Here is a 57,195-nt window from a genome sequence, read left to right as displayed (position 1 = left end):
TCCCACCAAACCCAACGAACTAACACACCAGGCTTAAACCACCGCCAGGCACGTCCCACTCGATTGTCCGGTAGAGCCGCCCGCCTCACCGCCGCCAAAACGACACCAGAGACAGACAAGCCAGCGTCCGGTCCACTTCCGCGGCCGGCGCCGATGAACAGGGGTATACGCAGTCGGCTCAGGGTCGTCAACACCGTTTTTCGGGGATTCGACGAATCCCGTTCCGGTCGCCCTGGACTCGGGGGCAGATCCTCAGGCCGGGACGGTCAGAATCAGGCCGTCGAAGGCCGGCACCGTTCCCTCCGGCAGGCGTTCGGCGAGGGCCCCGTAGTCGAGATCGGTGTGGAGGTTCGTGAGAACCGCCCTCCCCGGCTTCACCTCCGCGATGAGCGCGAGGGCGTCCGAGACTGAGTAGTGGGTCGGATGCGGGGTGTCGCGCAGGGCGTCGATGACCAGGAGATCGAGGCCGTACAGGCGCGCGAGGCTCCCGGGCGGGATCAGGCTCACGTCGGGCACGTAAGCGGCGTTGTTGAAGCGGAAGCCGAGGGCGGGCTCGTTGCCGTGCTCCACGGGCAGCGGCACCGCCTCCACCGCGCCGCCCGGACCCTCCACCGCCACCCTCCCCTCATGGGGGAGATCGTGCAGGTCGAGGATCGGCGGGTAGTCGCTGCCCTCAGGCTGCACGAAGCAGTAGCCGAACCGGGCGGTGAGCAACCCCCGCGTGCGCGCGTCGGCATAGACCGGGATGCGCGCGCGCATGCGGATCACCAGGGGCCGCAGGTCGTCGATGCCGTGGGTGTGGTCCGCGTGGGAATGGGTGAACAGCACCCCGTCGAGCCGGTCGGTGCCGGCATCGAGCAGCTGCTCCCGCAGGTCGGGCGAGGTGTCCACGAGAACGCTGGTGCGCCGTCCCCCGTCCTCCCGCTCCACGAGGATGGAGCAGCGCCGTCGGCGGTTGCGCGGTTCGTTCGGATCGCAGGCGCCCCAGCCGCTGCCGACGCGGGGCACCCCGCCGGACGAGCCGCAACCAAGGATACGCAGGGTCAGCGTCGCCATCCGGATCTCCCGAAGCGGTGGTATCGCGGGGGGGCGGCCCCTGTCACGCCCGTCCCGGCCGCGCCCTGTCGAACAGCGAGAAGAAATTCGCCGTGGTGATCCGCGCCAGCTCCTCTTCCGGCAGGTCGAGGGTGGCGGCGAGCGATCGGGCCGTGTGGGCGGTGTAGGCCGGCTCGTTGGTGCGTCCGCGATGGGGCTCCGGCGCCAGGAAGGGCGCGTCGGTCTCCACGAGGATCCGGTCGCGGGGCACCTTGCGGGCGATGTCGCGCAGGTCGTGCGAGCGGCGGAAGGTCACGATGCCCGAGAAGGAGACGAACAGGCCGAGATCCACCCCCACCTCGGCCAGCCGGGCGCCCGACGAGAAGCAATGCAGCACCGCCCGGAACGGGGCATTGCCCATCTCCTCAGTCAGGATTCGCTCCATGGGCTCGTCCGCGTCGCGGGCATGGATCACGAGGGGCAGGCGGGCGAGGCGGGACGCCTCGATATGGGCGCGCAGCACCCGCTCCTGAACCTCGGCCGGGGCCGCATCGGGGTAGTGGTAGTCGAGCCCCGCCTCGCCGATGCCGACGCAGCGCGGATGGTCGGCGAGCGCGGCGATGGTACCGGGCGGCGTGTCGGGCTCCTCCCCGGCCCCATCGGGATGGGTGCCCACCGTGAACCACACCTCCGGGTGGGCCTCGGCGATGGCCCGGTAGATCGCGGCCTTCGCCACGCGGGTCGAGATGGTGAGCATCCCCCCGACGCCAGCCTCCCGGGCGCGGGCGATCACGCCCGGCAAGTCGCTGGCGAAATCGGGGAAGTCGAGATGGCAGTGGCTGTCGATGAGCATGGTCTTGCGGTCGATTCAGAGGTGTTTCCCCCTCCCCGCTTGCGGAGAGAGGCCCGTTTGCACCGCGTCGTGCAACCGGGGAGCGAAGGCGAAGCCGGAGCGAGGGTGAGGGGGCGTCACGGAGGTGCCTCGTTCGGCACGCCCCCTCACCGTCGGCTGCCGCCTCGCTGCGACGACGACGGGGGCGTCGCAGCCCTCTCCCCGCAGGCGGGGAGAGGGGGTTGAACATCACGCCGCCGGGGCCTCCGGCCGCTCGAAGCGGGGGAAGACCGGGGCCGGGGCGGGGAGCGGCGTGCCGGCCTTGAGGCGACCGCCCTCCCCCAGGGCGGCGAAACTCCGGGCGTCGGCGGGCACGGCCAGCAGGTCGAGGAGTTTGCCCGCCGCCTCCGGCACGAAGGGCTGCACCAGGATCGCCACCGAGCGGATGGTCTCCAGGGTGGTGTAGAGCACCGCGTTCATCCGGGCCGGGTCGCTCTTACGCAGCTTCCACGGCTCCTGGCCCGCGAAGTAGCGGTTCGCCTCGGCCACCACCGCCCAGATCTCCGCGAGGATCGCGTGCAGGGCGAGGTCCTTCATCAGGCCCCGCGCCCTGTCGGCCAGGGCGTCGGCCTGGGCGAGCATCGCACGGTCCGCCTCCGCGAGGTCGCCGGGCTCGGGCACGGCGGCCTCGCAGTTCTTCGCGACCATCGAGAGCGAGCGCTGGGCGAGGTTGCCGAGATCGTTGGCGAGGTCGGCGTTGATGCGGGTGATGATGGCGTTGTGGTCGTAGTTGCCGTCGCCGCCGAAGGGCGCCTCGCGCAGGCAGAAGTAGCGCACGGCATCGACGCCGAAGGTGTCGGCGAGGTCGAACGGGTCCACCACGTTGCCGAGCGACTTCGACATCTTCTCCCCCTTGCTGAGGAAGAAGCCGTGGCCGAACACGCGCTTGGGCAGGGGCAGGCCCGCCGCCATCAGGAAGGCCGGCCAGTAGACCGCGTGGAAGCGCACGATGTCCTTGCCGATGACGTGCAGGTCCATCGGCCAGAACCGGCCGTTCGGATCCGCCTCGTCGGGGAAGCCGGTGACCGTCAGGTAGTTGGTCAGGGCATCGACCCAGACGTACATGACGTGTCCGGGATGCTCCGGCACCGGCACGCCCCAATCGAAGTTGGTGCGGCTGACCGAGAGGTCCTTGAGGCCGGCGCGGACGAAGCTCGCCACCTCGTTCCTCCGGGTGTCCGGCCCGATGAAGGTGGGCTGCTCCTCGTAGAGCTTGAGCAGGCGGTCTTGGTAGGCGGACAGCCTGAAAAGGAAGTTCTCCTCCTCCATCCAGGTCACCGGCGTGTCGGTGGCGATGGACCGGCGGGAGCCGTCCTCCATCAGGCGCGTCTCGGCCTCGTCGTAGTAGGCCTCGTCGCGGACCGAGTACCAGCCGGCGTATGTGTCGAGGTAGATGTCGCCGTTGGCCTCCATCCGGCGCCAGATCGCCTGGGCGGCGGCGTAGTGCGCGGGCTCGGTGGTGCGGATGAACCGGTCGTAGGCGCAGCCCATCCGGTCGGCCATGGCGCGGAACTTGGCGCTCGTGCCGTCGACGTAGTCGCGGGGGCTGATCCCGGCCTTCGAGGCCGCCTGCTGGATCTTGAGGCCGTGCTCGTCGGTGCCGGTGGAGAACAGCACGTCGTAGCCGTCGAGCCGATGGAACCGGGCGATGGCGTCGGTGGCGATCACCTCGTAGGCGTGGCCGATATGCGGGGCGCCGTTCGGGTAGGAGATCGCCGTCGAGAGGCTGAAGGTCTTGCGGGGGGAAGGGCCGTCCGTCACGCGCGCGTCCGCTGATCGAGGGAGTTCGTCGCGGAAGGGCTTATCGCAGCGGCCCGCGCAATGCACCCGTACCGTCGGTATCCCCTGCCTTATCCGGCCCGGCTCAGGTCGGTGAACAGCGACAGGATGACGGGCCGCCGGTCGAGGTTGTAGGTCGCGGCCTCCCGGGCGTTGCGGGCGAAGGCGTCGCAGACCTCCACCAGGGCGGCGAGGCGATGCACCGGCTCCCCCCGCCGCCGGTCGAGTTCAGCCGAGACGAAGCGCAGCACGGCGTCGCCCGCGGCGGCGAAGCGTTCCTCGCCGTCGCGGCCGTTGAGGGTCTCGGCGAGCTTGAGCACCCGGCCCCAATCCGGCGTGGCGCCGCGCGAAAGCAGCGTCTCCACCTCCGCCACGAGCCCGGCGGTGACGGGATCGAGGAGTCCGAGCGCCCGGCCCACGGAGCCCTCCGACAGGGCGACGGCGCGGGCGAGCGCGCCGTCCTCCGGCTGGACGAAGGGCTCCGGCAGGGCGCGGATCGCCGCCCCCACCTCCCCGTCCGAGAGCGGGCGCAGGAGCATCGCCCGGCAGCGGGAACGGATCGTCGGCAGCAGGCGGCCGGGCTGGTGGGCGAGAATCAGGAACAGGGCGCGGGGCGGCGGCTCCTCCAGCACCTTGAGCAGGGCGTTGGCGGCGTTGGCGTTCAGGTCCTCGGCGCTGTCGAGCACGCAGATCCGCCAGCCGGAATCGGCGGCGGTGGAGGCGAACAGGTCCAGCGCCTTGCGCACCATGTCGACGGAGATCTTCGTCGGCAGGGTCTTGGCGCCCGGCTGCCTGTGGCGGCGCAGCGCCACGAGGTTCGGATGGGCGAGTCCCGCCACCTGCCCGTGGACCGGGTGATCCGCCGGGATCGCGAGGCCCGCCGGCCCCCCGCCGGCCGGATAGGCCAGCAGCCGCCGCGCCACCCGGTAGGCGAGGGTCGCCTTCCCGATCCCAGCCGGGCCGCCGATCAGCCACGCATGGTGCAGCCGCCCCCTCGCCAAGCCCTCCGCGAAGGCGGGCTCCGCCGCGCCGTGGCCGACGAGGCCGGGCGTCTGGCGGGGGCGCGGCACGCCGGGGCGGTCGCCGATCTCCTCGTCCACGACCTCAGCCGCCATGGCCAACCGCCTCCGTCCCGGCGAGGCCCGGCAGGCGCGTGGCGATGACCGCGCGGATCGCCGCCTCGACGTCGTCGGGACCGGCGGCGGCATCGATCACCGCACAGCGCGCGGGCTCCCGGTTCGCGATCTCCAGGAACGCCGCGCGCAGGCGGGTGTGGAAGCCGAGCGACTCCGCCTCGAAACGGTCCGCCCCCTCCCCCGCCGCCGCCCCCCGCGCCCTGGCGCGGGCGAGGCCGGTCTCGGCGGGCAGGTCGAGGATCAGGGTCAGGTCCGGCCGGGTCGGGCCGACGACGACCCGCTCCAGGGCGTCGAGCAGCTCCGCGTCGAGCCCGTCCGCCGCGCCCTGGTAGGCGCGGGTGGAGTCGAGGAAACGGTCGCAGATCACGGTCTCGCCCCGGGCCAGCGCCGGGCGGATCAGGGTCTCGAGGTGGTCGAGACGGGCGGCGCTGAACAGCAGCGCCTCGGCAAAGGGGCCGTAGGGCTTGGCCACCCCCGCGAGGACCGCCGCGCGGATCTCCTCCGCCCGGGGCGAGCCGCCGGGCTCGCGGGTGACGACGACCGGGCGTCCGGTGCGGGCGCGCAGCGTCGCCGCGAGGCGGGCGGCCTGGGTCGACTTGCCCGCCCCCTCCCCGCCTTCGAGGGTGATGAACACGCCGCGGGCGGACGGCGCTCCGGGGACAGCCTTTCGTGTCGCGTCGCTCACGGGGTTTCGGTCACGCGGGGTTCGTTGCGCGTGTCGGCGATCGCCCCCGACCCCAGCCTCGCCCTCATCCTGCGAGCCTGACCCAAAAGCCGCCGCTCCCACGCATCCCCCCTCATCCTGAGGTGCGGCGAAGCCGCCTCGAAGGAGGGCTCCAGAGCGCGCCGCGATCCCCGGAGGGCACCTTCGAGGCCTCCGCTGCGCTCCAGCACCTCAGGATGAGGTCGCAAGGGGAGAACCGCTTCTCTTCCGGCCAGACACTCAGGATGAGGGCGCATGAGGGAGACGTGGGTCCGGTCCGGCCGGACACTCAGGACGAGGGGACGGATGGGACCGAACGGTTGCCTGGTCCGGCTCCCACGATGAGGGCGAGGGTGGGGTGAGTGTCGCAACGATCCCTCACGAGGGGTTGGCCGCCCTGTCGTCGGATTTCGGCCGCGCGCCGGCGGCCTTGTCGAAGGCCTTTCGCATGAGGTCGGTGCCGAATTCCAGGGCCGCGTCCATCGCCCGGCGGCTCAGGCTGCCCGCCGGGACGGCGGCGCCGGCATAGAGGGGCTGGTCGAGGGCGACGGTGTCGCCCCGCTGGATCCGCAGGACGCCGACCTGCCGCCCCTCCTCCACGGGGGCCACGAGGGGCCCCTGGTAGATCACCTTGGCGCTGACCCGGTCGTTCGAGCCCCGCGGCAGCAGCACCCGCACCGGCTTCCTGGCCACCAGGGGCACGGAGCCCGCCTCGCCGCCGTACACGGAAGCCTCGGCCACCGTCTCGCCGGGGGCGAAGACCTGCCGGGGCTCGAAGGCGCGGAAGCCCCATTCCATCAGCTTGCGCGATTCCGAGGCCCGGTCCCGGGCGGTCTTGAGGCCGGAGACCACGAGGACCAGCCGCTGGCCGTTCTGCACCGCCGAGCCCGTGAGGGCGTAGCCCGATTCTTCGAGGTAGCCGGTCTTCAGCCCGTCGGCGCCGATGTCGAGGGTGAGCAGCGGGTTGCGGTTCTGCTGGCGGATCTTGTTCCAGGTGAATTCCCGCTCGGAAAAGATCTTGTACAGGTCCGGGTAGGTGTCGATCAGGTGGATGGCGAGCTTGGCCATGTCCCGGGCCGTCACCTTCTGGTCCGGCGCCGAGTAGCCGGTGGCGTTGCGGAAGGTGGAGTTCGTCAGGCCGATCTCCTTCGCCCGCTGGTTCATCAGGTTGGCGAAGGCCTCCTCGGTGCCCGCCATGTTCTCGGCGATGGTGATGGCGGCGTCGTTGCCCGACTGGACCACCAGCCCGCGCAGCAGGTCCGACATCTTGATGCGGCTGTTGACCTGGGCGAACATCGAGGAGCCGCCGCCGCCCGCGCCGCCGCGCTTCCAGGCGTCCTCCGTCACGGTGAACTCCGTGTCCATGGAGAGGCGGCCGGATTTCAGCGCCTCGAACACGATGTCGGTGGTCATGAGCTTGGCCATGCTGGCCGGGGAGAAGCGCTCGTCGGCGGCCTTCTCGAACAGGACGGAGCCCGATTCCGCATCGATCAGGATCGCGTGCGGCGCCGCCGTCTGGAAGCTCTGCGCCCGGACGGGGCCGGGGAGGACGGGGGCCACCAGGGTCGCCGCCAGGGCGGCGGCGGCAACCGTCCTCAGGGCCAGAGACGCCGCCGTGGCGACCGGGCGGGCGGCGAGGAGAGACAGAACGGTCCTGCGCATCGCGGATCTCCGGCGGGGCGGCCTCCCGCGAACCCCAGACGGGGCTGCGCGGGGGGCCTTCGCGCTTCTGCCTCAGTTTGGATCGTCACGAAACAACCGGAGGCTGTGAGCGTGACCATATCGCGTTTCGGCACTGCGATCGAACGCGAATTGCCGCAATCGCCGCCGCCGTCCCGCGTGTCCCGCGATCAATAGATCCCGGCGTAGCGGGCACCCTGATGGGGGGCCTTGTCCGCCAGCTTGGCGGGCTCCGGCTTCTTCGCGCCGGGCTTTCCGGCCTTGGTCTCGGCGGCGGAGGGCGCCGTCAGGCGGGCCATGGCGAGCTTGGCATCGGGCGGCATCGACGCCGGGGCGGACCTCCCGCCACGCGGTCCCGCCTCGGCCCGGCGCGGCGCGCCCTCGGCCGAGGACAGCCTCAGCGGAGCCGCCTCGGCGCGGCCCGCCGGCGCCTTCCGGCCCGCCGCGGAGGGCAGCGAGGCCGGATTGAGCCCGGCGACACGGACGGGCGCGCCGGCGATGGTGCCGCCCGCCCCCCTGTTGGGCGTGTCCTTGTTTGGCGCGCCCTTGCCAGCCACGCCTTTGCCCTCGGCGGCGTGTCCGGCGAGCCTGCCCGCCGCGGGCCCGGTTTCGGGGATGCGCGCCTCCGCCGTCCTGACGGTCGCGAGCCGCCCGGAGGCCGCCCTGCCGCCCGCCGGGCGGGCCTCGGCCATCGCCACCGGTGCGGGTTTGAAGTCGCGCAGGCGGGCGGCCGTCGGCTGCACCGCCGCGGGCACCGCCACGGCGGCGCTCGCGAGCACCACCGGCGCCCGCACGGGCCTGCGGGTCTCGGCGGGAGCCTCCTCCTGCTCCCGGTCCGGCTTGAAGGCGAGGGGCGTGGCGCCGCGGGTGAAGCGCTCGGTCTCCGCCGAGCCGCCGAGGTCGGCCATCATCACCGGCGCGCCGGAGCCGGCCGGGCGGCCGTCCGTGCGCAGGGTGGCGAGGAGCTTCCGGTCGTCCGATCCCGCGAGGGAGGCCGCGCCGACATACTCGACGCGCACCCGCGCCGTGCCCTTGCGGTGGAAGCCCAGGGCCTCGGCGGTCTCCTCGGACACGTCCATGACGCGCCCGGCATGGTAGGGGCCGCGGTCGTTGACGCGCACGATCATCGAGGAATGGTTCTCGAGGTTCGTCACCCGCACGTAGCTCGGCAACGGCAGGGTCGGGTGCGCGGCGGCGATGGAGTGGCGGTCGAAGACCTCGCCGTTGGCGGTCATCCGGCCGTGGAAGGCCGAGCCGTACCAGGAGGCCAGGCCCTCGCGGACGTAGCCGCGGGGATTCTCCTTCGGCGTGTAGGTCGCCCCGGCCACCACGTAGGGCTTGCCGGTGTAGCGGCGCCCGCCGCCCTTGGGGATCACGTCGCCCTCGTTGTAGAGGCGCGGGCTCGCCTTCACCCCGTATTTCGGATCGATCCCGTTGCCGGAACTCGCGAGGTTGGCCGTCGGCGTCTTGGCGCAGTTGGCGGTGGCCAGCGCTACGGCGGACACGGCCAGGAACCGCAGGGCGACACGCCCGGATCGGGGAGGGGCCAGACGCATTACGCGAAACTACCAACTCGACTCTGGACCGAGCCCGGGGGCCGGGCGGACCCGGCCGACCGGGCCAGCCGGGCAGAGCAGAATTGTCGCTTCGGCGTAAAGGAAGGCTGAACGATCCGCTCATCGCCCCGCAGGATCCGCGCACCGGGATCCCGCGTCGCGGCGGCCCTCGTGCGTCGATCCGGATGGAGGCGTCAGCCGGGGCTTTCAAAAATCGATGCAACGACACTCCGCCCGTGCAGCCACGCATGGACGAAGTGAGTGCGTCACTGCACTCGTGCATCGATCCAGTCGGAGGCATCAGCCGAGACTGGAAAAATTGATGCAAAAACAAGTAGCTAGTGCAGCCACGCATGAACGAAGTGAGTGCGTCACTGCTCTAGCGCGGGGGCGCCTTGAGCAGTTGCGCGATGGAGCGGGAGCCCCGCTGCTTGAACAGCAGGTCGAGGGCCTCCAGCATCAGGCCGTGCATCTTGGTGCGCTCGGCATGGGCGAGGTCGCGCAGCTGGTCGTAGACCGGCGGCTCCAGGTAGACCGACATCTGCCGGGCGCGCTGCTTCAGGGGCGCGAGGCCCGCCGGAGCCTCGGTGGCCGGAAGGCCGGACTCCGCCGGAGCCTGGCGCCTCCCCTTGGCCGGGGCGAGGGCGACGATCTCCGCGCTGCGCATGGCCGCGCCGCCCCGTGCCGCCGCGGACTTCTCTGGCGGCGTCGCCGCCGCCACGATGGCCGCGAGGCTGAGCTTAGGCTGCTTGGACATGGCGCTCGCCCTGTCCTGTCAGGCCCTTGCCCGCCTGCGCCTTGCGCTCGATCCAGGACCAGAGCTTGCGCACCTCGGCGGCGGCCTGGCCCTTGGGGTTCAGCTCGGTGACGCCGAGGCCGAGGCCGATCGCGTCCTGGTGGTCGGTGCGGGCGACGATGTTCACGTCGGGCAGGATGCCGAGCACCGCCAGCCCGTCCGCCGCGTCGCGCACCCGGTAGGAGCGGGGCGGGGTCTGGTTCAGGACGAAGGCGAACTTCTTCTCCAGCCGGTAGACGGCGGCCAGCGTCGGCTTGAAGGCCCTGAGGTCGGCTGGGGTCGGGCGGCAGGGGATGATGCACAGGTCCGCCGCGCGGATCGCCGACAGGGTGCCGGGGGAATCGACGCCCGGCGTGTCGATGAAGACGTAGTCGTAGGCGGAGTCCCGCAGGCGCTCCATCACCGGCTCGAGTTGCGCGGCGTCGATCTGCGCCACCTCCGGCCCGTCGACGGTGCGATGGTCGAGCCAGTCCGACACGGTGGCCTGCCGGTCCATCTCCAGGATGCAGACCGTGTGACCCGCTTCCCGGGCGGCGACGGCGAGGGAGATGCAGAGCGTGCTCTTCCCGCTTCCGCCCTTCTGGGTGACGAATGTGAGCGCCTTCATCCGCGATGATCCTCCTGCGCGGTGCCGCTTCGCGTTCGGCCGCGCCGGCGGGCCGCGCGATCCGCGAAGCGGAGGCCCATCCCTGTGATCCTGCAATCCAAGGACGAACGCCCGAGACCAGATCGCATCATGGTTAATGGATGGTTAAGGGCGCCGGGCCGCCGGGGGGGTGGGCGGCCCTATCCTCCCGCCCGTCCCCCCGCCTCCCCCTCCCCAAAACGGGGAAATCACACCTAACGTTGATTGGCATTTAGTGAGTTTTGTTGCCAGAACCCAAAAATTCGTTCAGCCATTAGCCCTTCGAATGGCCGCGCAACGACCTCGCTTCTAAACCTGAGGTTTAGCGCTCAAGGGCGAACCACCATGGACCCGACGATCTTGCATTCCGCTCTCGCCGCGTCCGGTGTGATCGGAGCCTGGACCCACGATCACGCCGCCGACCGCCTGACCCTCGCGGGACACGTCATCACCCTGATCGGCCTCGATCCGGTGGACGCCGCCCGCGGCGTCCCCCTCGCGACCTTCCTCGACCGGGCGCATCCGGAGGACCGCGTCAGGGCCGAGACCTTCTTCGACGCCGTCGTGGTCATGGACGCGCCCGTGGAGGCGGAGTTCCGCCTGCGCGACCGCGACGGGGGGATGCTGGCCCTGTCCCTGCGCGGCCGGGCCGAGACCGATGCCAGCGGGCAACGCGTCCGCGGGAACGGCATCGCCATCGACCGGACCGACGAGCAGCCCAACGGCCTCGCCGAGGCCACGCAGATCGTGAACCGGATGGCGGCGCAGGCGATCACCCTGCGCGGGCTCGCCCAGAGCCTGCAGCGCCCCTCCCTGGTGGAGCGCGTCGATTGTCTGATGATCGGCATCGGGTACGAGCTCGCCCGCCTCCTTCCCGAGGAGGAGGACGTCCTCCGGCATTGAGGTCCCGGCGCTCCCGTCACCTTCGTCGGCGCCGGCCGATTGTCTTGTCCGCCGCCGGCACGCTACCGTCCTTGTCAAACGGGGTGGAGGAGACGATGGGCGCCACGATCTACGACCGGGATCTGGACCGGCAACCGGCCAACTTCCAGCCGCTGACGCCGCTCCTCTATCTCGACCGGGCGGCGCGGGTCTTCCCCGATCACGTCGCGGTGGTCCACGGACCCCTGCGCCGGACCTACGCCGAACTCGGCGCCAGGGCCCGCCGCCTCGCCTCCGCGCTCAAGGCGCGGGGTCTCGGCCGCGGGGACACCGTAGCCGCGCTCCTCGCCAACACGCCCGAGATGGTCGAGTGCCACTACGGCGTGCCCATGACCGGGGCGGTGCTCAACACCCTCAACACCCGCCTCGACGCGGAGGCGATCCGCTTCTGCCTGGAGCACGGCGAGGCCAAGGTACTGATCGTCGATCGGGAATTCTCGCGCATCGCCAAGCCGGCCCTGGAGGGGATGGCGGCCAAGCCCTTCGTGATCGACGTCGACGACCCCGAATACGACGGGGCCGGCGAGGCCCTGGGCGAGACCGGCTACGAGGCGTTCCTGGCAGGTGGCGACCCGAAGGCGGACTGGGCCCTGCCCGGCGACGAGTGGGACGCGATCAGCCTGAACTACACCTCCGGCACCACCGGCGATCCGAAGGGCGTGGTCTACCACCACCGGGGCGCGGCCCTGCTGGCGCTCGGCAACGTCGTCACCTGCGGCCTCGGCCAGCACCCGGTCTACCTGTGGACCCTGCCGATGTTCCACTGCAACGGCTGGTGCTTCCCCTGGACCCTGTCGATCGTGGCTGGCACCCATGTCTGCCTGCGGCAGGTGCGGGCGGAGACGATGTACCGCCTGATGGCCGAACACGGCGTCACCCACCTGTGCGGCGCGCCGATCGTGATGCAGCTGCTGATCAACGCCTCCGATGCCGAGCGCCGCCCCCTGCCCCGCCGGGTGGCGTTCTTCACCGCCGCCGCCCCGCCGCCCGAGGCGGTGCTGGCCGGGATGTCGGAGGCGGGCTTCGACGTCACCCACCTCTACGGGCTGACGGAGAGCTACGGCCCGGCGGTGGTCAACGCGTGGCACGCGGACTGGGATGCCCTCTCCGCCGACCAGCGCGCCGCCAAGAAGGCCCGCCAGGGCGTGCGCTACCCGGTCCTCGAAGCCCTCGACGTGCGCGACCCCGACACGATGGAATCCGTCCCCTCCGACGGCCGGACGATGGGCGAGGTGATGATGCGCGGCAACGTCGTGATGCGCGGCTACCTCAAGAACCCGAAGGCCACGGAGGCGGCGTTCAAGGGGGGCTGGTTCCGCACGGGCGACCTCGGGGTGAAGCACCCCGACGGCTACGTGCAGCTCAAGGACCGCTCGAAGGACATCATCATCTCCGGCGGCGAGAACATCTCCTCCATCGAGGTGGAGGACGCCCTGTTCAAGCACCCGGCCGTGGCGGCGGCGGCGGTGGTCGCGCGGCCGGACCCGAAATGGGGCGAGACGCCCTGCGCCTTCGTGGAACTGAAGCCGGGCGCCGACGCCTCGGCCGACGACCTCATTCAGTGGTGCCGGGGGCGGCTCGCCTCCTACAAGCTTCCCCGCCACGTGATCTTCGGCGACCTGCCGAAGACCTCGACGGGCAAGATCCAGAAATACCTGCTGCGCGAGCGCGCGAGGGAGCAGTAGCGGGATCCCGAAGGACGGGTGCTTCGGTGGGGTCCAGGGGCAAAGCCCCCGGAATTCAGCCCCAGGAATTCGGCGCCTGGAATTGCAGGACGCCGCCCTGCACCCGCCAACGGGACAATCCCTTCGGAAACCCGGACCTTACGCCTCCGGCCGGCGTTTCGCCTCGACCGGGATCCGCACCGGCACCCGGCGGGCGGCCATCAGATCCCCGGCGATCTGCTTGAGCGCCGCGTGCAGCGAGGCGAGGCTGAAGCCCGCGATGCCGACGACGAGGGCTGCGGAGACGAGGGTCTTGGCTGTTTCGGGGTCCACGGTGACGGTCCTCACGAAGGGCGGCGCCGGGCCACGGCCTCGGCGAATCCGCGACGCCAAGATGGCGAGCCCCCGGCCCCGCCACCATGCCGCCGATGGGGGTGCTGCCATGCGTCCCGCGTTCCGCGTGCGGCAGCGCACCGGGTCCGGCCCGGACCCGCGTCCCGGGTCCCCGGGCCGCGCCGTGCACGAAACGTCACGGTCGATCGTTACCGAACCCTGATGCGCCGCCGACGGTCTCCTTGTATCGGCGGATGTGACCGGGGCGATCCGGCGCGCGCGGCACACACGACGGTTCGGTCGGCCGTCCATCGGGTTTGGCGGGGGAATGGAATGATCGGTCGCGTGCGGCGGAGCGTGGGAATCGCGGCCCTGGTCGTAGGGACGGCCCTCGGGGGATGGACCGCCTCCGGCGGCGCGGCCCTCGCCCAGGGCACGCTGATGCGTCCGGCGGGGGAGCCCGCCGCCCCCGCGCCCGGCGATCCGGTGACCCGGTCGAGCTACTTCTTCGTCGGCGGGCGCTACCAGAAGGTCGGCGACAAGACCGTGATGGTCGGCCAGATGTTCGTGCAGGTGCGGACCCCCGCCAAGGTCACGCAGCCCTACCCCGTCGTGATGATCCACGGCCTCTCCCAGACCGGCGTCAACTTCCTGGCGACGCCGGACGGCCGCTCCGGCTGGGCGCAGCGCTTCGTGGAATGGGGCTATCAGGTCTACGTCGTCGATCAGGTGGGGCGCGGCCGGTCGGGCACGAACCCGGAGGTCTACGGCCCCTACGACCGCCTCGGCACCCGCGACCTGGAGCGGCTGCACACCGCGCCCGAGGTCTACGACCTGTTTCCGCAGGCCAAGCTCCACACCCAGTGGCCGGGCGGGCCCGGCGTTCAGGGCAATCCCAGCTTCGATCAGTACTACGCGAGCCAAGTGCCGTTCCTCGCCAACACCCAGCAGACGGAGGAACTCGTCGACACCGCGCTCAACGCGCTCCTCGACCGGACCGGGCCGGCGATCCTCCTGACCCACGGCCAGGGGGCCCTGTTCGGCTGGGCCGTCTCCGACGCCCGGCCCGATCTCGTGAAGGCGCACGTCGCCGTGGAGCCGAGCGGGCCGCCCTTCTTCGACGTCAAGTTCCGGGGCGGAAAGGATTTCTGGGAGAAGTCCGGCGACGGGCGCGCCCGGGGCTACGGCCTCACCCGCATGCCCCTGACCTTCGCCCCGGAGGCGAAGGGCCCGGAGGACCTCGTGGTGACGCAGCAGGCCAAGGCCGCCGGAGACGGGCAGATCCGCTGCTGGTTGCAGAGCGACCCCATCCACACCCTGCCCAACCTCGCCAGGGTGCCGGCGGTGATCGTGACGGCGGAAGCCTCCTTCCATGCCGCCTACGACGACTGCACCGCCGCCTTCCTGACCCAGGCCGGCGCCAAGCCGGACGTGTTGCGCCTCGCCGACCAGAAGGCCCGCGGCAACGGCCACATGATGATGCTGGAGAAGAACAGCGACTTCGCCGCCGACATCCTGATGGGCTGGCTCTCCACGCACGTGAAGCCGTAACCGGCGCCCGCCGGGCGCGGCCTCGGATGACGTGACGACACCCTCCCATCCCCTCCCCTCGTCCCGAGCGTCTGGCCGGAAGGGTCGTGCCGGCTCGGATTTCCTCCGCATCCTTGCGAGCGTTAGCGAAGCAACCCAGGGCAACGGGCCGCTTGCCGGGCGTGGCGCATCCCTGGATTGCTTCGCTGCGCTCGCAAGGACGGAGGGGGCGACGGCCTTTCCGGCCGGACACCGAGATGCGGCGAAGCCGCCTCGAAGGAGGCTTTCAGGGATCGCTCCATCCCGCAGCGGTCTGTGCCGGAGACATCTCCCCAGGATCACGGGGACTCGACCGCGCCGCCCACCGGGGGCGTGATCGATCGGCCACAGCCCCCTGCAACCGCCGGTTCCCCCCTTGCGGTCACGCTTGGCACACCGTACCCCAAAGGCAGAAAGCGCAGTTGGCGCAATAGTTTAGCATTATTCTAAACAGCAAGGCCACCACGGCGGGAGGGCTCCCGGCGGACGGGGGCGGCTGGTCTGAGCGGCGTAGGAGTCCGGTGGTGAGAGTCGGTTGCATTCGTCCGGGGGCCCTGCGCTCCCTCGTCCTCGCCGGCACGTCCGCCTTCGCCCTCCAGGGCCCGGCCTCGGCCCAGCAGCCGGGGGCGAGCGTCCGCCTCGACGAGCTCAGCGTCGAGAGCCGGGGCGGCGGGGCTCCGGCGGGGCCCGTGGCCGGCCCGGCGGCGGGCGGTCCCGTCCGCCCGGAGGATCCCAAGGGCCCGGTGCCCGGCTACGTGGCGACGCGCACCACCACCGCCACCAAGACCAACACGCCCCTCGTCGAGACGCCGCAATCGATCACCGTGGTCGGCCGCCGCCAGATCGACACGCAGAACGCCCAGACCCTGACCCAGGCGACGCAGTACGTCGCCGGCACCTATTCCGGCAGCTTCGGCTTCGACACGCGCAACACCTTCGTCTACCTGCGCGGGTTCAACGTCAGCGATTACGGCATCTACCGGGACGGGCTTCAGACGCTGAACTACGGCTTCGGCTACTTCAACACCAACACCTACGGCCTGGAGCGGATCGAGGTGCTGCGCGGCCCGGCGGCGGTGCTGTTCGGCGCGGGCTCGCCGGGCGGCATCATCAACCAAGTGAGCAAGCGGCCCACCGCCGAGCCCTTCGGCACCGTCGAGGTGGGCGGCGGCTCCTTCGACCAGAAATACGCCGCCTTCGACGTCGGCGGCCCCGCCGACAGGGAGGGCCACTGGTTCTACCGCATCACCGGCTACGGCCGGACCGGCGGCACGCAGATCGACGGCGCCCCCGACAACAGCTTCTCCATCGCCCCGAGCGTCACCTACAAGCCGGACGGGGCGACGACCCTCACGGTCCTCACCTCGGTCCAGCGCGACACCACCGCCGTCACGGCGAACTTCCTGCCGTATCTCGGCACGGTGCGTCCGCAGGCGCTGGGCCTGCGCCTGCCCCGCTCGCTCAATGTCGGCGATCCGCGGATCAACACCTTCCAGCGCGATCAGGCCTTCGTCGGCTACGAGTTCGAGCACGTGTTCAACGACACGTGGGCCTTCCGCCAGAACCTGCGCTACTCCTTCGGCGAGAGCTTCCAGGATTCGCTCCTCGGCCAGCTCGGCTACGCCTTCGGCGACGCGACCCAGACCCAGCTCGCCCGCTACCGTTTCCGCGACCGCGCCCGGGTCAACCTCTTCCAGGTGGACAACCAGGCCGAGGCCCGCTTCTCCGACGGGTTCTTCCGCCACGACCTGCTGATGGGCCTCGACTACAAGAACTACCGCCTCACCGACAATCAGGCCTCCGCCTTCCCGGCGCCCGACCTCAACATCGTCACGCCGGCCTATACGGGGATCGCCAACACCCCGACGCCCTACCTGATCAACACCAACACGTTCCAGCAGCTCGGCCTGTACCTGCAGGACCAGATCAAGCTCACCGACCGCCTGACCCTCGTCCTCGGCGGTCGCCTGGACTTCGCCGACAACCGGGTGGTCGACAAGCTGAACAACGGCTTCGGCAACAGCGGCCGCAGCGACACCGGGACGACCTACCGCACGGCGCTGATCTACAATTTCGAGAACGGGCTCGCGCCGTATGTGAGCTACTCGACCTCGTTCCAGCCGCTGATCGGGACGGGGCGCCTCAACACCACCTTCACGCCCGAGGAGGGCACGCAGATCGAGGGCGGCGTGAAGTTCGAGCCGCCGGGCCAGGGCTACTTCGTGACGCTCGCGGGCTTCGACATCCACCGCCGGAACGTGCTCACCCCGGACCCCGTGAACACCCTGTTCCAGGTCCAGCTCGGGGAGGTCCGCTCCACGGGCTTCGAGGCGCAGGTGGTGGCAAGCGTGTTCGACGGGCTCGACGTCGCCGCCTCCTACACGGTCTACGGCCTCACCAACGAGCGCGGGTCCGCCGACATCCTCGGCAAGGTCCCCGTGGGCATCCCCGAGAACTTCGCCAACGCCTTCTTCGACTACACGATCCCCGTGGGCGCCCTGCGCGGCTTCGGCTTCGGCGGCGGCGTGCGCTACTTCGGGCGGTCCTTCGCGGACACGGCCAACCTGTTCAAGGTGCCGGACTACGTCCTGTTCGACGCGCAGGTCCACTACACGTGGGACCGCTGGCGGCTGGCCGTCACCGCCACGAACCTCGCGGACCGGCGCTTCGTCTCCTCCTGCAACGCCTTCAACTCGTGCTTCTACGGCGATGCCCGGCGGGTGCTGGCGAGCCTGAGCTACAAGTGGTGAGGGGCACCCCGCGCTGGAGCCGATCCCGAGTCGCGCCACGCCCGTCGAGGGATCCCCGGTCGACCTTGCGAGCGTAGCGAGGCGATCCGGGGCAGCGGGCCGTTTCAGACCGTGGCGCGTTCCTGGATTGCTCCGCTCCGATCACGAAGATGGGGCGGCCTGCGATCGTCCCGGCCCGACCCTCAGGCTGCCGGCTCCCGTTCCGGAGACGAAACCGAAGCCGCCTGTCGGGCGGGATCGAGGGCGTAGAGGTCGCCCTGGCCCTCGCAGGCGGTGCCGGGGACGGCGCGCATCCGGAAGGGCGCCCCCTGGGGACCGCCGAGGAGGGCGACGATCTCCGGGGAGGCGGCGATGGCGAGGTCGGCAGCCTTGGTCCTGGCCTCGATCCGCGCGAGCGTGTTCATTGCCGGACCGAGCACCGTGTATTCCGCCCGCACCCCGTCGTCGAAGACGCCGACCAGCAGGTTGCCCGCGTGGAGCGCCGTGGCGGTGCGGATCGGGAACAGCCCGGCGGCCTCGCGCTCGCCGTTGACCCGGGCGAGGCGGGCCTGGATGTCGAGGGCACAGGTGGCGGCGGCGCGCGCCTGCGCCTCCGGGGTGCCGGTGATGAACTGCGCCAGCACCGCATCGCCGATATACTTGTCGACGATGCCGCCCTGCGCCGTCACGGCCGCCTGCGCCTCGCCGCGCACGGCCATCAGGGCCGCGACCATGACCTCCGGCGGATGCCGCTGGCTGAGGGACGAGAAGCCCCGGATGTCGAGGATCAGCAGGCAGGCGTGGCGGCGGTGCAGGCCGAGGGCGTCGTCGGCCAGGTCCTGGGCGATGTCCCGGGCGACGGGGCCGGGGACGAAGCGGGCGAGGTGGCTGCGCTCGCGCTCCACCACCAGGGTCCGCTCGACCGCCCGGCGCAGGCGCGCCACGCCGTCGACCACCAGGAGGCCCGTCGCCACGAAGGTCGCCAGCCCGATGACCTGGATCATGAAGTCGGCGTCGAAGCCGGGGAACAGGCCGGGGAAGGCGAAGCCGGCGAGCAGGGCCGCCACCCAGCTCCCGGTGACGATGCCGCAGAACAGCACGGTGTGCGACACCTGCATCGTCAGGCCGGTCTGGAGCAGGAGCAGGAAGGCGGGCAGACGGCTCACCGTGTCCGCCCCCTCCCCGTTGCCGCCCCCCGCCATCATGTGCTCGACGATGACGTAGACCGCGAGCACGGCGTTGAGGCCCGTCCCGGTCCAGGCATGGGCCGCCGTGAGCGGCCGGCGCTGGCTCTCGCGCCAGCCGAACCACGCGGCGCCGACGGCGTAGAGGCCGAGGATGAACCAGTGGCTCAAGGCGTGGAGGGAGCCGTCGTGGGCCTGGGCCGCCATCAGCAGCACCAGGATGATGACGATGCGCAGGGCGATGAGGCGGGAGCCGCCGCCCCGCTGCATCACCTGCAGGGCTCGCGCGTCGTCGTCCCGGTGCGCGGGGGGCGTCACCGGGCTCAGCCCGCCCGGCCGAGGCGCCGGGCTCCCGCGAAGCGATTCAGGAAGCGGGGCTCCTTCTCCGGCGCCACCCGCACGGCGAGGTGCAGGGTCCCGTCGGCCTCGGTGCGCCGGTCGAGGATCTCGGCGTTCTCGTAGAGCCAGTGGAGGGCGGCCCCGTCCTCCGGCGGAAGGGCGACGGCGAAGCTCGTCCGCGAGCGGGCGATCCGCGCCTCGATCCGGCTCGTCAGGGCGGAAAGCCCCTCCCCCGTCAGGGCCGAGACGAGGATCGGCGTGTCGCTGTCCCGGTCGTTGCGCACGCGGCCCTGGCCCGTGAGGTTGGCGAGCCGGGTGCGCTCGGCCTCGTCCAGCAAGTCGGCCTTGTTCCAGACCTCGATGAGGCGCCCGTCCGTCGTGTCGATGCCGAGTTCGCGCAGCACCTCGCCGACGTCCTCGGCCTGGGCCTCCGCGTCCTCGTGGCTCACGTCGCGGACGTGGAGGAGCACGTCGGCCTCGATCGCGTCCTCCAGGGTCGCCCGGAAGGCGGCGATGAGGGGCGTCGGCAGGTCGGAGATGAAGCCCACCGTGTCCGAGAGGATCACGGTCTCGCCGTGGGGGAGCTTCGTCGCCCGGGCCGTCGGGTCGAGGGTGGCGAAGAGCATGTCCTTGGCCGTCACCTCGGCCTTGGTGAGCGCGTTGAACAGGCTCGACTTGCCGGCATTGGTGTAGCCGACCAGCGCCACGATCGGGTACGGCACCCGCGCCCGGCTCTGCCGGTGCAGGCCGCGGGTGCGCACCACCGCGTCGAGGTCGCGCTCGATCCGGGTCATGCGCTCCTGGATCATCCGCCGGTCGGCCTCGATCTGCGTCTCGCCGGGGCCGCCGAGGAAGCCGAAGCCGCCGCGCTGGCGCTCCAGGTGGGTCCAGGACCGGACGAGGCGCGACTTCTGGTAGGCGAGGTGGGCGTGCTCCACCTGGAGCGTGCCCTCCCGGGTGGAGGCCCGGCGGCCGAAGATCTCCAGGATCAGACCGGTGCGGTCGATGACCTTGGCGCCCCAGGCCTTCTCGAGGTTGCGTTGCTGCACCGGCGAGAGGGCGCAATCCATCACCACGAGGCCGATGTCTTCTGCTTTGATGTGGCCCGCGATCTCCTCGACCCGGCCCTTGCCGAGATAGGTGGAGGGCCGGATGCGCGGCAGGCTCAGGGACAGGCTCTCGGCCACGTCGAGCTCGATGGCGGCGGCGAGGCCGGTCGCCTCGTCGAGGCGGGCTGCGGCGGAGCGGGTCGGCGGTGCCACCCGGCCGAGGGTCTGCGCCGCGCGGGCGAGGTAGGGGCCGATCACCAGGGTGCGGGTCGAGGCGGCGATCTCGCCCTCGGGAGCCGCATGCGCCCGCAGCCGGGCCTCACCCGAGGTTTGAGGTTCGCTCATAAAGGTGGGGCGCTCGCCGGTTCGTGGTCTTGTGGGCTGAGCCTCATATGGGCGCGGCGGCGGGCAATGCCAACGGGCCGCGGAATTCCCCTCCCCCCTTGCGGGGAGGGGTCAGGGGTGGGGGTGGCGCAGAAGGCACCCCCGCGCTTCGTTCGGCACCACCCCCACCTCCACCTCCAACTCCTCCCCGCAAGGGGGGAGGAGAGACCGGACGCCTCACCCCTTCTCGGGCGTCTCGTCCGGCTCGAAGAGCTGCACCGGGTGGCCGGGCATGATCGTGGAGATCGCGTGCTTGTAGACGAGCTGGGAATGCCCGTCCCGCCGCAGCAGCACGCAGAAGTTGTCGAACCACGTCACGACGCCTTGAAGTTTTACGCCGTTGACGAGGAAGATCGTCAGCGGAATCTTGTTCTTGCGGACGTGGTTGAGGAAGGTGTCCTGCAGGTTCTGAGCCCGTTCGCCGGCCATTTTGTTCGCCTTCTTGTTGTCCCGGCGGGGCGACCCGCGTCGGGATGGGGTGCCGCCCGGCGGGATGTCCGAAGTCCCGGGGGCGGCGCTGTATAAAGCATTTGCAGTCCAAAGACGGCTGCGAAGCAAGGGCCGTTCCCGCCGGGGCGTGACGGAACGGCGGCGGTCTCATCTCCCCCGCCGTCGCCTACGGCCCGATGCCGAGGGACTTGAGCTTCCGGTGGAGGGCCGAACGCTCCATGCCGATGAATTCGGCGGTGCGGGAGATGTTGCCCGAGAATCGGGCGATCTGCGCCACGAGGTATTCCCGTTCGAAGATCTCGCGGGCCTCGCGGAGCGCGAGGCTCATGAGCTTCTCGCCCCCCGCGCCCGCCGGAGTGGTCGGCACCAGGGCGCCGATCTCGGAGGGCAGCATCTCCGAGGTGACCTCCTGGTCCGGGTCGGCCTGGGTGAGGATCATCAGGCGTTCGACGTTGTTCTTGAGCTGGCGGATGTTGCCCGGCCAGTTGTGCGACTGGAGCACGGCCATCGCGTCCTCGGCGATGACCCGCTTGGGCAGGCCCGTCTGGGACGAGATGTTGTCCATGAAGAAGCGGATCAGCTCCGGCACGTCCTCGCGCCGCTCGGAGAGGGCCGGCACCCGCACCGGCACCACCGAGAGGCGGTGGAACAGGTCCTCGCGGAAGCGGCCCCCCGCGATCTCCTCCTGCAGGTCGCGGGAGGAGGAGGAGATGATGCGCACGTCCACATGCACCCGCGTGGTGCCGCCGACCCGCTGGAAGTTCTGGTCCACGAGGACGCGCAGGATCCGCCCCTGCGTCTCCTTGGGCATGTCGGCCACCTCGTCGAGGTAGAGGGTGCCCCCGTGGGCCTCCTCCAGGGCGCCGACCCGCCGCCCGTTCTCGCCCTCGACGCCGAACAGCTCGGCCTCCATCGTCTCGGGCAGGATGGCGGCGGCGTTCAACAGCACGAAGGGGCCGTTCGCCCGCGCCGAGGCCCGGTGCAGGGTCCGGGCGGCGAGTTCCTTGCCGGCGCCCAGCGCCCCGGTGATCATCACCCGCGCGTTGGTCGGCGCCACGCGCTCGATGGTCTGGCGGAGCTGGTTCACGGCGAGCGAGGAGCCGACGATCTGGTCGGCGGCCCCGGAGCGGGCCTTGAGGTCGCGGACCTCGCGCTTGAGGCGGGAGGCCTCCAGCGCCCGCTCGGCCACGAGGATCAGCCGGTCGGCCTTGAACGGCTTCTCGATGAAGTCGTAGGCGCCCGCCTTGATCGCCGAGACGGCGGTCTCGATGTTGCCGTGGCCCGAGATCATCACCACCGGCAGGTCCGGGTGGCCGGCCTTGATCAGGTCGAGCACCTGCAGCCCGTCGAGCCGCGAGCCCTGCAGCCAGATGTCGAGGAAGACGAGGTGCGGGCGGCGCGATTCGATCGCGGCGAGCGCCTCGTCGGAGCCGCCGGCGGTGCGGCAGCGGTGGCCCTCGTCGTCGAGGATGCCGGCGACGAGGTCGCGGATGTCGGCCTCGTCGTCGACGATCAGAATATCGGCGCTCATGCCTGCATCTCCGCGATCCGGGGGGCCGTCGGCGCGGCGCCCTTCTCCTCTGGCGTGGACGGGGATCCCCCGGGGGCCGGGGCGGCTCCGGCCGCTCCGGTGCCCGTCTCCGGCGCCGCCTCGCGCGGGACCCGCATCCGCACTTGGCCGCCGCGACCGGTGGGGTTGTCGTTGAGGGAAATCCCGCCGCCGTGCTCCTCAAGCACCTTGCTCACGATGGCAAGCCCCAGGCCGGTGCCGCCCTCGCGCGTGGTCATGTAGGGCTCGAGCAGGCGCTGGCGCCCCTCGGCGGGGAAACCCTTGCCGTTATCCGTCACCGTGATCACCGCGAACCCGTCCTCGACGGCGAGGTCGAGGGCGATCCTGCCCTTGCCGAGCACGTCCGCGGGCACCTCGGCCACCGCCTCGACGGCGTTCTTGAGGATGTTGGTGATCACTTGGCTGAGCAGCCGGATGTCGAAGGCCGCGACGATCTTTTCCGAATGACCCGCCCCGCCCTCGGCGGAGAAGGCGAAATCGATGTCCGGATGCGCGACGCGAATCATGAAGAGATTCTGCTTGGCGATCTCGGTGAGATCGTTGGGGGCGATGGCCGGCTTCGGCATCCGGGCGAAGGCCGAGAACTCGTCGACCATGCGCTTGATCTCGTCCACTTGGCGCACGATCGTCGCCGTGCACTGGTCGAACACCTCCCGGTCGGTGACGATGACCTTGCCGTACTTGCGCCGGATGCGCTCCGCCGAGAGCTGGATCGGGGTGAGCGGGTTCTTGATCTCGTGGGCGATGCGGCGGGCCACGTCGCCCCAGGCGGAGGTGCGCTGGGCCTGGACGAGGTCGGTGATGTCGTCGAGCGTCACCACAGCGCCCCGCGCCCCGCCGGGCGCCTGCTCGCCCGTGACCCGCACCGTGACGGTGCGCTCTTCCTTGCGCTCGCCGCGGGTGCGCACGAGCTGGATCTGCTGCTGTACCGCCCGCTGGCGGGCGCCGCCCTCGGCCAGCACCGGGGCCAGTTCGGGCACGGCCTCGGCCAGGGAGCGGCCGACCAAGCGGTCGCTGCCGAGGTCGAGCATCCGCTCGGCGGCGGGGTTGGCGATGGTCACGAAGCCCGCCGCATCGAGGCCGATCACCCCCGGCGAGACGCCGGACAGCACCGCCTCGGTGAACCGGCGGCGGGCGTCGATCAGGTCGCTCGCCGCCGTCAGCCCGGCATTCTGGCGGCGCAGCTCCTGGGTCATCTTGTTGAAGCTTTCGCCGAGGCTCGCGAGGTCGCCGCTGGTCTTCTTCGTGGGCACCTGGGCGTAGAAGTTGCCCGAGGCCACTTGGTCGGCGGCGTTGATGAGGCGGCGGATCGGCGCCACGAAGCGGTTGGCGAAGTTGAGCCCGAACCATATCGCCGACAGGAGCGCGATCAGCGCGATCAGCACGAACACCACGGCGAAGGTGATCTGGATCGAGCGGCGGAGCGAATCGTAGGTCAGGTACTCCGCCGCCGCCGCCCGGGAGACGCCGGGGAACTCGATGGCCAGCGGGTTCACCTCCCGCTGCACCATCAGCACCGCGTCGTCGAAGGCGGGCATCCGCAGGAGGGCGGCGAAGACCCGGCCCTCGGAGGGCAGGAGGCAGATCGGATCGGTCGACTTGCCCGCATCCTCGAAGGCGGCGGCGGAGGGCAGGCGCACCTGCTTCAGCACGTCGATGTTGGCCCGCGCCACCACGTCGGTCGGCCCGCGCATGATCTGCGCCACCGGCAGGCCGAGATTCGTCGCCCGCGTGGTCAGGAAGGTCTCGAACCACGCCCGGTTGACGTCGAAGTTCGGCCGCGCCCTCGTGAGGTCGTCGTTGAGGATGCGGATCTCCCGGGCCAGCGACTGGCACTGGTTCTCCTGGTAGGCGTCGGCCACCTCCACGGATTTCAGCACCACGTCGCGGACCCGGTCGGTGAAGCCGAGCGAGAGACCCCGGTCGATCGTCACCGAGGCGACCACGGCCAGCAGGAAGGTCGGCAGGATCGCGATCAGCGAGAACAGGCCGACGATGCGCGAATGCAGCCGCGCCACCGCCGCGTTGGCCCGCCGCGCGTGCAGGAAGACCCGTGCCTCCCAGGCGATGATCACGACGAGACCCACGACCAGGGCGACGTTGATCGAGAGGAGCGTGAGCCCGTAGGTCGGCGTCGGGGTGACGCGGACGACGCCCGCCAGGATCAGGAAGGTGCTGAGGGCGCAGACCAGGGCCGTGACGACCACGGCGGCGCCGATCCAGCCGGGCCCGCGCGGCCCCGCCTTGAGGGAATCCGCGAGCGGCGTCTCCGCGACCGCCTCGGCCGCCGGGGACTCCGCGCCGGGCGGAGACCCGGCTGTGGTCTGGTCGGAGTCGGCCGGAGCGCCCCCGGCGGGGGGCGCGGCGCTCCTCGAACGGCTGAGGAAAGGCATGACTGGTGCAGGGCCACAACAGTGTGGCGGAATTAATACGAATCGGGCCGTCGGCGATACCCGTCCGGCGGGCCGGAACCCGCCCCGATCCGCGCCTGCGTCCGACTGACGCTTCCCGGGCCCGCGCTCCACCCCGCCGCTTGACCGGCCGGGGGCCGGCGCCTACCCCGGACGGCGGAGGCGAACGGGGCCTGGTGGCCCTCCTGGTCTTCAAAACCAGCGGTACGCCAACAGCGTACGGTGGGTTCGATTCCCATCCGCTTCCGCCAACCCTCCTCCGGCAAGACCGCGGGGCCGGCCTTCGAGACGGCTCGCAGGGCCTTCTGGCCGGCGTCAGCGCCAGCCCTCCTCCCCCGCCCCCGGGAGCGTGCCCGTCTCGACCCAGTGGCAGACGGTGGTGTCCTTCACGGCGGCGCAATCGTAGCTGTGCCCGCCGAGGCTCACCTTGTCCACGACGGCGCCGATGCGGGCGCGGGGCAGGGAGGCGCAGCCGAGATGGTCCGCCTTCGGATCCGCCAGGGTCGCCGCCGCCGCGGCAGGACCGCCCTGCATCAGCATCCGGTAGTTGGCCAGGGAGGGGCACCCGATCACCGGCGCCGCCGGGGCGGGCGGCTTGGCCGGCCGATCCGCCGGCCTCTCGGCGGGCCGGAGCTTCGGGGCCGGCTGGGCCCGGACCAGGGTGGCCGGAAGCGCCAGGGCGGCGCAGGCGAGGAGAGCGGCGGCGGACCGCGGGAGACGGCGCTTCATCGCCCCTGAATAGCACGGCCCGGCGGGCCGGTCCCCGCCCCGCCGCAGGCTTGACGCGTGCGGTGCGGTCTGCGACCGCAGGGCGGCACCCGGCTCCGTTCGGCCCTCCCGAATCGGCCCGCGCCGGGCACGGCAGGAGTGACCATGACCACGACGATCGAGAGCGATCAGCGGCTCCACCTCGTGTTCGGCGGCGAACTGTCGGATCTCGACGGAGTGCGCTTCCGCGACGTGAAGGGGCTCGACATCGTGGGGATCTTCCCGGACTACGCCTCCGCCCAGGCCGCCTGGAAGGCGAAGGCCCAGGCGACCGTCGACAGTGCGCAGACCCGCTACTTCGTGGTGCACCTGCACCGTCTTCTGGAGCCGCAGCCGGTCTGAGCGCCCTCCCCTCCCGGTCTCCGGGCCGGACGCGAGACCCGGTGCCCTCGCCCTGTGCGAAGGGTGCAACAAGGCATTGTGACAGTTTGGGCCGGCTGATATGAGCCTCACCCGTCATGGATCCGCCCCGGTCATCGTGGGGCGGAGGTCGCGGCCTCGCCTGTCACGCAGGCCGCCTACGGACGGGAAAGCATGAAGTCCTCGATCAAGATCATCGCCGGCAATGCGAGCCGGCCCTTGGCCGAGGCCATTGCCGCCTACCTCGAACTGCCGCTCGCCAAGTGCATGGTCCGGCGCTTCGCCGACATGGAGATCTTCGTCGAGCTGCAGGAGAACGTCCGCGGCGAGGACGTGTTCATCGTCCAGTCGACCTCCTTCCCCGCCAACGACCACCTGATGGAACTGCTGATCATGATCGACGCCGCGCGCCGGTCGTCGGCGCGGCGCATCACGGCGGTGATCCCCTATTTCGGCTACGCCCGGCAGGACCGGCGCACCTCCGGCCGCACGCCGATCTCGGCCAAGCTCGTCGCCAACCTCATCACCGAGGCCGGGGCCGACCGGGTGCTCACCCTCGATCTCCACGCCGGCCAGATCCAGGGCTTCTTCGACATCCCCACCGACAACCTCTTCGCCGCCCCGGTCATGGTGCGTGACATCAAGGAGCGGATGCCGCCCGAGGACCGGATGGTGGTGTCGCCCGACGTGGGCGGCGTGGTCCGCGCCCGGGTGGTCGCCAAGCGCATCGACGCGCCGCTGGCCATCGTGGACAAGCGCCGCGAGCGCCCGGGTGAATCCGAGGTGATGAACATCATCGGCGACGTGAGCGGCCGGTCCTGCATCCTCGTGGACGACATCGTCGATTCCGGCGGCACCCTGGTGAACGCCGCCGAGGCCCTGCTCAACGCGGGCGCGAAGGACGTCTCGGCCTACATCACCCACGGGGTGCTCTCGGGCGGCGCGGTCTCGCGCATCGCCGCCTCGCGGATGAAGGAACTGGTGATCACCGATTCCATCCAGCCGACCCAGGCCGTGAAGCTCGCCCGCAACATCCGGGTGATGTCGATCGCGCCGCTGCTCGGCGAGGCCATCGGCCGGACCGCCACGGAATCGAGCGTCTCCAGCCTGTTCGACTGAGACTGTCCGGAGTTTTGTCGCAGTCCCGCCTGCGACGATCCGATCTAGATCAAGCGTCCTGCGGCCAAGCCGTGGGAGGCGCCCATTCCCAGCAGCATCGTCGGCATCCACGGTCTCGCCAACAAGCCCCCCCGCGAGGAGAAGGCCGGCTGGTGGGCCGACGCCCTCGCCGAGGGGTTGCGGCGCAACCTGGGCCGGGACGAGACGGTCGCCCTCGATTTCGTCTACTGGGCGGACCTGCGCTATCCCGAGCCCCTGCGCGACCGGGACAACCGCGAGCCCTACCGGCCGGACCACGGCCTCGGGCCGTTCCCCTCCCCCATGGGCGAGCCCCGGCGCCGGACGCCGACCGTCACCGACCGGATCTACCGGGGCCTCGCCACCCTGCAGGAGGCCGTGGGCTTCACGCCGGTGGACGACGCGATCCTCGAATTTCGCCTCGACGACCTGTGGGGCTACCACGACGACCGGGCTTTTCGCGATGCCGCCCGGGGCCGCCTGCGCGAGGCCCTGGCCCGGCACCGGGACGGCCCCGTGCTGCTCCTGGCCCATTCCATGGGCGGTCTGATCGCCTACGACGTGCTGCGCTTGGCCGAACGGGACGGCTCCGTGGCCGGGCCCGTCACCCTCGTGACCCTCGGCGCGCCGTTGGGCCTCGCGGAGGTCAAGAAGACCCTCGCCGAGGAGCACGGCGACCTGTGCCTGCCCCGGTCCGTGGCGGCGTGGCACAACCTCATGGACCGCAACGACATCGCCACGGTGGGCGAAGACCTCGCCGCGACCTTCCCGCCCAACGCGGCGGGGGTGAGGGTCAGGGACGTGCCGGTGATCAACGCCTACCGCGCCCCCGACGGGCACGAGAACACCCACAAGTCCTACGGCTACCTGCGCACGCCGGAACTCTCGCGCATCGTGGCGGGGTTTTGGGACGGGCGGAATACCCCGTGCATCGATCCGGACGGTGGCGTCAGCGGTGTCTGGAAAGAGTGATGCAAGACCAAGACGCGTGAGCGTGGCCGATCGGGTCGAGCCACACCCGCCGGTGGATCCCGGTCGGAAGGACCCTGCCCGCGTGGCTTCGCCCGGGGCAAGACCTGAACCCCCCTGTCCTCAAATTCTCAAGGCGCGACCGTTGAGCAGCGCGGAGAGTTCGGCCTGCCGGGACACGCCCGTTTTCATGTAGACCATCTTGAGCTGCTTGCGGATGGTTTCTTCCGACAGGCCGAACCGGCCCGCGATCGTGGGGACTCCCTTACCCAGGGCGATCTCGTGGGCGGTCCGTGCCTCCGCCGGTGTGAGGTCGAAGAGGCCCTGCACGATCTCGGGGCCGGGGACGGCCTTTCCGTTGAATTCCGTCAGGACCGCGAGGCAGGCGGCGCGGGCGAACACGTCCCTCGCGTGCCCGCGGACCGGGACGAGGTGAAAGATGCTCGGCGCCCGCCCGTCGCCGCCGGGGATCGGGATGGAGACCCCGGCCGACAGGTTCGGATCCGAGCGGCCGGTCTCCAGGAAATCGAGCATTCGCTGCGCCGCCGGCTGATGCTGGACGATCAGGCCGCGCGGCCCGTCCTGGAACAGCGAGGGCATCAGGTGCACGAAGCCGAGATTGGCGGCCAGCACCTGTCCGTGGAAGGTGAGCGCCGCCGCGGGCAGCCCGAGCGCCTCGAGATCCCCGACGGATGTCTCGAACCGCCGCTGCGTATAGCGGGCGGCCAGCATCGCGGCCCGCGCGAGGTGTGGGCGGTAGAGGTCGAGGTGTTCCGCCTGTGCCCGCGTGAACGGGGCGTCTTCGTGCCGTCCCTCGATGTTGACGACCAGCGTGTCGCCGTTGGGGACGGTGATGGCCGTGCCGAGGTGCCAACCCCCGCCGAGCCGGCGCATGTCGGCGTACATCGGCTCTTGGTCGAGCTCTTCCCGGGTGAAGAGATCCAGATCCGTCAGGAAGCCGGCATGGTTGCGCTTCACGCCCCGCTCGACGAGGGGGTTGCGGCTCATCCAGCCATTCGCGAGGAAGCTGTCGAAGAACGCCGTCGTCGCCGACGAGGCCGTCCAGCGGGTCGCTTCGGGGGTCACGGTGAAGAGCATGCCGCCCCAGCCGTCGCTGACGGCGGACAGGCGATCAAGCAGCGTCGGCCACAGCTCCGGGATGTGAGCGGCCTCGTAAATATCCGCCAAGAGATCCGGGTCGGGAATAGTCCGTGTCGCGGCCATTCCGGTGAAGTACGGGGAGGCAGACCGGGCTGCTATGCTGTAAAAGACACAGCGATCGACCAGCTCCCGCCGCCGATGTGGCGGGAAGGCCGGCGGGTCGCTGGCGCCACGTCCATGATGTCCTCGTCGCTGCGCTGCCCTCGCCGGGACGAGGAAGCGCAGCGATCCGAGCCGGAACCCGCCCCGCCGGCCCGCTCAGCCGCGCCTCAGGCCGCCTTCACCTTGGCCAGGAAAGCCGTCACCGCCCGGTCGAATTCCTCCGAGCCGTGGGACAGGTCCGGCGGCGGGACGCGCCGCCGCGGCCCGGCCGTTCCGTCTCTCACGGCGATTGCGCCCCCCGGCGGCGGCGCCTATAGTCGGGCATCCCCCATTTGCAGCGTGAGACGGGTTTCCTCCGGGATCGTTCATCCGGAGCCCGCGGACCGATGTCCGGCCCGACCCGTTCCGCCGAGTTGGAGCCGTGTGAAGAGATGTCCCAGGGTCCGCTGATGCCCAAGGCGACCGCCGTCTGGCTGGTCGAGAACACGTCGCTGGCCTTCGAGCAGATCGCCGACTTCTGCAAGCTGCACCCGCTGGAGGTGAAGGGCATCGCCGACGGCGAGGTCGCGGCGGGCATCAAGGGTCTCGATCCGATCACCACGGGCCAGCTCACCCGCGACGAGATCGAGAAGGCGCAGAAGGCGCCGCACTACCGGCTCAAGGCCGCCGTCTCGAAGGTGAAGCTGCCGGAGGTGAAGCGCACCACCAAGGGGCCGCGCTACACCCCCCTCTCCCGCCGCCAGGACCGGCCCAACGCCATCCTCTGGCTGCTGCGCAACCACCCCGAGCTGAAGGACGCGCAGATCATCCGGCTGGTCGGCACCACGAAGTCGACGATCCAGCAGATCCGCGAGCGCACCCACTGGAACTCGGGCTCGCTCCAGCCCCTCGATCCGGTGACCCTCGGCCTCACCACCCAGATCAACCTCGACTTCGAGGTGCAGAAGGCGGCGGCCGACCGGCCGGCGGCGCTCGCCGCCGAGGGCGGCGCCTCCCTCCTGCCCACCGAGATCTCGACCCAGCGCGAGCCGGAGCACGACGAGGACGACCACCGTCCCGGCCGCGACGACCGGCTCGATGCGGACTCGGTCTTCGCCAAGCTCAAGGGCCGTCACCAGGACGAGGACGACGACGAGGAGTAGCCCGCGGGTCTTCCCCTCTCCCCGGCTTGCGGGGAGAGGCCCGGCTGCACCTTGTCGTGCAACCGGGGAGCGGAGGTGAAGCCGGAGCGATGGTGAGGGGCTCACAGGACGAAGCTCCTCCGGGCCGCCCCCTCACCCTTGGCTGCCGCCTCGCTCCGGCGACGACAAGGTCGCCGGAGCCCTCTCCCCGCAGGCGGGGAGAGGGATCTTTCTCACTCCGGCAGCGGCTTCCCCGTGGTCTCCGGCATGAACCACGGCACGATCAGCCCCAGCACGTAGACGCTCGACATCGTGAGCGCCGCCGCCGCGACTCCGCCGAAGGAGGTGACGATCTGCCCGGCGATGACGGGGAAGATCCAGGCGACGAGCCGGGCCCCGTTGAACACGAAGCTCGCCGCCGTCGCCCGCACCGCCGGGGTGAACAGCTCCACGAGGTAGATCGCCATCCACGAGAAGGCGAAGCCCAGGGTGAAGAAGCCGTTCAGGAAGGCGAGGCCCATGAAGACCGTCAGGCTCCCCGTCCAGAGATAACAGGCGAGCGACGTGGCGATGCAGCCGGCATAGGTCAGGAGCAGGAACGGGCGCCGCCCCATCGCGTCTGCGACGAAGCCCGAGACGACGTAGGCCGTGATGGCGCCGACGTTGTAGATGATGCCCATGCGCGGGCCCCAGACGTTGGCGGGTTCCCCCGCCGCCTTGGCCAGCCCCTCCGTGTAGGCGGGCAGCCAGGACGAGACCGCCCACCAGCCGACCGTGGTGGCGAAGGACATCGCGGTGGCGAGGAACACCCGCCGCCGGCTCTCGGGCTCGCGGAAGATCTCCGCCAAGGTAAAGGGGCGCTGCGCCTTCCTCGGGGCATGGCCGGCATCCTCCGCGGTGGCCGCCCAGCGCCGCTCCTTGAGCGCCTGCATCCACTGCTCGGACTCGTCCAGCGCCCGGCGCAGGTACAGGCAGACGAAGGCCGGGAGCGCGCCCAGCGCGAACATGATCCGCCAGGATTCGTTGCCCAGCGGGTTGGTGGCCGCCAGCACCGCCCAGACGATGGCCGCCAGCACGGCGCCGCCGCCGAAGCCCGATTGCAGGAAGCCGCAGCCCTTGGGCCGGGCCCTGTTCGGCCACGTCTCGGCCACCAGGGCGATGCCGGTGGACCATTCCGAACCGATGGCCAGCCCGGTGATGAAGCGCAGCGCCGCGAGCTGAAAGAACGTCTCCGCGAAGGCGGTGAGGCCGGTGAAGATCGCGTAGCCGAGGATGGAGATCATCATCATCCGCTTGCGGCCGATGTAGTCGGCCGCGATCCCGCCGAGCAGCCCGCCGATCCCCCAGCCGAGCAGAGTGATGCCGATGGCGAGGCCGACGTAATACGCCGGGGCCTGCGCCTGCTCGGGCGTCAGGATGGTCCCCAGCGCCGGGCGGAGCGCATAGACCAGGGCCACGGCCTCGTAGCCGTCGAAGATCCAGCCGAGATAGCTGCCCCAGAGGATGCGCCAGTGGCGCGGGGTGAGCCCCGCATGCCACGGCGCCCCGGCCTCCTCGCGCGGCAGGGCGTTGCCTGCGGTCATGGTGATCCTCCCGTGTGGTCTTTCCCCTCCCCTTTGTGGGGAGGGGTTAGGGGTGGGGGTGGTGCAGGAGGCACCGTTGCGCCTCGTCCGGCACCGTTCCCCTGTCCCACCCTCATCGTGCGTATCTGGCCGGAAAGGTCGTCGCCTATTCCATTCCGACAGCCTGACCGTGAAGGTCCTGGCAGCTCATGCAGCCCTCCTCGTCTTTGCGAGCGCAGCGAAGCAATCCAGGGCAGCGGGCCGTTTCCGAACGTAGCGCATCCCTGGATTGCTTCGCTGCGCTCGCAAAGACGGAGGCGGCGACGATCTTTCCGGCCAGATACTCAGGATGAGGGCGAGGGTGGGACGAGTTCGCACCGCCCCCCCCGGGGAGACGGTGCGGCAAACCTGTTACGTCGCCGGCGCGCAGGCGTTCGGCCCGGCGCTGAGGGCCGCCCGCACCCGGCCGCCGGAGAGGCCGCCCGGCAGCGCCGCGCCCTCGCGAGCGACCGCGACCAGGGCGTCGAGGTCGATGCCGGTGGCCACCCCCATGCGCTCGAACATCCACACCACGTCCTCGGTGGCGACGTTGCCCGTGGCGCCCGGCGCGAAGGGGCAACCGCCGAGCCCCGCGAAGGAGGCATCGAACACCCGCACCCCCTCCCGGTAGGCGGCGTGGACGTTGGCGAGCCCGAGCCCGTAGGTGTCGTGGGCGTGGAGCGCCCAGGCCGCCACCTGGGGGAAGGCCCGCTTCGCCTGCGCGAACAGGCTCGCCACATGGGCGGGGTCGGCCCGGCCGGTGGTGTCGCAGAGGCAGATCTCGGCCTCGGGCTTCGCCGTCACCAGCCGGTCGAGGAGGGCGAGCGTCGTTTCCTCGGGGATGCGGCCCTCGAAGGGGCAATCGAAGGAGGTGGCGAGGTCGAGCCGGATCGCCACGTCGGCGGGGATCGCGGCGAGCAGGCGCTCGTACTCCTCCGCCGATTCCTCCGGGCTGCGGCGGACGTTGTTGCGGTTGTGCGCCTCGGATACCGAGAGCACGAAGACGAGGCAGGGGGCGCCCGCCGCCACCGCGTCGCGGCCCCGGCGCTCGCTCGGCACCAGCACCTGCGGGCGCACCGCCGGCAGCGTGGCGCAGGCGGCCAGGATCTCGGCGGTGTCGCGCATCTGCGGCAGGGCCGAGGCGCTGACGAAGGAGCCGATCTCGATCCGCGTCAGCCCCGCGCCGGCCAGCCGTTCGAGGAGCGCGATCTTCCGTTCGGTGGGGATGAAGGGGCCGATGCCCTGGTAGCCGTCCCGCGGGCCGACCTCGACGATCTCCAGCGCGCTCACGCCACCACCCCCTCGGACCGCAGGCCCGCGATCGTGTCCGGTTCGAACCCGCAGGAGGACAGGATGTCGTCGGTATGGGCGCCCGCCGCCGGACCCGCCCAGCGGATCGTGCCGGGGTCGTCGGTGACACGGGGCACCACGCCCGCGTGCAGGACCTTGCCGAAGGCCGGATCCTCCACCTCCTGCACCATGCCGCGGGCCCGGAACTGCGGGTCGGCGGCGATCTCGGCCGCCGTGTAGGCGATGGTGGAGGGCACGTCGGCCTCCGCCAGGAGCGTGTCGAGCGCGGCGGCGTCGTGCTGCGCCGACCAGTCGCCGATCAGGGCATCGAGCGCCTCGACGTTGGCGACGCGGGCGGCGTTGCCCATGAAGCGCGGGTCGGTGGCGAGTTCCGGCTTGCCCATCAGCCCGGCCAGTCGTGCGAAGATGGGGTTCGAGTTGCCGGCGATGAGGATCCACTTGCCGTCCCGCGTCGGGTAGGCGCTCGACGGCGAGGCGGTGGCGATGCGCGCGCCCTGCGGCTCGCGCACCGAGCCGAACACGCCGTATTCCGGCAGCATCCCCTCCATCATGGAGAGGACGGATTCGGTGAGCGCCACGTCGACGTCGCGCCCGCGCCCGTCGCCGCCCTGCCTGCGGTCCCGCGCCCAGAGGCCCGCCACGATGCCGAAGGCGGCGTAGAGCCCGGCGATGGAATCGCCGATGGAGATGCCGACCCGCGAGGGTGGCAGGTCGGTGATGGCGGGCGGATGATTGGTGAGGTAGCGCAACCCCCCGATCGCCTCGCCGATGACGCCGAAGGCGGCGCGGTCGCGGTAGAGCCCGTCCTGCCCGTAGCCGGAGATCCGGGCGATCACGATGCCGGGGCGGGCCTTCTCCATGGCCTCGCGGCCGAGCCCCATCTTGGCGAGCTGGCCGGGGCGGAAGTTCTCGATCACCGCATCGCAGGTCGAAACGAGCTTCAGCACGATGTCGACGGCGCGGGGATCCTTGAGGTTGAGGACGATGCTGCGCTTGTTGCGCTGGTGCATGGAGGTCCAGGGCGCGCCCGCCCCCTCCACCTGCCGCCCCCACTGCCGCACCGGATCGCCGCCCGGCGCCTCGACCTTGATCACCTCGGCGCCGAGGTCGGCCAGCAGCCGCGCTCCGAAGGGGGCGGCGACGAAGTGGCCGAGTTCGAGCACGCGCATCCCGGTCAGCGGCCCGTGGGATTCTTTTTGGGGTTGGTCGCTCACGATGTCGGACCTCCGGTCGAGCCCAATTCTGTCATGTCAGCCCGCATTCCTGGCAATCCCCTCATCGTGAGGTGCGGCGAGGCCGGCCTTTCTCCCATTCGTGACCTCATCCTGAGGCGCCGGAGTGCAGCGGAGGCCCCGAAGGAGGCCTTCAGACGTCGCAGCGATCCCCGGAGGCCTCCTTCGAGGCGGCTTCGCCGCACCTCAGGATGAGGGTGGATGGATGGGATGACGGGCTTCTCGGCCCGCCTCCGGGGAAAAGAAGGGCGCCGTCCGCGCGCCGCACGACCACCGGTCGGCGCGATCGCGCTCGCGGGGGATCGGACGAGTGTCTGCGTCAGGTTCAACGCCACGGGGCGGCCTCCCTCGGATCGCACGCGCCTTCGCGGCGTGCCGAACCGGCCCCTGGCGCCTGTCGTAGGGAACCCGATTCTAGCGAGGGACAGCGGGGCTTGAAGCCTGGCAGGATAACAGAACCGCGCCCGTGTCGAGCGTGGCCGGAGCGGCCGTGCCTCCGCCGCCGGGGTGGGGGAGGCACGGCCTGACGGGACGGATCAGAGCCGGCCGGTGACCAGCAGGACGATCAGAACGATGAGCAGGATGCCGCCCAGGCCGAAGCCCGGCCCACGATAGGCGCCGCCACCGAGGAAGCCGCCGCCGCCGAAGGCGAGGATGATCAGGATGATGAGGAGGATGGTAACGAGGGACATGCGGTCAGATCTCCGAACGGTCGCAGGTGGCGAGCGTGACCGTGCAAACGCCGCGGCAATTCGTTCCGTTCAGGGGATTGCGCAGTTTTTTGTGAGTCGGCTGCCGGATGGGGCGCGCGGATCGTTCGTGGGCGCGAATCCGGCCCCGCGGCCGCTCCTGCGGGGGCCTCGCACACTACGCCCGCCAGTCGGGCAGCGGCGTCTCCCGCGCGTCGAGCCAGTCCGGCACGGGCAGGCCGCGCTCGGTGAGGAAGGCCGGGTTGAACAGCTTGGAGGCGTAGCGCGCCGCCCCGTCGCACAGGATCGTCACGATGGTGTGGCCGGGGCCCAGCGCGCGGGCGAGGCGAATCGCCCCGGCGACGTTGATCCCCGACGAGCCGCCGAGCGACAGCCCCTCCTCCCGCATCAGCCCGAACACGATGCCCAGCGCCTCCGTGTCGGGGATGCGGAAGGACAGGTCCGGCGTGAAGCCCGCGAGGTTGCCGGTGACCCGGCCCTGACCGATCCCCTCGGTGATCGACGAGCCCTCGGCCTTGAAGGTCCCGGTGGTGTAGCCGGCATGGAGCGCCGAGCCCTCCGGATCGGACAGGGCGATCCTCACCGCCGGGTTACGGGCGCGCAGGGCCTCGGCGACGCCCGCGAGCGTCCCGCCCGTGCCGGCGGCGCAGGTGAACCCGTGCACGTGGCCCCCGGTCTGCTCGACGATCTCCGGCCCGGTGCCGGTGACGTGCGCCCGGCGGTTGGCCACGTTGTCGAACTGGTCGGCGAAGAAGGCCCCCGCCTCGTCCCGGGCGGCCAGCGCCTCCGCGAGGCGCCGGGCGACGTGGACGTAGTTGTTCGGGTTGGCGAAGGGCACGGCGGGCACCTCCACGAGGCGGGCGCCGGCCAGCCGCAGGGTCTGCTTCTTCTCCTCGGACTGGGTCTCGGGGATGACGATCAGCGTGCGGTAGCCCCGCACCGCGGCCACCAGGGCGAGCCCGATGCCGGTATTGCCGGCGGTGCCCTCGACGATGGTCCCGCCCGGCCGGATCAGGCCCCGCGTCTCCGCATCCCGCACGATGGAGAGGGCCGCCCGGTCCTTCACCGACAGGCCGGGATTGAGGAACTCCGCCTTGCCCAGGATCTCGCAGCCGGTCTCCTCCGAGGCCCGGCGCAGGCGGATCAGCGGCGTGTTCCCGATGGCGGCGAGGATGTCGGGACGGGCGTGGGACAAGGGGCGGAGACTCCGGTAGGCGGTGGCACCGCTCGGCCCTCCCGGGCCGACGGCGATCCGTCGATGGTGCGCCTGCTCCGATGCTCCCCCCGTCCTTGCGAGCGGAGCGAAGCAATCCGGGAATGCGGGGCATTCCTCAGCGCGGCGCCACCGTGGATCGCTTCGCGGGCGCGCGCAACGACGATGGGCGTGTGAAGGAGCGCCCCTCCCCCGAGACGGGGTGAGAGGGGCTGTGCCCTCAGCCGAACACATACCCCCCGTTGATCCGCAACCCCACCGGATGCCCGGCGGCGTAGCGCACGCCGTCGAAATCCTCGACGGCGAGGATGTGGCCGCCCGGCTCCTCGACCTCGATCCGCTGGCGGCCCTGGCTGCGGTAGGAGGAGCGCACCGTGCCCGCGAGGTGGGCGGCCTCCGGCTCCACGAGCTGGAGCTGCCAGGGGCGCACATAGAGCTTCACCGGGCCGAGGAGGCCGGCGGGGGCCGCCACGGGGGTCTCCCGGCCGCGCACGCTCACGCGTCCGCCTTCGGCGATGGCCTCGACCTCGACGGAATCGCCTAAAAACTTCAGCACGGTCGCCGAGACCGGGTTCTCCTGCACCTCGTCCGGCGTGCCGACCTGCTCCAGGCGGCCCTTGTCGAGGACGGCGACCCGGTCGGAGAGTTCCAGCGCCTCGTCCTGGTCGTGGGTCACGAAGATCGTGGTCTGGCCGGTGCGGTCGTGGATCTCCCGCAGCCAGCGGCGCAGATCCTTGCGGACCTGGGCGTCGAGGGCGCCGAAGGGCTCGTCGAGCAGGAGGACGCGGGGCTCCACGGCGAGCGCGCGGGCGAGCGCCACGCGCTGCCGCTGGCCGCCGGAGAGCTGCGACGGGTAGCGGTCGCCGAAGCCCGAGAGGCGGATCAGGTCGAGGAGGTCGCCGACCCTGCGCTTGATCTCGGCCCTGGCGGGCCGCTCCGCCCGCCGCCTCGCGTTGAGGCCGTAGGCAATGTTGTCGGCGACGGTCATGTGCTTGAACAGTGCGTAGTGCTGGAACACGAAGCCCACCGCCCGCTGCTGCACGGGCAGGCCGGTGGCGTCGTCGCCCCCGAACAGGATGCGGCCGCGATCCGGCGCGTCGAGCCCGGCGATGATGCGCAGCAGCGTCGTCTTGCCCGAGCCCGAGGGGCCGAGCAGGCCCAGAAGCTCGCCCGCCCGCACGTCGAGGGAGAGGTCGTGCAGCACGGCCGCCGTGTCGAAGGTCTTCGAGACGTCCTCGACGCGGATCGCCGTCGAGGCGCGCTCAGTGCTTCCGGCCCGCCGCGAGCTCGCCGGCGTAGCGCCATTCCAGGACGGATTTGACGACGAGTGTGACAAGGGCGAGGGCTGCGAGGAGCGAGGCGACAGCGAAAGCGGCGACGAAGTTGTACTCATTGTAGAGGATCTCCACGTGGAGAGGCATCGTGTTCGTCAACCCCCGGATGTGGCCGGAGACGACGGAGACCGCGCCGAACTCGCCCATCGCGCGGGCGTTGCAGAGCAGCACGCTGTAGAGCAGGCCCCAGCGGATGTTGGGCAGCGTCACCGTGCGGAAGGCGTGCCAGCCGGAGGCGCCGAGCGTCAGCGCGGCCTCCTCCTCCGAGGAGCCCTGCTCCTGCATCAGCGGGATCAGCTCCCGCGCGACGAAGGGGAAGGTCACGAAGATCGTGGCCAGCACGATCCCCGGCAGGGCGAACAGGATCTGGATGTTGTGCTCCTGCAGCCAGCCGCCGAACAGGCCGCGGCTGCCGAAGAGCAGCACGTAGATCAGGCCCGACACCACCGGCGAGACCGAGAAGGGCAGGTCGATCAGGGTGATCAGGAACGCCTTGCCCGGAAACTCGAACTTGGCGATCGCCCAGGAGGCGGCCACCCCGAAGACGAGGTTGAACGGCACCGCGATGGCCGCCACCGTCAGCGTCAGGCGGATGGCCGAGAGGGCGTCGGGCTCCTTGAAGGCATCGAGATAGGCGCCGACGCCGTGGGCGAAGGCTTGCACGAACACCGCGCCGAGCGGCAGCACCAGGAACAGGGCGAGGAAGGTGATCGCGATCACGATCAGCGCGCCGCGCACGCCGGCCCCCTCCCCCGTCACGGGGGCGGGCCGCGCCTCGGCGACGCGGACGGGCGAGAAGATCTCAGACATAGCCGAACCTCCGGCGCGACCACGCCTGGATCAGGTTGATGGCGAGCAGGGTCAGGAAGGAGATGCCGAGCATGATCGTGGCGATGGCCGCCGCGCCGCCGTAGTCGAACTCGGACAGCTTGATGACGATGAGCAGCGGCGCAATCTCCGACACGTAGGGCAGGTTGCCCGCGATGAAGATCACCGAGCCGTACTCGCCGACGCCCCGGGCGAAGGCCAAGGCGAAGCCGGTGAGCACCGCCGGGATGAGCGGCGGCAGCACCACCTTGAGGAGGGTCGAGCGGCGGGTGGCGCCGAGCGTGGCGGAGGCCTCCTCCACCTCCTTGTCGATCTCGGCGATCAGCGGTTGCACCGTCCGCACGGCAAAGGGCAGGCCGACGAAGGTCATGGCCACGAACACGCCGAGCGGCGTGTAGGCGACCTGAATCCCGAGCCGGTCGAGGGGTGCGCCGATCAGGCCGTCGGGCGCGTAGAGGGAGGCGAGCGCGATGCCCGCCACGGCGGTCGGCAGGGCGAAGGGCAGATCGACGGCGGCGTCGACGATCTTGCGGCCGGGGAACTGGTAGCGGGTCAGCACCCAGGCGACGATGAAGCCGAAGATCGAGGCCACCAGCGCCGAGAGCAGCGAGACACCGAAGCTCAGCTTCAGGGCGCTCGCCACCCGCGGGTCGCTCGCCACCTTCCAGATGCCCGAGAGGCCCAGCCCCGAGGCCTTCACCACCAGCCCGGCCAGCGGCAGCAGCACCACCAGCCCGAGGCAGGCGAGCGTGTAGCCGAAGCTCAGGCCGAAGCCGGGGATCACGCTCTGGCGGCGGAAGCGCCGGGCGGGGCGGGGCGGAGCCTGCGAAGGGGCGAGGGTGGCGGCCATGGTTTGCGACAACGCTCAACGGCCGGCTTGGCTCAGCCTGTCGAACAGGCCGCCATTGTCGAAGTTCTTCGCCTGGATGTCGTCCCAGGAGCCGAGGTAATCCTCGATCTTGAAGAGCTTCACCTCCGGCAGCCCGGCATCCTTGGCGGCCTCCGCCTTGAACGGCCGGTAATGGTGCTTGGCGAAGATCTTCTGGGCCTCGTCGGTGTAGAGGAAGTCGAGATAGGCCTGGGCGGCCTTGGTCGTGCCCTTGCGCTCGGCGTTGGCGGCGACGAGGGCGACGGGCGGCTCGGCGTAGATCGAGGTCGGCGGCACCACGATGTCGAACTTGTCGGCGCCGAATTCCTGCAGGACGAGATAGGCCTCGTTCTCCCAGGTCGGCAGCACGTCGCCGAGCTTGCGCTGGGCGAAGGTCACGGTGGAGCCCCGCGCGCCCGTGTCGAGGACGGGGACGTTCTTGTAGAGCTGGCCGACGAACGCCTCGGCCTTGGCCGCGTCCTTGTCCTGTCCGTAGGCGTAGCCCCAGGCGGCGAGGAAGTTCCAGCGCCCGCCGGCGGACGTCTTCGGATTCGGGGTGATGACCTTCACGTCGGGCTTGGCGAGGTCCGGCCAGTCCTTCACACCCTTCGGGTTGCCCTTGCGCACGAGGAACACCACCGTCGAGGTGTAGGGCAGCGACTCGTTCGGCAGCTTGCCGCGCCAGTCGGCCGGGATCTTCTTCGTGAGCTTGGCGATGGCGTCGATGTCGGAGGGGATGCCCAGCGTCACCACGTCGGCATCGACCCCGTCGATCACCGTCCGCGCCTGGGAGCCCGAGCCGCCGTGGGAGGCGCGCACCGTCACCTCCTCGCCGGTCTTGGCCTTGTAGCTCTTGGCGAAGACCTCGTTGATCTCCCGGTACAGCTCGCGGGTCGGATCGTAGGAGACGTTGAGGAGCGCGGTCTCGGCGCGGGCGGCCGAGGGTACGCCGGGGGCCGCCACGGACAGCGCCCCGAGGAGGGCCAGCGCGCCCGCCCGGCGAGATCCTGCCGACCATCCGCCGGCCGCCCCGGTGAGGAGCGTCGGGAGCCACGCCTGTCGCATTCGATTCTCCGTCCACGCCCGGACGACACGATCCGGGAAACGGGACGGAGTTCGTTCTTTTTAACGAACGAAGTCAAGCGCGGGCCGCGCCCCGCGTCGCGGCGGCGGCGGGACCGAGGCCGGGACAGGTAGCGAAGGCGAGGGCGAGCGGCAGGCGAATAGGAGGGTTCTTCTCCGATCCGGGCAAAATCCAGATGGAACCTATCGCCCGGCGCGGATTGAAAGAAAGAACAATTTTATGTGCGTTGGCGCACGTCGATGCGCCCTCGCCTGCCCTGCTTGGCCGTCCTGCGGGAGGCCGCGCGCGAGGCGTCGGCCTCAGCGGCCGGGCTTGTCGAGCTGCGCGATGAGGGCTTCGAGGCGCTCGCTCACCGGGGCGGAAAGGGAATCGGCGTAGTGCCCGCGCAGGTTCTGGCCGAGATGGCGGCGCACGGCGCGGCTGAGGGGTGGCACCCCTTCGGCGGAGCCTCCGGCCGGGGGCAGATCGGTCCCGAAGGACGGGCGCTCGGCTTGCGTCTTCGACATGGGGCGGACCTCGTACGGCCCCGGATCGGGCTTGGTCGAGGATGGCACGGCTTGGTTAATGAGCCCCTGACGGCCGGGTCCCCGGCCCCTGCCGCGACGCCCCGTCCTGCCCCGGAACCTGCCACGCGGACCGTGTGTTGGCGCCTCGTTCCCGTCATCTGCCTGCCCGATGGAGGATTCCCGTGATCCGGACGTCCCTGAGCCTGCCCTGTGCCCTCACCGCACTCCTGCTGGCGGTGTCCCCCGCCCTGGCCCAGACCAAGCCCGGCGAGATCAAGGGTGTCGACGTGATGGGCGACAAGTCGCGCAGCGCCCAGGACGGCTGGAGCCAAGCCCCCGTCCCCCGCGAGGAATCGGCCGCCAAGGACGCGCCCAATCCCGGCGGCCGCTCCATCTCCGAGAACAGAGACCGCCCCGTGCCGGCCGCCAATCCCGGCGGCACCGCGGCGACCGAGCCGCAGGCGCCCCTCGACCACCGCGCGCCGACGCCGTCGGGCTCGAACCCCGCCAACCCGGCGAAGTAGGGCCGCCGCCCCGGCTTCCGGGACGGGTCGGATCGCCCCCGGGCGTCCGTGCCGGACGGGCGGGCCGGAGCGCCCGCCGCCGTATCATAAAGTGCCGCCACGACAAGGATTAAGGGAGGGTGAAAAGCGTACGGCGCGGCCCTTTCCAAAAAGCAATCCGTGTCAGCGGACCGCACTTGCCTTGCGCGCCATTCTCTGGGACAGATTTCGAATTATACCAGTGTACACGTGGGAGCGGACATGACGGTCCAGGTCTCCCGGCGCGGCCTCTTGAAGGGTGTCGGCGCCGGTCTTGCAGGAGGGTCCCTCGGGGCCCTCGGCTTCGGGGGGCTCCAGCCCGCCATGGCCGCTGCGGTGCGGCCCTTCAAGCTCGCGCAGATGCGCGAGACGCGCAACACCTGCCCCTATTGCTCGGTGGCCTGCGGCGTCATCCTCTACAGCCTCGGCGACCGGTCGAAGAACGCCCGCTCGTCGGTGATGCACGTCGAGGGCGATCCGGATCATCCGATCAACCGCGGCACCCTCTGCCCGAAGGGCTCGGCGCTCCTCGACTTCATCCACGCCGACACCCGGACCAAGTACCCGCTCCACCGGGCGCCGGGCACCTCCGAGTTCAAGCGCGTCTCCTGGGACTTCGCCCTCGACCGGATCTCCACCCTCCTGAAGGAGGACCGCGACCGGAACTTCCTGGCCAAGAATGGCGACCTCACGGTCAACCGCTGGACCACGACGGGCTTCCTCGGCGCCTCCGCCACCACCAACGAGACGGCGTGGCTCACCTACAAGGTGGTCCGAAGCATGGGGGCCTTGGTCTTCGACAACCAGGCCAGGGTTTGACACGGTCCGTCGGTCGCCAGTTTGGCGCCCTCCTTCGGACGCGGTGCGATGACCAACCTCTGGATGGACATCAAGCACGCGGACGTCATTACCGTGATGGGCGGCAACGCCGCCGAAGCTCACCCCTGCGGCTTCAAGTGGGTCGTCGAGGCGAAGGCGCATAACAACGCCAAGCTCATCGTCGTGGACCCGCGCTTCACCCGCACGGCGTCGGTGGCCGACCTCTACTGCCCGATCCGGCAGGGGACGGACATCGCGTTCCTGTCGGGCGTGGCCAAGTACCTGCTCGACAACGACAAGCTCCAGCACCGCTACGTTTCGGCCTACACCAACGCCGGGTACGTGGTCCGCGAGGGCTACGACTTCCAGGAGGGCCTGTTCGCCGGCTACGACGCCGACAAGCGGGACTACGACAAGACCACCTGGGACTACGAGATCGGCCCCGACGGCTACGCCGTGGTGGACGAGACGATGCAGCATCCGCGCTGTGTCATGCAGCTCCTGAAGAAGCACGTCGCCATCTACACGCCGGAGATGGTGGAGAAAATCTGCGGCTCGCCCAAGGAGACCTTCCTCAAGGTCTGCGAGATGATGGCGACCACCGCGGCGCCGGACCGGACCATGGCGTCCCTCTACGCGCTCGGCTGGACGCACCACTCGAAGGGCTCGCAGAACATCCGCTCGATGTGCATCGTGCAGACGCTGCTCGGCAACATCGGCATGCTCGGCGGCGGAATGCAGGCCCTGCGCGGCCACTCCAACATCCAGGGGCTCACCGATATCGGGCTGATGAGCAACCTCATCCCCGGCTATCTCAACATTCCCGTGGAGAAGGAGCCCGACTACGCGAGCTACATCGCCAAGCGGCAGTTCAAGCCGCTGCGCCCGGGACAGACGAGCTACTGGCAGAACTACAACAAGTTCTTCATCTCCTTCCAGAAGGCGATGTGGGGCGACAAGGCCCAGAAAGAGAACGACTGGGCCTACGACTACCTGCCGAAGCTCGACGTGCCGACCTACGACGTCATGCGTGGGTTCGAGCTCGCCAAGCAGGGCAAGATGACGGGTTACGTCATCCAGGGCTTCAACCCCCTGCTGTCGTTCCCGAACCGCGCGAAGATGACGGAAGCCTTCTCCAAGATGAAGTTCATCGTGGTGATGGATCCGCTCAAGACCGAGACGGCCCGTTTCTGGGAGAACCACGGCGAGTACAATCCCGTCGATCCCACCCAGATCCAGACCGAGGTGTTCGAACTGCCCACCACCCTGTTCGTCGAGGAGGAGGGCTCCCTCTCCAACTCGTCGCGCTGGCTGCAATGGCACTGGCAGGCGCAGGAAGCGCCGGGCGAGTGCCGCTCGGACATCGAGATCATGTCGGAGATCCATCTCCGCATGAAGGAGAAGTACCGGAAGCACGGGGGCGCCTTCCCGGACCCGATCGTCAACCTGACCTGGAACTACGCGGTGGCGGATTCGCCGACGCCGAGCGAGCTCGCCCGCGAGCTCAACGGCTACACCGTGGCGCCGACCACCGACCTGAACGGGGCCCAGGTCCCGGCCGGGCGGCAGGTCGACGGCTTCGCCCAGCTCAAGGACGACGGCTCGACGGCCTGCGGCTGCTGGATCTATTCCGGCTGCTACACCGAGAAGGGCAACACCATGGCCCGCCGGGACAACACCGATCCCGGCGACAAGGGCATCGCCCCCAACTGGGCCTTCGCGTGGCCCGCCAACCGGCGGGTGCTCTACAACCGCGCCTCTTGCGATCCCGACGGCAAGCCGTGGTCGGAGAAGAAGAAGCTCATCGAGTGGAACGGCAAGCAGTGGGTCGGCTTCGACGTGCCGGACTACGGCGTGACCGTGGCGCCCGATAAGGGCGTCGGCCCCTTCATCCTGAACCAGGAGGGCGTCGCCCGCCTGTGGACCCGCGGCCTCATGCGCGACGGGCCGTTCCCGACGCACTACGAGCCCTTCGAGTCCCCGGTGCAGAACGTCGCCTTCCCGAAGATCAAGGGCGCCCCCGCCGCCCGCATCTTCAAGGGTGACCTGGCCGACCTCGGCGACGCGAAGGAGTTCCCCTACGCGGCGACGAGCTACCGCCTCACCGAGCACTTCCACGGCTGGACCAAGCACGCCCGGATCAACGCGATCCTCCAGCCGGAGGCCTTCGTGGAGATCTCGGAGGAGCTGGCCAAGGAGAAGGGCATCGCCAAGGGCGCGTGGGTCCGCGTCTGGTCGAAGCGCGGCTCGCTGAAGGCCAAGGCCGTGGTGACCAAGCGGATCAAGCCGCTGATCTGCGACGGCAAGCCCGTCCACGTCGTCGGCATCCCGCAGCACTGGGGCTTCATGGGCCACACCAAGAAGGGATGGCATCCCAACTCGCTGACGCCCGTCGTCGGCGATGCCAACACCGAGACGCCGGAGTTCAAGGCTTGGCTCGTCAACATCGAGCCGACCACTCCGCCCTCGGATGCGGTCGCGTAAGGGGAGCCGAGCACCATGGCTGACTACAGCTCCCTCGACATCCGCCAGCGCTCCGCCTCCACGGAGACGCCGCCGGAGATCCGCCGCCAGGTGGAGGTCGCCAAGCTCATCGACGTGTCGAAGTGCATCGGCTGCAAGGCCTGCCAATCGGCCTGCGAGGAGTGGAACGATCTGCGCGACGACGTGGGCGTCAACACGGGCAACTACCAGAACCCGCACGACCTCACGGCCAAGACCTGGACCCTGATGCGGTTCGAGGAATACGAGAATCCTCAGACCAACCACCTCGAATGGCTGATCCGCAAGGACGGCTGCATGCACTGCACGGAGCCGGGCTGCCTCAAGGCGTGCCCGTCCCCGGGCGCCATCGTGCAGTACTCCAACGGCATCGTCGACTTCATCGAGGAGAACTGCATCGGCTGCGGCTACTGCGTGAAGGGGTGCCCCTTCAACATCCCGCGCATCAGCCAGACCGATCACAAGGCGTACAAGTGCACCCTGTGCTCGGACCGGGTGGCGGTGGGGCAGGCTCCGGCCTGCGCCAAGGCCTGCCCGACCGGCTCCATCATGTTCGGCACCAAGCAGGCGATGATCGACCAGGCGCAGACGCGCGTGGAGGATCTGAAGTCCCGCGGGTTCGAGCATGCGGGCCTCTACGATCCGGCCGGCGTCGGGGGCACGCACGTCATGTACGTGCTGCACCACGCCGACCAGCCGAGCCTCTATTCCGGTCTGCCGAACGATCCGAAGATCTCCCCCCTCGTCGCCTTCTGGAAGGGCGGGGCCAAGGTGTTCGGCCTGGCGGCGATGGGCTTCGCGGCGGTGGCCGGCTTCTTCCACTACGTCACCGCCGGCCCGAACGAGGTGGCGCCGGAGGAGGAGGAAGAGGCGGTGGAGATGGCCGAGGCCAAGCGCCGTCAGAACGGCGGCGGCGAGGTTCGGCCGCACTAAGAGCCTGTCATAAAACTCCCGCTGCGCCGCCGAGGCCAGCGGGAGAACTTCCGGTGCCCGGGAGCTTTGTGAGGAGCTCTCGTCACGGGTTTCCAGAGGGATCATCCCTTTGGTGGGGTGCCGGGGTGAAGCCCCGGCATCCCGCAGGGCCCGAGCCCTGCACCCGCAAAAGGGCTAGCCCTTTTGAATTCCATGATTTTCGGGTGAAGCCGATGACGATCCACACCGACATTCGCGACGGCGAGACCCGTCCCCTGCACCAGGACAAGGGCGGGGCGCCGGAGGTGCTCTACGTCCCCCGCTACACGGGCCTGCAGCGGGTGAACCACTGGATCACCGCGATCCTGTTCACCCTGCTGACCTTGTCGGGGCTTGCGATGTTCTCGCCCTACCTGTTCTCGCTCACCGGCCTGTTCGGCGGCGGGCAGGCGACGCGGGCGATCCACCCCTGGTTCGGCGTCGCCCTGGCGGTGAGCTTCGTGTTCCTGTTCATCCGTTTCTGGAAGCTCAACATCCCCAACAAGGACGATGTGGAGTGGTCGAAGCGGATCGGTGACGTCGTCACCAACCGCGAGGACCGCCTGCCCGAACTCGGCAAGTACAATGCCGGGCAGAAGATGGTGTTCTGGGGCCAGACCGCCCTGATCACCGTGATGCTGATCTCCGGCCTGATGATCTGGAACACCTATTTCGGCGGGCTCACCACCATCGAGACCCAGCGCTGGGCGCTGCTCGCCCACTCGCTGGCGGCGGTCATCGCCATCGCGATCATCGTGGTGCACATCTACGCCGGCATCTGGGTGCGCGGCACCGGCCGGGCGATGGTCCGCGGCACCGTCACCGGCGGCTGGGCCTACCGCCACCACCGCAAGTGGTTCCGCCAGATGGCGGGCGGCACCGTCCGCAAGGGGTCGGTCGACAAGCGCGGGTCGTAGGCGCTCTCCCGTCGTTGCGAGCGCAGCGAAGCAATCCAGGGTCGGCGCCCCATCTTCCGGGGTCGCGCTGCCCTGGATCGCTTCGCCGTGCTCGCCATGACGGTAAGGGTGTGCCGGGCGGTGGCGCTCCCCGCATACCCTAACTTTTGAAAGGCAAACGGCTCAGTGGTTCGGTTCTTCAAGCGCGGCTCCAAGCCCGCCGAGGCGGTCTCGAAGGGTGACGTCCAGCCCACCGCGCCAGGACAGAAAAAGTCCTTCGACGAGATCAATCCCGATCCCGACAAGATCGGCATTTCGGGCTCGGTGCCCTTCGTGCGGCTCCCCGAGCCGGGATCGCTGTTCAAGGCGCGCGCCGCTCGCTTGCTGGCCCTGGCACCGGGCCATGCCCTGGAGCCCTACCTGCGTCTCGTGGCGGAGGTCGCCCGGGCGCAGGCCGTGGTGGAGGCCGACCGCGCGGCCGCCGGCTGGGACGTCGTCGAGCCGGACCAAGCCGCCCGGGCGCTGCGGGTGGAGCATGGGATGCCACCCCTCTCCCGCCACGACATCGAGGCCGACCCGTCGTTCCAGGAGGCCCTCGCCGGGCTCCTCGACGCCCTCGACCTCGCCACGGCCCCCGAGGAGGCCCGGGCGGCGCGCGACGCCCTCAAGGCCGCCTCGCCCGAGGATCGCCTCGACCTCGCGGTGCAGATCTTCGAAGGCGCGATCCCCCTGGAGCGCGTGGCGGAATGCCTGTTCGTGGCGGCGGCCCTCCAGGTCTGCCTCGCCCGGCGGGCCGCCCGCCTCGACGCCAAGGCGCTGAAGCCCGTCGCCGACGGGGTCTGCCCCTGCTGCGGCGGCGCCCCCACCGCGAGCCTCGTCGTCGGCTGGACCCCGGCGGACAAGGCCCGCTACCTCAGCTGCTCGCTGTGCGGCACCCTGTGGAACCACGTCCGCATCCGCTGCACCGCCTGCGGGTCGGGCGAGGGGATCACCTACTACAACCTCGACGAGGTCTCGGCGGACGTGCAGGCGGAGACCTGCACGGTCTGCCAGAGCTATCTGAAGCACCTGCATCAGCACCGGACGCCGGACCTCGATCCGGTGGCCGACGACATCGCCTCCTACGGGCTCGACCTCAAGATCGCCGAGGAAGGGTTTCGGCGGGCGGGGCTGAACCTGCTGTTCGTGGTGTGACGCCGCCCGTTATGGCCGCGCCGGAACGCTGTCGGTTCCCGGTGGATCGCGACCCCGCTCCGTCATTGCGAGCGCAGCGAAGCAATCCAGGGCAGCGGGCCGTTTCCGAAGGCGGCGGATCCTGGGATTGCTTCGCTGCGCTCGCAATGACGGCGGCAGGGACCCGTGGATCCTACCGGTACCCGTAGCGCGCCTTGGCGGCGGCCAGCAGGTGCAGGGCCTCGCCGGACTTGCCCGCCGCGCATTCGCCCGCAGCCCGCGCCAGGTCCGCATCGAAGCGGTCGCCCACCGCCTTGTTGAGGTTCTCCGTCGCCACGTCGCTCGCGACGATGGCGCGGGTGCGGGCGATCTCCGGGCCGCAGCCGGTGCCGGTGGGCAGCGCGACGGCCGGAGGGGGGCCGCCCGCGGCGACCATCGGCTCGCGCACCGCCGGCTTGCCCGACTGGCAGGCGCCGAGGATGGCGGCCAGGGCGGCGGTGGAGAGGAGGACGAGGCAGGGACGGGACGCGGCCACGACGGTCTTTCCTTGGTGCCGGAAGCGCCCGGCCAGCCGCAGGGTTTTGAGCCGAGCTTGGCCTTGGGTCAATCGGGGCCGGTCCCGCGGGGCGCTCCTCTCCCCGCAGAGGAGAGGGGCGCCCCGCGAATCGCCCTACTTCGCCTTCTCGGCCAGCGCCTTCAGGCCGGACTCGTAGATGCCCTGCACGGCGTCGGTGGCGACGGTGTCCGGAGCGCCCTTGGCGTTGAAGGTGCCGCTCCACGTGACCTTTGAGCCCGAGCCCTCGGGGGCCACCGCGATCGTGGACTTGTAGTCCGAGACCGGCAGCGGGCTCTCCAGGATGGTGTAGGTGTAGCTCATCACCTTGTCGTCCCGGGAGACCTGCTCCTCCTTGATCGCGCCGCCGCCCTTCAGGGAGAGCAGGCGCACCTTCTTGCCGTCCATCTCGGAGGGCGTGCACTTCTCGACGGCCGGGTGCCACGTGCCGATGCCGCAGAAGTCGCCGATCGTCTGCCAGACCTTGGCCGGGGGCGCCGCGATGTCGACCGAACGCTGGACCTCGATCGCCTGGGCCGGCGCGGCGGCGGTGAGGGCGAGGGCCGCGAAGGCCAGGGCACGACGGGGGAAAGTCGGCATGGGGGGCGGGTCTCCATCCTGATCGATTCGCCGCAGCACCGGCTGCGGTGGCTCTCGAGGGGCCGGGCCTGAGCTAGGTGCCCGGCGTTTGTTGGCAATGGGTTCGCCCGAAACCCGGTGCGGTCCGGCGCGGGCGGACCTCCCGCGCGCGCTGCCCGATTGCCACGCCATCGCGAACGGCTCTAAGGGTGCCTCTCACCGTTCGATCCATCTCCGGATATCATGGCCGCCGCTCCGCCCGCCCTCACCCTCGATCCCGCCCTCCTCGAGGCCGCGACCGCCGCCGCCGCGTGGCCCTTCGAGGAGGCGCGCAAGCTCGTCGCCCGGATGGAGAAGCTCGGCAAGAGCGAGGTGCTGTTCGAGACCGGCTACGGCCCCTCGGGCCTGCCGCATATCGGCACCTTCGGCGAGGTGGCCCGCACCTCCATGGTGCGCCACGCCTTCCGGGTGCTCACCCGCGATGCCGTGCCGACCCGGCTGATCGCCTTCTCCGACGACATGGACGGCCTGCGGAAGGTGCCGGACAACGTCCCCAACCGGGAGTTGCTCGCCGCCCACCTCAACCAGCCGCTGACGAAGGTGCCGGACCCCTTCGGCACCCACGACAGTTTCGGCGCGCACAACAACGCGGAGTTGCGCCGCTTCCTCGACGCCTTCGGCTTCAGTTACGAGTTCCGCTCGGCCACCGCGTGCTACCGCGCGGGCCTGTTCGACGAGACCCTGCGGCGGGTGCTGGAGCGCTACGACGCGGTGATGGAGATCATGCTCCCCTCGCTGCGCGCCGAGCGCTCGGCGAGCTACTCGCCGTTCCTGCCGATCCATCCCGTCACCGGCCACGTGATGCAGGTGCCGATCGACGAGGTGCGGGTGGAGGCGGGCACCATCGTCTGGCGCGACCCCGCCACGGGCGAGCGCTACGAGACCCCCGTCACCGGCGGCCATGCCAAGCTGCAATGGAAGCCCGACTGGGCGATGCGCTGGGTGGCGCTCGGCGTCGATTACGAGATGGCCGGCAAGGACCTGATCGACTCGGTCAAGCTCTCGGCCAAGATCGCCAGGGCGCTCGGCGGCGAGCCCCCGGAAGGCTTCAACTACGAATTGTTCCTGGATGAAAAAGGTCAAAAAATCTCGAAGTCGAAGGGCAACGGCCTGACCATCGACGAGTGGTTGAAGTACGGCACGCCGGATTCGCTGGCGCTGTTCATGTACGCCAAGCCGCGCGAGGCCAAGCGCCTGTTCTTCGACGTGATCCCCCGCCACGTGGACGAGTACATCGGCTTCCTCGACCGCTATGCCGGGCAGGATCCGAAGAACCGCCTCGGCAACCCGGTCTGGCACCTGCACGCGGGCCAGCCGCCGGAGCCGGAACGAGTCGAGGGCGCGAGCCTGACCTTCGCCATGCTGCTCAACCTCGCGGCGGTGGCCAACACCGAGGATCCGGCGGTGCTGTGGGGCTTCATCCGCCGCTACGCGCCGGGCGTCGGGCCGGAGACGCATCCGGGGCTCGACCGTCTGGTCGGCCACGCCCTGAAGTACTTCACGGACTTCGTCCGCCCGGCCAAGACCTACCGGGAGCCCACGCCCGAGGAGCGCGCCGCGCTGGAGGACCTGTCGGCGACGCTGTCCGAGCACGAGGGCTCCACCGATCCGGAGGCGTTGCAGGCGGCGGTCTACGAGGTCGGGCGGCGGCACTTTCCGGACCTCTCGGGCAAGGCCAAGAGCCCGGACGGGCGGCCCGGCGTGTCGCAGGCGTGGTTCACGAGCCTGTACAACGTGCTGTTCGGCGAGGCGCGGGGCCCGCGCTTCGGCTCCTTCGTCGCCCTCTACGGCGTCGCGGAGACCCGCGCCCTCATCGCCAAGGCGCTTTCGGGCGAGCTGATCGCCGAGCACGCCGCCTTCACGGGGGGCTGATCGGCTTCGGCGCCGAGGTCCCGGCGCCCCCCCCCCGTCATTGCGAGGGTTCGACGGCGCTCAGGGCCCCATCGGCTGCGCAGCCCGGGGCGCCCTGCCCCGGAGCGCCCGCGCCTTGAGGCGCAGGCCCGGCTGCTCGACGGCGTACCACGACAGGGCCGCCACCGGGACGACGAGGACCAGCGAGGCGGCGAGGAGCGCCACGGGCGGAAGGCCCGGTGCGAGGGCGTACAGGCTCTGCTGGATCGGCCAGCCGTAGAGGTAGATCCCGTAGGAGAGGTCGGCCTTCGGCTCGGGTGCGAGGCGCGCCAGGGGGCCCAGCGCGAGCCAGATCGCGCCATAGGCCTCGCCGGTGAACAGCACCGCCCGGTAGAGCACGCCACCCTGCAGGCAGTATCCCGCGAGCAGCGCGGCCATCACGGGCAGGACGGACAGGGGCACCCGGTCCCGGGCGGCATACAGCGCCGCCCCGGTGCAGAAGATCAGCGGCAGGCGCAGGTTCGTTTCCCAGTGCTTCGGCAGGGGGGCGAGCCGGGCCTCCGCGGCGACGAGGGCGATGGCGAGGGCCACGGCCAGGGCGGGCAGCGCCCAGCGCCGTCGCAGGAACCCCGCCAGCCCCACCACCAGCACGCCGAGGTAGCACAGGACCTCGTACTTCAGCGTCCAGACGGTTCCGAGGGGGCTGCGATAGGGGTTGTCGAGGAAGACCCCCGGCAGTGCGGCGTTGCTCTTGAAGGCGGTGAGCGTTCCTTCCACGAAGCGCCACAGGCCGGGATCGCGCAGGTACTCCGTCGGCGGCAACCGGCTCATCGCCGGTCCGAGGACAAGGGCCACGGCGAGCGTCGCCGCCACCAGCCCCGGCACGATGCGCAGGACGCGGGCGAGGGCGTAGTCGCGGGGGCCCCGGCGGTCGAAGCTCATCGTCACGAGGAAGCCGGAGACGGCGAAGAAACCGTTGACCGCGTGCTCGCCGAGGGTGAACCCCGTCCAGGCGGCCAGCGGCTCGTCGACGACGGAGCCGGTGCCGACGCTGCCCGCATGCGAGACCACCACGGCCACGGCCAGGGCGAGGCGGAGCACGGCGAAGGCATTGTGCGGCCGCTCCAGCCGGCGGGCGATCGTCCCCGCGAAGATGTCCCGGCCGCCCATTCGGTCCCTACGCTCGGCGCGATCTGATCGCGCCCCTGAAGAGGCCCGGAACGGCGTTCCGTCAAGCGAGGGCGCCCCGCTCACCCCACCAGGGCGAGGTCGCCCTGCATTTCGGTCTCGGGGATCACGTCCACCTCGACCTTCAGGCGCTGGCGGCCCGAGCCGCTGACGATGCCGTCGATGGGCGCGACGTCGCCGTAGTCGCGGCCCCGGGCCACGACGATGTGGTCGTCCCGCACGGCGCAGGCGTTGGTCGGGTCGAGGCCGTGCCAGGCCTCGCCACACCAGACCGCGACCCAGGCGTGGCTGGCATCGGCCCCGCGCAGGCGCGGGCGGCCGGGAGGGGGCACGGTGCGCAGGTAGCCGCTCACATAGGCCGCCGGCACGCCCATGCCGCGCAAGCCCGCGATCATCACGTGGGCGAAGTCCTGGCACACGCCGGCGCGTCCGGCGAAGGCCTCGGCCACCGGCGTGCGGACGGTGGTCGCCTTGGCGTCGAAGCGGAAATCCTGCGCGATCCGCCGCATCAGGTCGTGCGCCGCGCCGTAGGCGGAGCGGCCGGGGGCGAAGCTCGGGCGTGCGTAGTCGGTCACCTCGCGCAGGAGGGGCACCCGGTCGCTCGGATAGAGGAAGTGGACCGGCGCCCGGCTGGAGATGTCCCGCCCGGCGACGACCCCGTCGCGGACCGCCTCCCAGGCCATCCCCTCCTCCGGAGCGGGCGGGTCCGGGCGCTCGACGCGCACCGTGGACAGGGCCTCGACGCTGAAGGTGGTGTGGGGCGCCGCGATGGTGATGGCGAGCGATTCGATCCCGAAATAGTCGCGGCGGCTCACCGCCCGGGCCGGGCTCGGATCGATGGTGACGGCGCTCGCCAGCACGCTCTGCCCCTCCCCCTCCGCGGGCTTGAGGCGGAGCGAGCAGCGGGCGAAGCTCACCGACCGCCCGTAGCGGTAGGTCGTCCGGTGGCGCAGGGTGTAGATCATGCCCCGCCCGCCTCGGTCGTGAACGCACCCATCAGGCGAGGCCCGTCAGCTTCTCCGGCCGCGGTGCGTGCGGCCCGGTGGGGAAATAGCGGGCACTGATGCCGTCGGCGAGGCGCTCGAGGTCGGTGCCCAGCGTCGTCAGGCGCACCGCGTCGAACTCCGCCGCCTCGCCCGCGCGCAGCTCCGCCAGGATCCGGCCCGCCAGCCGCGCGTGCGGCTCGGGGATGCCGTCGGCGGACAGGGCCGGCAACTCGCCGAGATGGCGGACGATAGCCTCCATCTGGAAGGCGATGGAGCGCGGGTTGTAGGGGTCGAGGAGCACCATGTCCCGGACGGGATCGAGGGCGGCGCCCTGCATGTAGCGGCGGCCGTAGCCGATCTGCGAGTCGGCCAGCGCCAGCATGGTCCCGAGGCAACCCGGCGTCGCCTCGTCGTTGGCGAAGGCGAGCGCGAAGGTGCAGGTGTTGATCGCCCGCTCCACCCGCCGCCCGAGTTCGGCGAAGTGCCAGCCCTCCGCCCGGCTGGTGTTCTCGTGGGACAGGCCCGAGAGGGCCGCGAGGTGGCTCAGCGTCCGCTCTGCGCGGGCGGCGAGCTGCGATTCGGTGAAGTGGCGCTCGGTGTCGAGGCCGAGGAGGTCCGACAGGTCGGCGAGCACCCGCCAGGTCTCGCCGGAGAGCCGGGCGCGCAGGGCGGCGGCGTTGCGGCGGGCGGCCGTGACGTGGGACCGGGCCGAGCCCGGCTGGTCGCGGCCGCAGAGGGCCTCCTGGGCGAGCGCGGCGGTGGGCAGGTCGGCGGCGGCGACGCAGGCCCACTCGTCGAGGAGGGCGCGGATCGCCAGGGCGGCGGGGGTATCGGGCGAGCCCGAGATGTCGGCGCCCACCGCGTCGCCGATGCTGCGCAGGTGGGCGAGCGTCAGGCGCGTCACCGCCTCCGCCCGCTCGGCGTAGCGCCCGAACCAGAACAGCCCGTCCGCCGCCCGGGCGGGCAGGTGCCCGCCCAGCCTCCGCACCCGCGGCGTCGCGTGGGAGCCGATGAGCGGGGCGGCGACCGGCTCGTCCGACAGCACCCACACGTCGGCGGAGCGGATGCCCAGGCGCAGTTCCAGCGGATCGACGTTGTCCCGCTCGGACATCCGGCAGAAGCCGCCGGGCATCACCGTCCAGCCGGTGGCGGTGCGGGCGGCGAAGACCCGCATCACGAAGGGCCGGGGCACGAGGTGCAGGCCGTCGGGCCCCCGCTCCCAGCCCGGCATGGTCGAGAGGGGCGCGGGCTCCTGCGCCACGGTGTCGAAGGGGCGGTCGCGCAGGGCGGCCAGGACGGCGGCGCGCCCGGCCGCCAGCGCCGTGGGCGCGAGGAGCGCGTCCCGCCCCGCCCCCCGCGGCGGCGTCGCGGCGGGGCGCAGGATCAGGCGGTCGAGGTTGGCCTGGACATGGGCGAGCCCCTCGAGGTCGCCGCACCACCACGCCTCCGGGTGGGACAGGCGCAGGGGCTCCCCGAGGAGGCGCCGGCACAGCCCGTCGAGGTAGGGGGCGAGCGCGGCCGACTCCACGAGGCCGGAGCCCGGCATGTTGGCCATGACGAGGGAGCCGTTGCGCAGGGCGTCGAGGATGCCCGGCACGCCGAGCCGCGAGGCGGCGTTCAATTCCAGCGGGTCGAGGTAGTCGGCGTCGATCCGCCGCCACAGGGCGTCGGCCCGCTTCAGCCCCGAGACGGTGCGCACGTGCAGGCGCCCGTCCTGCATGACGAGGTCGTCGCCCTCCACCAGCATCAGGCCGAGGTAGCGGGCGAGCGCCGCCTGCTCGACATAGGTGGAGCTGTAGGGGCCGGAGGTGAGCAGGCAGATCCGCGGGTCGGCCCGCTCGGCCCCGAGCGCCAGCCCCTCGCGGAACCGCTGGTAGAAGCCGGGCAGCCGCTCGACGTGCAGGTCCTGGAAGAAGTCCGGGAAGGTCCGGGCCAGGACCATGCGGTTCTCCAGCGCCCAGCCGAGGCCGGAGGGCGCCTGCGTCCGGTCGGCCAGCACCTGCCAGCGCCCGTCCGCCCCCCGGGCGAGGTCGGCCGCGTAGAGCCGCAGGTGGTGGCCGCCGGGGGGCGAGACCCCGTGGAGCGGGTGCAGGAAATCGGGGTTGCCGGCGACGATTGCCGCCGGGAGATGGCCCGTGGCGATGAGGTCGCCCGGCCCGTAGACGTCCGCGAGGATCGCCTCCATCAACTCGGCCCGCTGGATCAGCCCGGCGGAGAGGTCGCGCCATTCCTGCGCCTCGATGACGAGGGGCATGGAGCCGAGCGGCCAGGGATGCTCCCGCTGGTCGCCGGCGATGCGGAAGGAGATGCCCGCGTCGCGGATGTGCCGCTCCGCCGAGACGAAGCGGGCCAGGATCTCCGGCTCGCTCAGGCCGCCGAGGCGTTCGAGCAGGCGCTGCCACACCGCGCGCGGGCGCCCGTCGGGGCCGAGATACTCGTCCGGCAGGCCGGGGGCCGGCCGGTACGGCGCGGTCCAGCGCGCGACCCGCTGCGCCGGACTCTCGCCCGGCTCGACGCCGATCGCGAGCGTGGCGCTCATCGGGGGGCGGGCGTCCGCAGGTCGAGGGTCAGGGGGAACTCGGCGCTGCCCTCCTCCACCGGCATCGCGACCTTGCCCGGCGTGTGGCCGTGGGCCTGGAACCGGGCGAGGCGCCGCCCCTCCGCCTCGTAGGCGTTGACGGGATGGGTCTCGTAGTTGCGCCCGCCCGGATGGGCGACATGGTAGCGGCAGCCCCCGAGCGACCGGCCGCTCCAGGAATCGAGGATGTCGAAGGTCAGCGGCGAGTTCGCCGGCAGTGCCGGGTGCAGGCTCGAGGCCGGCTGCCACGCCTTGAAGCGCAGGCCCGCCACCGCCTCCCCGGCCCGGCCGGTGGAGGTCATCGGCAGGCGCCGCCCGTTGCAGGCGACGACATGCCGGCCGGGGACGAAGCCCTCGACCTTGACCTGCAGCCGCTCGACCGAACTGTCGACGAAGCGCACGGTGCCCCCGCTCGTCCCTTCCTCGCCCATCACGTGCCAGGGCTCCAGGGCCTGGCGCAGTTCCAGCTTCACCCCGCCCTGCTCCACCGTGCCGAAGACCGGGAACCGGAACAGGGATTGCGCCTCGAAGGCGGCCGGATCGAAATCGTACCCCGCTTGGCGGAGGTCTTCCAGAACGTCCAGGAAGTCCGCCCAGAGGAAATGCGGGAGCATGAAGCGATCGTGCAGGCTCGTGCCCCAGCGGACACAATTCCCGGTCTGCGGCTCCCGCCACAGCCACGCGACGAGTGCCCGCAGGAGCAGTTGCTGAGCGAGGCTCATCCGCGCGTCCGGCGGCATCTCGAAGGCGCGGAACTCCAAGAGGCCGAGGCGCCCGGTCGGGCCGTCCGGCGAGTAGAGCTTGTCGATGCAGATCTCGGCCCGGTGGGTGTTGCCGGTGACGTCGATCAGGATGTTGCGAAACAGCCGGTCCACCAGCCAGCGGGGGATGTTGGGCGCGTCCGGCGCCGGCACCTGGGCCAGCGCGATCTCCAACTCGTAGAGCCCGTCGTGGCGGCCCTCGTCGATGCGCGGCGCCTGGCTCGTCGGGCCGATGTAGAGGCCCGAGAACAGGTACGAGAGCGCCGGGTGGCGCTGCCAGTAGAGCACGATGCTCTTCAACAGGTCCGGCCGCCGCAGGAAGGGCGAATCGTCGGGCGTGACGCCGCCGAGCACCACGTGGTTGCCGCCGCCGGTGCCGGTATGGCGCCCGTCGGTCATGAACTTTTCCGCCCCGAGGCGGGTCTGGCGGGCCTCCTCGTAGAGCTCCGTCGTGATCGCCACCGCCTCCCGCCAGGAGGCGGCGGGGTGGACGTTGATCTCGATCACGCCCGGATCGGGGGTCACCTTGATGAGGGCGATCCGCGGGTCGAAGGGCGGCTCGTAGCCCTCGATGTGGATGGGCTGCTTCAACTCGGCCGCCACGGCCTCCAGATGGCCGGCGAGT

47 protein-coding genes and 1 tRNA gene (1 of these 48 running past the window's edge) are annotated in these 57,195 nt (G+C 70.9%); 15 read left to right on the top strand and 33 right to left on the bottom strand.

Going from position 1 to position 57,195, the window contains the following annotated elements; genetic code table 11:
• Nucleotides 1–252: 252 nt before the first annotated feature.
• The 9 genes from MFF06_RS06850 to MFF06_RS06810 all read right to left on the bottom strand — a co-directional run bounded on the left by MFF06_RS06850 (nucleotide 253) and on the right by MFF06_RS06810 (nucleotide 10,184).
• Complete coding sequence (locus MFF06_RS06850) at nucleotides 253–1,056, bottom strand: MBL fold metallo-hydrolase (RefSeq protein WP_238202319.1); 804 nt, start codon at nucleotides 1,054–1,056, stop codon at nucleotides 253–255.
• 43 nt (nucleotides 1,057–1,099) lie between these two features.
• Nucleotides 1,100–1,888: a TatD family hydrolase gene (locus tag MFF06_RS06845; protein ID WP_238202318.1), complete on the bottom strand. Its 789-nt coding sequence runs from the start codon at nucleotides 1,886–1,888 to the stop codon at nucleotides 1,100–1,102.
• A gap of 228 nt (nucleotides 1,889–2,116) precedes the next feature.
• A complete protein-coding gene (gene metG, locus MFF06_RS06840; RefSeq protein ID WP_238202317.1) occupies nucleotides 2,117–3,688 on the bottom strand; it encodes a methionine--tRNA ligase in 1,572 nt (523 codons plus the stop codon).
• An 89-nt stretch (nucleotides 3,689–3,777) separates the two neighbouring features.
• On the bottom strand, nucleotides 3,778–4,821 hold the full coding sequence (locus MFF06_RS06835) for a DNA polymerase III subunit delta' (protein WP_238202316.1): 1,044 nt from the start codon (nucleotides 4,819–4,821) through the stop codon (nucleotides 3,778–3,780).
• Nucleotides 4,811–5,527, bottom strand: coding sequence for a dTMP kinase (tmk, locus tag MFF06_RS06830; RefSeq protein ID WP_238202314.1), 717 nt, complete (start codon nucleotides 5,525–5,527; stop codon nucleotides 4,811–4,813). Before tmk ends, MFF06_RS06835 begins: the two co-directional genes overlap by 11 nt.
• Before the next feature lie 396 nt (nucleotides 5,528–5,923).
• Nucleotides 5,924–7,207 carry a D-alanyl-D-alanine carboxypeptidase family protein gene (locus MFF06_RS06825; protein ID WP_238202312.1) on the bottom strand — a complete coding sequence of 428 codons (1,284 nt, stop codon included), beginning with the start codon at nucleotides 7,205–7,207 and terminating at the stop codon, nucleotides 5,924–5,926.
• A 188-nt stretch (nucleotides 7,208–7,395) separates the two neighbouring features.
• Entirely contained in the window at nucleotides 7,396–8,781 is a 1,386-nt protein-coding gene (locus tag MFF06_RS06820; protein ID WP_238202311.1) for a septal ring lytic transglycosylase RlpA family protein, read from the bottom strand.
• 379 nt (nucleotides 8,782–9,160) lie between these two features.
• Nucleotides 9,161–9,538: a ribbon-helix-helix domain-containing protein gene (locus MFF06_RS06815; RefSeq protein ID WP_238202309.1), complete on the bottom strand. Its 378-nt coding sequence runs from the start codon at nucleotides 9,536–9,538 to the stop codon at nucleotides 9,161–9,163.
• A complete protein-coding gene (locus MFF06_RS06810) occupies nucleotides 9,522–10,184 on the bottom strand; it encodes a division plane positioning ATPase MipZ (protein WP_238202306.1) in 663 nt (220 codons plus the stop codon). The genes MFF06_RS06815 and MFF06_RS06810 overlap by 17 nt, the downstream gene beginning before the upstream one ends.
• Before the next feature lie 363 nt (nucleotides 10,185–10,547).
• On the opposite strand from MFF06_RS06810, the gene MFF06_RS06805 reads away from it, so the two are divergent.
• Both MFF06_RS06805 and MFF06_RS06800 read left to right on the top strand, forming a co-directional pair.
• Nucleotides 10,548–11,105, top strand: coding sequence for a PAS domain-containing protein (locus MFF06_RS06805; protein ID WP_238202305.1), 558 nt, complete (start codon nucleotides 10,548–10,550; stop codon nucleotides 11,103–11,105).
• Between the two features lie 95 nt (nucleotides 11,106–11,200).
• Nucleotides 11,201–12,829, top strand: coding sequence for an acyl-CoA synthetase (locus MFF06_RS06800; RefSeq protein WP_238202304.1), 1,629 nt, complete (start codon nucleotides 11,201–11,203; stop codon nucleotides 12,827–12,829).
• Nucleotides 12,830–12,967: 138 nt separating this feature from the next.
• Here MFF06_RS06800 and MFF06_RS06795 read toward each other — a convergent pair whose 3' ends face one another.
• Nucleotides 12,968–13,141, bottom strand: a complete 174-nt coding sequence (locus tag MFF06_RS06795) for a hypothetical protein (RefSeq protein ID WP_238202303.1) — start codon at nucleotides 13,139–13,141, stop codon at nucleotides 12,968–12,970.
• Nucleotides 13,142–13,474: 333 nt separating this feature from the next.
• Here MFF06_RS06795 and MFF06_RS06790 point away from each other — a divergent pair, with 333 nt between their 5' ends.
• Nucleotides 13,475–14,692, top strand: a complete 1,218-nt coding sequence (locus MFF06_RS06790) for an alpha/beta hydrolase (RefSeq protein ID WP_370876638.1) — start codon at nucleotides 13,475–13,477, stop codon at nucleotides 14,690–14,692.
• Between the two features lie 542 nt (nucleotides 14,693–15,234).
• Nucleotides 15,235–17,460 carry a TonB-dependent siderophore receptor gene (locus tag MFF06_RS06785; protein ID WP_238202302.1) on the top strand — a complete coding sequence of 742 codons (2,226 nt, stop codon included), beginning with the start codon at nucleotides 15,235–15,237 and terminating at the stop codon, nucleotides 17,458–17,460.
• A 182-nt stretch (nucleotides 17,461–17,642) separates the two neighbouring features.
• On the opposite strand, the gene MFF06_RS06780 is transcribed toward MFF06_RS06785, so the two are convergent.
• The 5 genes from MFF06_RS06780 to MFF06_RS06760 all read right to left on the bottom strand — a co-directional run bounded on the left by MFF06_RS06780 (nucleotide 17,643) and on the right by MFF06_RS06760 (nucleotide 24,808).
• Entirely contained in the window at nucleotides 17,643–18,941 is a 1,299-nt protein-coding gene (locus MFF06_RS06780; RefSeq protein WP_238202300.1) for an adenylate/guanylate cyclase domain-containing protein, read from the bottom strand.
• 5 nt (nucleotides 18,942–18,946) lie between these two features.
• Entirely contained in the window at nucleotides 18,947–20,356 is a 1,410-nt protein-coding gene (gene hflX, locus MFF06_RS06775) for a GTPase HflX (RefSeq protein ID WP_238202298.1), read from the bottom strand.
• Between the two features lie 216 nt (nucleotides 20,357–20,572).
• Entirely contained in the window at nucleotides 20,573–20,824 is a 252-nt protein-coding gene (gene hfq, locus MFF06_RS06770; RefSeq protein WP_238202295.1) for an RNA chaperone Hfq, read from the bottom strand.
• 187 nt (nucleotides 20,825–21,011) lie between these two features.
• Nucleotides 21,012–22,376, bottom strand: coding sequence for a nitrogen assimilation response regulator NtrX (gene ntrX, locus MFF06_RS06765; protein ID WP_238202293.1), 1,365 nt, complete (start codon nucleotides 22,374–22,376; stop codon nucleotides 21,012–21,014).
• Complete coding sequence (locus MFF06_RS06760; protein WP_238202292.1) at nucleotides 22,373–24,808, bottom strand: sensor histidine kinase NtrY-like; 2,436 nt, start codon at nucleotides 24,806–24,808, stop codon at nucleotides 22,373–22,375. The genes ntrX and MFF06_RS06760 overlap by 4 nt, the downstream gene beginning before the upstream one ends.
• A 176-nt stretch (nucleotides 24,809–24,984) precedes the next feature.
• Between MFF06_RS06760 and MFF06_RS06755 the strand changes: the two genes are divergently transcribed.
• Nucleotides 24,985–25,077: transfer RNA gene (locus MFF06_RS06755), tRNA-Sec, on the top strand.
• Between the two features lie 64 nt (nucleotides 25,078–25,141).
• Here the strand turns inward: MFF06_RS06755 and MFF06_RS06750 are convergent.
• On the bottom strand, nucleotides 25,142–25,555 hold the full coding sequence (locus tag MFF06_RS06750) for a hypothetical protein (protein WP_238202291.1): 414 nt from the start codon (nucleotides 25,553–25,555) through the stop codon (nucleotides 25,142–25,144).
• A gap of 144 nt (nucleotides 25,556–25,699) precedes the next feature.
• On the opposite strand from MFF06_RS06750, the gene MFF06_RS06745 reads away from it, so the two are divergent.
• From MFF06_RS06745 to MFF06_RS06735, 3 genes are all read left to right on the top strand, one after another.
• Nucleotides 25,700–25,936 carry a DUF4170 domain-containing protein gene (locus tag MFF06_RS06745; protein ID WP_238202290.1) on the top strand — a complete coding sequence of 79 codons (237 nt, stop codon included), beginning with the start codon at nucleotides 25,700–25,702 and terminating at the stop codon, nucleotides 25,934–25,936.
• A 192-nt stretch (nucleotides 25,937–26,128) separates the two neighbouring features.
• Nucleotides 26,129–27,073 carry a ribose-phosphate pyrophosphokinase gene (locus tag MFF06_RS06740; RefSeq protein ID WP_238202289.1) on the top strand — a complete coding sequence of 315 codons (945 nt, stop codon included), beginning with the start codon at nucleotides 26,129–26,131 and terminating at the stop codon, nucleotides 27,071–27,073.
• Nucleotides 27,074–27,250: 177 nt separating this feature from the next.
• Nucleotides 27,251–28,063 (top strand): lipase family protein, encoded by an 813-nt coding sequence (locus MFF06_RS06735; protein ID WP_417568535.1) that lies wholly within the window; start codon nucleotides 27,251–27,253, stop codon nucleotides 28,061–28,063.
• Between the two features lie 120 nt (nucleotides 28,064–28,183).
• Here MFF06_RS06735 and MFF06_RS06730 read toward each other — a convergent pair whose 3' ends face one another.
• Nucleotides 28,184–29,248, bottom strand: a complete 1,065-nt coding sequence (locus tag MFF06_RS06730; protein WP_238202288.1) for a helix-turn-helix transcriptional regulator — start codon at nucleotides 29,246–29,248, stop codon at nucleotides 28,184–28,186.
• Nucleotides 29,249–29,754: 506 nt separating this feature from the next.
• On the opposite strand from MFF06_RS06730, the gene MFF06_RS06725 reads away from it, so the two are divergent.
• Nucleotides 29,755–30,465 (top strand): DUF1013 domain-containing protein, encoded by a 711-nt coding sequence (locus MFF06_RS06725; RefSeq protein WP_238202287.1) that lies wholly within the window; start codon nucleotides 29,755–29,757, stop codon nucleotides 30,463–30,465.
• A 212-nt stretch (nucleotides 30,466–30,677) separates the two neighbouring features.
• Here MFF06_RS06725 and MFF06_RS06720 read toward each other — a convergent pair whose 3' ends face one another.
• The 10 genes from MFF06_RS06720 to MFF06_RS06675 all read right to left on the bottom strand — a co-directional run bounded on the left by MFF06_RS06720 (nucleotide 30,678) and on the right by MFF06_RS06675 (nucleotide 41,131).
• Complete coding sequence (locus MFF06_RS06720) at nucleotides 30,678–32,027, bottom strand: MFS transporter (RefSeq protein ID WP_238202286.1); 1,350 nt, start codon at nucleotides 32,025–32,027, stop codon at nucleotides 30,678–30,680.
• A gap of 390 nt (nucleotides 32,028–32,417) precedes the next feature.
• On the bottom strand, nucleotides 32,418–33,335 hold the full coding sequence (locus tag MFF06_RS06715) for a hydroxymethylglutaryl-CoA lyase (protein WP_238202284.1): 918 nt from the start codon (nucleotides 33,333–33,335) through the stop codon (nucleotides 32,418–32,420).
• Nucleotides 33,332–34,570, bottom strand: a complete 1,239-nt coding sequence (locus MFF06_RS06710) for a CaiB/BaiF CoA transferase family protein (RefSeq protein WP_238202281.1) — start codon at nucleotides 34,568–34,570, stop codon at nucleotides 33,332–33,334. The genes MFF06_RS06715 and MFF06_RS06710 overlap by 4 nt, the downstream gene beginning before the upstream one ends.
• A 554-nt stretch (nucleotides 34,571–35,124) precedes the next feature.
• Nucleotides 35,125–35,280 (bottom strand): hypothetical protein, encoded by a 156-nt coding sequence (locus tag MFF06_RS06705; RefSeq protein WP_007563230.1) that lies wholly within the window; start codon nucleotides 35,278–35,280, stop codon nucleotides 35,125–35,127.
• A 175-nt stretch (nucleotides 35,281–35,455) separates the two neighbouring features.
• Nucleotides 35,456–36,493, bottom strand: a complete 1,038-nt coding sequence (locus tag MFF06_RS06700) for a cysteine synthase A (protein ID WP_238202279.1) — start codon at nucleotides 36,491–36,493, stop codon at nucleotides 35,456–35,458.
• A 238-nt stretch (nucleotides 36,494–36,731) separates the two neighbouring features.
• Nucleotides 36,732–37,715, bottom strand: coding sequence for a sulfate/molybdate ABC transporter ATP-binding protein (locus tag MFF06_RS06695; RefSeq protein WP_238202277.1), 984 nt, complete (start codon nucleotides 37,713–37,715; stop codon nucleotides 36,732–36,734).
• Between the two features lie 58 nt (nucleotides 37,716–37,773).
• A complete protein-coding gene (cysW, locus tag MFF06_RS06690; protein WP_238202275.1) occupies nucleotides 37,774–38,655 on the bottom strand; it encodes a sulfate ABC transporter permease subunit CysW in 882 nt (293 codons plus the stop codon).
• A complete protein-coding gene (gene cysT / locus MFF06_RS06685) occupies nucleotides 38,648–39,523 on the bottom strand; it encodes a sulfate ABC transporter permease subunit CysT (protein WP_238202273.1) in 876 nt (291 codons plus the stop codon). The genes cysW and cysT overlap by 8 nt, the downstream gene beginning before the upstream one ends.
• A gap of 15 nt (nucleotides 39,524–39,538) precedes the next feature.
• Nucleotides 39,539–40,606 (bottom strand): sulfate ABC transporter substrate-binding protein, encoded by a 1,068-nt coding sequence (locus MFF06_RS06680; RefSeq protein ID WP_238202271.1) that lies wholly within the window; start codon nucleotides 40,604–40,606, stop codon nucleotides 39,539–39,541.
• Nucleotides 40,607–40,924: 318 nt separating this feature from the next.
• Complete coding sequence (locus tag MFF06_RS06675; RefSeq protein ID WP_238202270.1) at nucleotides 40,925–41,131, bottom strand: NepR family anti-sigma factor; 207 nt, start codon at nucleotides 41,129–41,131, stop codon at nucleotides 40,925–40,927.
• A gap of 182 nt (nucleotides 41,132–41,313) precedes the next feature.
• Between MFF06_RS06675 and MFF06_RS06670 the strand changes: the two genes are divergently transcribed.
• The 5 genes from MFF06_RS06670 (at nucleotide 41,314) to fdhE (ending at nucleotide 48,035) form a co-directional block, all read left to right on the top strand.
• Nucleotides 41,314–41,655, top strand: a complete 342-nt coding sequence (locus MFF06_RS06670; RefSeq protein ID WP_238202268.1) for a hypothetical protein — start codon at nucleotides 41,314–41,316, stop codon at nucleotides 41,653–41,655.
• A 240-nt stretch (nucleotides 41,656–41,895) separates the two neighbouring features.
• Entirely contained in the window at nucleotides 41,896–44,976 is a 3,081-nt protein-coding gene (fdnG, locus tag MFF06_RS06665; RefSeq protein WP_238202266.1) for a formate dehydrogenase-N subunit alpha, read from the top strand.
• A gap of 15 nt (nucleotides 44,977–44,991) precedes the next feature.
• Nucleotides 44,992–45,927: a formate dehydrogenase subunit beta gene (fdxH, locus tag MFF06_RS06660; protein WP_238202264.1), complete on the top strand. Its 936-nt coding sequence runs from the start codon at nucleotides 44,992–44,994 to the stop codon at nucleotides 45,925–45,927.
• A gap of 212 nt (nucleotides 45,928–46,139) precedes the next feature.
• Entirely contained in the window at nucleotides 46,140–46,862 is a 723-nt protein-coding gene (locus MFF06_RS06655) for a formate dehydrogenase subunit gamma (protein WP_238202262.1), read from the top strand.
• Nucleotides 46,863–47,027: 165 nt separating this feature from the next.
• Nucleotides 47,028–48,035 (top strand): formate dehydrogenase accessory protein FdhE, encoded by a 1,008-nt coding sequence (gene fdhE / locus MFF06_RS06650; protein WP_238202260.1) that lies wholly within the window; start codon nucleotides 47,028–47,030, stop codon nucleotides 48,033–48,035.
• Nucleotides 48,036–48,207: 172 nt separating this feature from the next.
• Here fdhE and MFF06_RS06645 read toward each other — a convergent pair whose 3' ends face one another.
• Both MFF06_RS06645 and MFF06_RS06640 read right to left on the bottom strand, forming a co-directional pair.
• Nucleotides 48,208–48,549 carry a hypothetical protein gene (locus tag MFF06_RS06645; RefSeq protein WP_238202257.1) on the bottom strand — a complete coding sequence of 114 codons (342 nt, stop codon included), beginning with the start codon at nucleotides 48,547–48,549 and terminating at the stop codon, nucleotides 48,208–48,210.
• 135 nt (nucleotides 48,550–48,684) lie between these two features.
• Nucleotides 48,685–49,167: an SRPBCC family protein gene (locus tag MFF06_RS06640; RefSeq protein WP_238202255.1), complete on the bottom strand. Its 483-nt coding sequence runs from the start codon at nucleotides 49,165–49,167 to the stop codon at nucleotides 48,685–48,687.
• A 222-nt stretch (nucleotides 49,168–49,389) separates the two neighbouring features.
• Here MFF06_RS06640 and MFF06_RS06635 point away from each other — a divergent pair, with 222 nt between their 5' ends.
• Nucleotides 49,390–51,078: a lysine--tRNA ligase gene (locus MFF06_RS06635; RefSeq protein ID WP_238202254.1), complete on the top strand. Its 1,689-nt coding sequence runs from the start codon at nucleotides 49,390–49,392 to the stop codon at nucleotides 51,076–51,078.
• A 60-nt stretch (nucleotides 51,079–51,138) separates the two neighbouring features.
• Here MFF06_RS06635 and MFF06_RS06630 read toward each other — a convergent pair whose 3' ends face one another.
• The 4 genes from MFF06_RS06630 to MFF06_RS06615 form a co-directional block, all read right to left on the bottom strand.
• Nucleotides 51,139–52,227, bottom strand: coding sequence for an acyltransferase family protein (locus MFF06_RS06630; protein WP_238202253.1), 1,089 nt, complete (start codon nucleotides 52,225–52,227; stop codon nucleotides 51,139–51,141).
• Nucleotides 52,228–52,307: 80 nt separating this feature from the next.
• On the bottom strand, nucleotides 52,308–53,210 hold the full coding sequence (locus MFF06_RS06625) for a transglutaminase family protein (protein ID WP_238202252.1): 903 nt from the start codon (nucleotides 53,208–53,210) through the stop codon (nucleotides 52,308–52,310).
• 31 nt (nucleotides 53,211–53,241) lie between these two features.
• Nucleotides 53,242–55,770, bottom strand: a complete 2,529-nt coding sequence (locus tag MFF06_RS06620) for a circularly permuted type 2 ATP-grasp protein (protein WP_238202251.1) — start codon at nucleotides 55,768–55,770, stop codon at nucleotides 53,242–53,244.
• A protein-coding gene (locus MFF06_RS06615; RefSeq protein WP_238202250.1) for a transglutaminase family protein crosses the window boundary here: on the bottom strand, nucleotides 55,767–57,195 show its end. 1,835 nt of this gene lie beyond the right edge of the window; only the last 1,429 of its 3,264 coding nucleotides appear in the window; its start codon lies off the right edge, out of view — the gene reads right to left on this strand; its stop codon occupies nucleotides 55,767–55,769. Before MFF06_RS06615 ends, MFF06_RS06620 begins: the two co-directional genes overlap by 4 nt.

This window comes from Methylobacterium aerolatum, assembly GCF_022179085.1.
In the GTDB taxonomy this organism is placed as follows: Bacteria; Pseudomonadota; Alphaproteobacteria; order Rhizobiales; family Beijerinckiaceae; genus Methylobacterium; species Methylobacterium aerolatum.
The sequence above is the reverse complement of the archived record's forward strand: the minus strand, read 5'-3'. Positions and strand labels throughout refer to the sequence as shown.

Coding starts and splice junctions, on each gene's coding strand:
- MFF06_RS06790 (WP_370876638.1), top strand. CDS start 13,475: ATGATCGGTCGCGTGCGGCGGAGCGTGGGAATCGCGGCCCTGGTCGTA.
- MFF06_RS06850 (WP_238202319.1), bottom strand. CDS start 1,056: ATGGCGACGCTGACCCTGCGTATCCTTGGTTGCGGCTCGTCCGGCGGG.
- fdxH (WP_238202264.1), top strand. CDS start 44,992: ATGGCTGACTACAGCTCCCTCGACATCCGCCAGCGCTCCGCCTCCACG.
- hflX (WP_238202298.1), bottom strand. CDS start 20,356: ATGAGCGAACCTCAAACCTCGGGTGAGGCCCGGCTGCGGGCGCATGCG.
- MFF06_RS06745 (WP_238202290.1), top strand. CDS start 25,700: ATGACCACGACGATCGAGAGCGATCAGCGGCTCCACCTCGTGTTCGGC.
- MFF06_RS06705 (WP_007563230.1), bottom strand. CDS start 35,280: ATGTCCCTCGTTACCATCCTCCTCATCATCCTGATCATCCTCGCCTTC.
- MFF06_RS06655 (WP_238202262.1), top strand. CDS start 46,140: ATGACGATCCACACCGACATTCGCGACGGCGAGACCCGTCCCCTGCAC.
- MFF06_RS06635 (WP_238202254.1), top strand. CDS start 49,390: ATGGCCGCCGCTCCGCCCGCCCTCACCCTCGATCCCGCCCTCCTCGAG.
- MFF06_RS06805 (WP_238202305.1), top strand. CDS start 10,548: ATGGACCCGACGATCTTGCATTCCGCTCTCGCCGCGTCCGGTGTGATC.
- MFF06_RS06835 (WP_238202316.1), bottom strand. CDS start 4,821: ATGGCGGCTGAGGTCGTGGACGAGGAGATCGGCGACCGCCCCGGCGTG.
- cysW (WP_238202275.1), bottom strand. CDS start 38,655: ATGTCTGAGATCTTCTCGCCCGTCCGCGTCGCCGAGGCGCGGCCCGCC.
- MFF06_RS06750 (WP_238202291.1), bottom strand. CDS start 25,555: ATGAAGCGCCGTCTCCCGCGGTCCGCCGCCGCTCTCCTCGCCTGCGCC.
- MFF06_RS06630 (WP_238202253.1), bottom strand. CDS start 52,227: ATGGGCGGCCGGGACATCTTCGCGGGGACGATCGCCCGCCGGCTGGAG.
- MFF06_RS06625 (WP_238202252.1), bottom strand. CDS start 53,210: ATGATCTACACCCTGCGCCACCGGACGACCTACCGCTACGGGCGGTCG.
- MFF06_RS06820 (WP_238202311.1), bottom strand. CDS start 8,781: ATGCGTCTGGCCCCTCCCCGATCCGGGCGTGTCGCCCTGCGGTTCCTG.
- MFF06_RS06815 (WP_238202309.1), bottom strand. CDS start 9,538: ATGTCCAAGCAGCCTAAGCTCAGCCTCGCGGCCATCGTGGCGGCGGCG.
- MFF06_RS06845 (WP_238202318.1), bottom strand. CDS start 1,888: ATGCTCATCGACAGCCACTGCCATCTCGACTTCCCCGATTTCGCCAGC.
- MFF06_RS06800 (WP_238202304.1), top strand. CDS start 11,201: ATGGGCGCCACGATCTACGACCGGGATCTGGACCGGCAACCGGCCAAC.
- MFF06_RS06680 (WP_238202271.1), bottom strand. CDS start 40,606: ATGCGACAGGCGTGGCTCCCGACGCTCCTCACCGGGGCGGCCGGCGGA.
- MFF06_RS06810 (WP_238202306.1), bottom strand. CDS start 10,184: ATGAAGGCGCTCACATTCGTCACCCAGAAGGGCGGAAGCGGGAAGAGC.
- hfq (WP_238202295.1), bottom strand. CDS start 20,824: ATGGCCGGCGAACGGGCTCAGAACCTGCAGGACACCTTCCTCAACCAC.
- MFF06_RS06620 (WP_238202251.1), bottom strand. CDS start 55,770: ATGAGCGCCACGCTCGCGATCGGCGTCGAGCCGGGCGAGAGTCCGGCG.
- MFF06_RS06740 (WP_238202289.1), top strand. CDS start 26,129: ATGAAGTCCTCGATCAAGATCATCGCCGGCAATGCGAGCCGGCCCTTG.
- ntrX (WP_238202293.1), bottom strand. CDS start 22,376: ATGAGCGCCGATATTCTGATCGTCGACGACGAGGCCGACATCCGCGAC.
- MFF06_RS06720 (WP_238202286.1), bottom strand. CDS start 32,027: ATGACCGCAGGCAACGCCCTGCCGCGCGAGGAGGCCGGGGCGCCGTGG.
- MFF06_RS06825 (WP_238202312.1), bottom strand. CDS start 7,207: ATGCGCAGGACCGTTCTGTCTCTCCTCGCCGCCCGCCCGGTCGCCACG.
- cysT (WP_238202273.1), bottom strand. CDS start 39,523: ATGGCCGCCACCCTCGCCCCTTCGCAGGCTCCGCCCCGCCCCGCCCGG.
- MFF06_RS06725 (WP_238202287.1), top strand. CDS start 29,755: ATGTCCCAGGGTCCGCTGATGCCCAAGGCGACCGCCGTCTGGCTGGTC.
- MFF06_RS06760 (WP_238202292.1), bottom strand. CDS start 24,808: ATGCCTTTCCTCAGCCGTTCGAGGAGCGCCGCGCCCCCCGCCGGGGGC.
- MFF06_RS06640 (WP_238202255.1), bottom strand. CDS start 49,167: ATGCCGACTTTCCCCCGTCGTGCCCTGGCCTTCGCGGCCCTCGCCCTC.
- MFF06_RS06675 (WP_238202270.1), bottom strand. CDS start 41,131: ATGTCGAAGACGCAAGCCGAGCGCCCGTCCTTCGGGACCGATCTGCCC.